This window comes from Telluria sp. AZSoR62, assembly GCF_058111565.1.
The window spans coordinates 1-47,439 of record NZ_JBYTST010000021.1; the positions used below are offsets into that span (position 1 = coordinate 1).

Below are 47,439 nucleotides of genomic sequence, written 5' to 3' on the forward strand. Positions count from 1 at the left end.
TTTGACGCCCTCCTCCGCAAACGCAGCAACCATGCGGGCTTCAGGTGAGCCAGTTTCACATGCTATAGATTATGCGATGTCAGGAACGTATGTGAGCCACATAACGTTGCATGAAAAACAATGCCGGATGATTAGCTCTCGGAAGTAAAACGCTCAGATCTTTGGAAGTAAATTTCTCAGATGCGTCAACCCGCATAGATCTGCCACATTTACTTCCATCGTAGGAGGCCTGTATGCCACGTATGGCCCTGCGCCGTTCCTGCCACGCATTATTCAACCGCCGATGGCGAAATCGTTGTCTGGGCCGACGAAGCAATTACGATCCTGAATTCATCGGCGGACACGACACTGAATTCGTTACCGCGGCACCACCAGCCAACGTATCGAGGACGGTCGATCAAAACTGGCGGCGGCGCATAGGGTCCAAAGCTTCTGGTGGACCACGTGGAGTTCCCATCGCCCCTTTGAATCAGTGCAATGCCGTGCACTGTCCCGTACTCGACAGCACCCGACTGAAAACCTGCAACGGAAAACAGCATCCCCTTTGTGCTCCGGTTGACATGATGTTCGCATGCAGCACCTGCACAGCCTGACGCTCCACTTTGCTCTGCTCGTGCTTACACTCGATCAGGACGAGAAAGCTGGCGCCCATCGCTGAAAACCAGCGACGCAGCATGAACGGCGTCAGCAGAGCCGCCGAGAACAGCCCTCTGACGGCGACGATGGCCAAGGGCTACACCTCGCCCCGGCGCTGTTGGCAATCTGCATCGGTACGAATCCATGCGACGCGGCCAGAGCCGTCATCAGGACTGCACGCAGTCAGCGCGGCGCCCTCGCCCTCACCGCTCAATCAAACTCGCTAGTTGCTCTAAAGGCAACAGGCGAGTACACTGAGCCGAGCTGCCCATTAGGTATCGGCCAGAACGGACGTAATCGAATGACGATCTAGGTAGGCACAAATGACAATACGCTGCAGAGAATCTCTCTGTTGCCCGGATCAATAGCCGGCATCAACCTGGAACAGCTATTGCCCATCACGGATTAGCTCTACTTATCAGCTTTTAGATGTTTGGGCACCAAGATGGCAATCAAATTTTTGTCGACACATTACTAAGAGTAGACGCATGGGGAATCCATTCGAACAACCAATCGGCACGAAACGAGCCCAACTGAAGAAGCTTATTGTGCATTCCCGAACTATTGCCAACCGGCTTTGGAGGAATGAGGACACAACTGGTCCACAGAAAATAGCGATTGGAATGTGGCTTAAAGCCGTTGAGAGCTGCGAAGCCACGGACGTATTAGGGAGCCGTCAGATGTACGGCGCTGCATGGGCAAATTTACGCGTTGCATATGAGTGTCTTTTTTACGCTGGCGCAATTCTCAAAAATCCTGAAAACGCAGAAAAGCTTGCTAACCACCACATGTTCCAAGTTGCAAAGCTTTTCAAAGATCAAATTAATGATAAGTCAAAGGTTAATAATCAAACTGTCGAGCAAAAAGCAGAAATAGCTCATTACGAAAAATACATAAAGGCTCATTCCAATTGGCCAGCTGCCGAGGCCGCTAAAGCTGCAGACATGTTTGAGCAATATTCTGATATCTTTCGTACGATTTCCCAACTTGGCGCACATGCTAACATCTCAAGTTTAGATCAGCACCTTACTGAGACAAAGGATCGTCTTATGATACGCGGAGGAAGGCCGAAAGACCGAGATTCTCAAATTGATATAGCCATACTGTGCCTAACATTGGGCCTTGAACGTCTCGAGGCTTTAACGATTCCAACCAGCGATAAAGAATCTTGAAAGCACTGCTGAGTAAATATGTCGGAATCTACTTGCTGAGTACTTTCGCACATGAGTTCGAATGCAGTTCAAAGCCAATGCTTAGGAGTACATACGTGCGTTTTTCAAAAATTATATGTTGAATAGCGTTTCGGTGTTCAGCGACAATATGTAAGTTCCACGTAAAACTACGATTCGTTCCACTACAATGTTGTCAAGAAGCATCGGAACTGAAAAATTTCGGACACGTAATGGCGAAAACAGGAAGCTATAGAACTCCAGCTGATAACGTTTCAGCCGGACCTGATATCGTGGCGATTCCCTCATCCGCGTCAGGTCAGGCGAGTTTACGCGCGCAGCTTGCTTTTGCTTTATCACTGGACGGCAAGCTTTCGACACTTCAAGAACATGCTACCCCGCTGGAACGCTCAATCGTAAGCACCGCAGATAGTGTGTACTCGTTTTTCCATACTAATGGCTATATTGTGACTCGCAAAGACTGGGATTCGAAAAAAGTAGATAAGAAGCTCTCTCGATATTTAGGATGGGTCTACGCGTTCTATGCAGTGGGTGATGAGCCGCTTTACGTCGGGGAAACTGGTCGGACTTTCATAGATCGCTTCCGCGAACACGAAAAAAAGCAAAAGAAAGAAGAAAATGAATGGTGGCCTGAATGGCATCGGGTCAAAGTGCTCCCTTGCCCGAATAAGACTGTCCGCAAGGTCTTCGAGTCCCTGATTGGCGTTTCGGGAGGGTACTACGCCAATATTCAACAGCCTAAAGCGGGGGATAACATTTTCGACGAAATCATCCTTTCGCTCGTGCATCTTGGGAATAATCATGAACGGCTGCCGATCTATCCCAAGATTAATTGAACATTGGTTTCTGGCGCGCTGAAGGAATGGTGCCTACGCCAGACAGCCGTTACTTGCTGACATGGCCTGCCCCATCTACACTGGTCAAGCCCTTAACACCATAGCCCTCCCATGGACGATATCAACCGCCCTTACTCACCTGACTCTGACACCGCCGACTTCCTGTACAAGAACTACTTGCTGCTGAGGATGGCGCCCCCGTCGATCTCAAAGTGGGCCCGGCAGCTCGCCCTAGAGAGCATTGCCTCTTGTAAAAGCTCGTGGCGCGTCATTGGGATTAGCGAACAGGCACTGCGCGACATCGCAGCAGCAGGCAAAAGGACAGATCAGCAGCGTGGACACTGGTACCCCAGGGAGGCCCGCTACGGCAAACTTTTCGGGGAAAAGGAGCTGGACCGCGACGCGTTCATCAAGTTCTTTTTCGAGCACGACACCACCGTGATCGTGACCAAGGCACAGAACAATAAGGACGGCGACCACAGCACTTGGGGCCGGATTATTCCGGTCGAGGAGGACCTCTTTCCGCTCAGCGGCTATGTCTTCGGCGTGCGCAAGAAAACGGAAGTTCCGTGGGCCCGGCAACGGGTCGCTGAGCTCGATGCTGGCACTTAATAAGCCGCCCGGGCGGGGTGTTGACGATATCCTGCCTTTCCGACTCGCGGCATAACGGTGCCGGCCTTCTCGCGAAAAATGTGCGCAATGCCAGAATGCGCCGGCGCCAACCACCTGAAGAAGACTATGATGAAACCGAGCACCGCAGTTGCCAAGCACTCATCGCCGAAGACGCCGATCGCTAAGGAAGCAGCCAAGCGCGTTCAAAGCACCACACCAGCCAGTAATGGTGGCCAGCAGGCGCCATGGCTGCGACGCCTGCAGAGCAAAGCAGACAAACAGAGGCAATAAAGTTGGCGGTGCCTCGACTGCCGGCGTCGCCGGCCCAGGTATCCTTCCGGCTGCCCCGGACTACACCTCGAATCGCATGTATAGTGAAATACTTACAAGATTGATCTGCCCAGGGTATTCATCGAGGTGGAATGAAATTGTAGGGCGATTTTGTATTGATCCAAGTGTCAGCGGCATCTCCGATTCGCTTGACTTCGGCGTGTAGAGAGGTAAGGTCGAGTTCGAATTTCGATTGATCTCTTTTTTCTGAAATAAAGACCATTTCACTCAGGAGGAGCACGCGTCGAACGCGCTTCTCCCCTACTCGCAAATACTTATAGGCGGCGCGGTCCGGCAAAACCGATTCGAGAATCGACTGATTGTTAGTGCCAATTCATCCATCCACCCGCTCGTCGAAATGCTCGACGTTGTCTCGAGCGTCCCTCGGAATTACGTCTGATTCTGCTGCTACGCCTAGCAACCGTCGCAGCGTATCCCTGCGGGCGGACTTCACATCACCCCTCCCAATTGGATCAAGGAACTTGGACATCATTGCCGCGTGGGAAAGAAAGGCTGTCAGGGCGAACCAAACAAGACGGGTTTGACGAGAACGATCATTACCAAGTAGCTCTCCAAGATGGAGATATTCCATATGCGCACACATGCTGTGCATACGGATTTCATCCATATACCAAGTGATTTCGAAGTCGTTTAGTTGAATGGGCATAAGCGGTTTAAGATAGATCAGTTTGCTAGTCACCTTGTAGCGACCAGGGCTTCTAAGGGGACAGAGCACGGCTTCCCCAATTCGCTAAAAACCTTCGGCGGAAACGTCCTATAAGAGGTTATCTGCCATTCAAACCAGGCAACATAGCCTGTGTAGGAAGTGTTGTCCAAATGGAGATCTGCCCCTCATCCTTGCATGAGACGCTAGACCTGCGGTGTCCTATTACGCGGTCTTCTTGCGAATATTTTTTTGCTTCGGTTGCTTTGCAGCCGCCGTTCCAAGCTATTACACAGCGGCCGGCGCCATCGCGCGCGACGCCGACGGTGCGCTCACGGTGCGCATGACGCCCGCGCTGGCCGCCCTGCGCGCCGAAACTCCCGCCTTGTGGTTTGTCGCCGAGGACGATGCCGGACGACGGGTGCGCTTCGGCCAGGTGCCCGCCCAATACACCGGGTTCACGGGCGCCCTGCGCAATCTCTCCTACGGACATGTGCGCGACCGCTTTCCTCCCCATTCCCTGAGCGCCGTCATCCGGCGCGAAGATTCGCCCCTGGGGCCGCTGACCATCATGGGACATGGCAGGCTTACCACGCTGAGCTTCACGGTCCTGCTGGCCTCGAGCGTGGCCGCCCTGCCGGTCTTCGTGCTGATGGCACTGGTATCGCTCGTGGTGACGCCCTGGATCGTCAAACGTTCGCTGGCCGGCGTCGCGCGCATTGCCGGCGAAGCCGGGTGCATCGGCGCCGGGCGGCGCGGCATGCGGCTCAGCGAAGAGCAGGTCCCGGCCGAGATCGCGCCGCTGGTGCGGGCGGTGAACAATGGACTCGGTCGCCTCGACGAAAGCTACGAAAGGCAGCGTCGTTTCATCGCTTCGGCTGCCCACGAGTTGCGCACGCCGATTGCCATCCTGCGCGTCAAGGTCGATGCCGCGCAGGAAGCATCGACGCGCAGGCTGGGCAGCGACATCGAGCGCCTTGCCAACCTGGCCGAGCAGATGCTCGATCTCCAGCGTCTGGATTCGGACTGGCACGACAAGGAGTTCGACCTGGCAGCGCTGGTGCGCCGCGTGGCGGGCGATCTGGCGCCGCTCTTGATTGCCGCGGGCCGCTCGATCGAGGTTGCGGTCGACCAGCCGCGGCCGGTCCGCGGCGATGCCAGTGCGATCGAAAGGGTGGTCACCAACCTCGTGCAGAATGCCTTCGACCATGGCGGGCGCCACGTGAGCATTCGCGTCCAGGGGAGCACGGTCGAAGTCGAGGACGATGGGCCGGGCATTCCGCCCGACGAGCGCGAGCGCGTGTTCGAAGCCTTCCACCGCTTGCGGCCGCGTTCGACCGGAAGCGGTCTTGGCCTGCACCTGGTGCAGCAGGTGGTCGAACGACACGACGGCCAGGTATCGATTCTAGGCGCGCCCGGCGGCGGCGCCATCGCGCGGGTGGAGTTTCCACCGATTCACCCTGCCCCGCCGGCCGCTCCATGATCCCGCAATGCTGGCCTGTTCTACTGTCTTGCAGGGCGATGTCCTTGCCCGCGGCCTCAGGGTCGTCAATTCGAAACCACCAAACAGGAGAACTAATCATGAGCCGACCTTACCTTACACTGTTGCGCCGCGCCGCGCTGGCGCTGGGCGTCGTCGTGCTGGGCGCCGGCCTCGGCGCCTGTGTCTCGCCCGACCAGCGGCGACAGGCGAACCTTTACCAGGACGGCGCGACCTGCGCCGAGTTTGGCGCGCGGCCCGGCACCTCGGCCTATACCGACTGCATGCTGACGCAACAAAACCGGCGCGACAACAAGCAGCGCCAGTCGCTCGAACAGACTGCCCTGACGACCCAGATCGCCAAGGACAGCCAGGAAATGAGCCGCAAGGTGCAATGTGACCGCGACGCGAAGAAGGACCGTGAGGCCGGACTGCGCCCACGCCGCTGCGACTAAGCCAACGCCGGCGCCGGCTCGATGCGGCGCCCGTCATGCAGTGTGCGCGACAGAAGCCGGTTTTGCGCCTGCAGTGACGCCGGCTTGCGCGCCATGGTCGAAGGCGCCGCGGCCCTAGCGATGGAAGCCTGGGCGCGCTGTGCAAGGATGGGCGGCGTTCCAGCCCGCTTTCCATCCCTGGAACGCTTCGATCGGGATCGGCTTGCCGATGAAATAGCCCTGGGCCATATCACAGCCCTGCTCCTGCAAACACTCCCATACTTCGGCACTTTCGACACCCTCGGCCACGACATGCTTGGCCAGGATGTGACCGAGCTCGATCGTCGAGCGGACGATGGCGGCCGAGTCCGCATTGTCCAGCATCGGCATGACGAACGACTGGTCGATCTTGATGACGTCGAAGGGAAAGCGCTGCAAGTAGCTCAGACTCGAGTAGCCGGTGCCGAAGTCGTCGAGCAGCAGTTTGACGCCAAAGGATTTCAGGCGCGTGAGCACGGCGAGGGCGACCTGCGGATCTTCGACCAGTGCGCTTTCGGTCAGTTCGAATTCCAGCGAAGTCGGGCAGATATCCCATCGCTGGAGTCTCTTTCCGATATCGCAGACAATCGATGAGCTCAGCAGGTCGTGTGACGACAGATTGATGGCGAGGGTCTCGCTGATTCCTTCCTTCTTCCACCTGTGTAGCCAGGAAAAACAGCTATCGAGCATCCATTTTGTGAGCTCGATGATGATTCCGCTTTGCTCGGCGAGCTTGATGAACTGTTCCGGAGGGATCATTCCCAGGGTCGGATGCTCCCAGCGGATGAGGGCTTCCGCACCGACGATCTCACGCGTCAACATATCCATTTTCGGCTGACAGTGGACCCGCAGTTCGTCGCGCTTGACCGCCAGGCGCAGGTCTCCCATCAGCGAGAGGCGCGAGATCTGCTCGGCGTTCTTGCTGCCTGCAAAGCGCGTGATGCGATCACCCAGGGAATGACCGTGGAACAAGGCAGCGTTCGCACGCCGGAACAGGATGTCCGCGTTGGCCGTGTCCTCGCACATGGTGGCGATCCCGGCGTGGGCGTGCGCGTCGACCGCGATGCCAGCCACTTCGACAGGTTCCCTGAGGTCCTGGATAAGCTGCCGGGTAAAGGCGAGCACATCGCCTTCCCAATCCGGTGGGAGGATGATGCTGAAGATGGCCTCGCCGACCCTGGCCAGTTCCAGGCTTGCCGGCAAGCGCGATTGAAGGCGCCGGACCGTTTCCAAAATCAACTGGTCTGCCACTTGCTGACCGAAGACGCTGAACACTTCGGCGAATTGCCCCACGTTGATGTGGATGAGGTGGACGGGGTGGAGACGGCGTCCGGGGCTTTCGAGATATTGCTTGAGCATTTGCATTTGCCGCGTGCGGTTGGCAAGCCCCGTCATCGGATCGAAGTACGCCAGCCGGTGAATCGTTTCTTCGGCGCGGCGATGTTGCTCGCGCAGGCGCAAGCCTGCAATGCCGAATGCCAGGTCGTCCGCCATCTCTCCAAGCAGGCACAGTTCGCCGCTATCGAATGCATCGGGCTCGCCCGCAGCCATCACCAGGGCGCCGAACAGGTGGGTATCACTGATCAGGGGGAAAGCGGTCAGCGATGCGTATCCGTCGGAAACGGCATGCTGTCGCAGCACGACAAACTGAGGCTCGGTATAAGCTGCATTGTTCAGGAGATCCCGCACGACGCAAGGCGTGCGACTCCGGATCGCCTTGCCTACCGCGGTCTGGCCTACGGGTCCATCGGCGTACGTAAAACCCTGGCGATTGAACCAGTCGATATCGAAGAGCGCAACTTTTCCTTCCTTCAGGCCGACCCAGCTTATCCATTGGATCGTCTTGGCCTTGTCGTCGACGGCAAGGGCGACACCGGCCCGCCGGTACCCTCCGATCTCGACGATTGCACCGCACATTTCCCTGATCAAGGTCGCTTCATCCTTGGACCTCAGCAGCGACCGGATGACGGCGCTACGGGTGCGCAAGGCGCGTGTCGTGCACTCGAACGATGTCAGCCCTTCCGCCTGCGGCTCCTCGGCAGTGGAAACGTCGGCTTGGTTCGACTGGTCCATATTTCCCTCCTGGACGGATACGCTTCTGACAATTGCGACGACAGGGGGAATGGCTCGCTGGCCAGGCAGCACGATGCCTGCCCCGGCAGACAGCACCCGGAGGGCAATGCATCGACGACGCACTGCCAGTGACAAGTATAGGAATGTTTTGAAAAAATTGTAATAAGAAAAAGACGGCGACTGCCGTATTGCCGGGTCGGGGAATCGGGTTTGCCAGGAAACGTGTCGCAGGACGGGTACGGGCGTTCCGGATGCGCGCAGCCCTACACGCATGCCGCTTCGGACGCGCTGCCGGCGCGGAGCACGCCGGCAGGCAATTGAGGGGCGCCAGGCTTAGTTGCCCGGCCCCACGTCGAACGCCGGCGCATCCGGGTCGGTCTTCACCGTCCAGCTGCCGCTTTGCCGGAAGGAAGCGGCCGATGCATACGTGTCCTCCATGAACTGGAAGTAAACAATCTTCCCGTTCTTCACTTTCGCGTGAATCGAAAATGGCGAGCTGAAGGATGTGCCGACGGCTACCGAACGGTAGGTGAAGGTCCCGAACACGGCAACGTTCTCGCCGGTACCGAAGATGTCGGTCACCTGGAAATCCTCGATCGTCCAATACTTGGCCACGCGCTCGAAGGTCGTGCTGAAACCTTCCGGACCTTTCGAGGTACCCGCCCATGGTTCGATCTGCCTGAGCTCCGGGTTCTCGAAGTTCAGCGAGACATAGGTCGCGTCCGGCGCTACCAGGCGCTTGGCCGCCGCATCGACCTTGTCGGGAGCGGTGTTTTCGAGAAAATCCTGGACGACGTCGATCGGCGCGCGTTGTCCGGCGTCCTGGGTGTTGGTCACGATGTGCTGGTTCATGTTCATTCCCTTCGTCGATGATCAAAAGACGCTGTCGCGCACGGTCAGGCGATGCCCGGTTGCATGACGATGTGCTTGTGTTCCAAAAAGTCGTCAAGCTGTGCCAGGCCACGCAATCGTCCCTGCCCGCTTTGCTTATAGCCACCTTCCTCGAACTCGTCGCGCATGACGGCCCAATCGTTGATCCAGATCGTTCCTGCCTCGATGGCGCGCGCCACGCGCGGGGGCCGGTCGATGTCGCGCGACCAGATGCTGGCCGCCAGGCCGTATTCGCTGTCGTTGGCCAGTTCGATCGCCTCGGCTTCCGTGTCGAACACCTGCATGGTGAGGACCGGGCCGAAGGTTTCCTCCTGGACGATCGCCATCTTCGGGTCGCTCACTTCGAGCAGCGCCGGCCGATAGAAGGCCCCGCGCGCCAGCGGACCATCGCGCACCGGCCCGCCGCGCACGATGCTGGTGGCCCCGGCGGCAAGGGCCTGTTCGACGATGCGGTCGATGCGCGCGACGCTGGCCTGGTCGATCAGCGGGCCCATCTCGCTCGCAGGATCGGACGCCGGGCCGACCCTGACCTGGGGCAACCGCTGTTTGAGCCGCTCGCGCAGCACGTGCGCGGCGCCGCGCTGGACCAGCAAACGGCTGCCGGTCATGCAAAACTGGCCGGCGAAGGTCGTCAGTGCTTTTTCGATGCGCGGCAAGGCGGCGTCGAGGTCGGCGTCGTCGAAGACGACGAAGGGCGTCTTACCGCCCAACTCGAGCCCGAATCGCTTGAGCCGGGCCGCCCCGGCCTGCGAAATGGCGCGGCCGGTCGCCGTGCTTCCCGTGAAGCTGATCGTCGGCACCTCGGGCGAGTCGACCAGGTAGGCGATCACCTCCTTGCTGCCGGTTACGATGTTCACCACGCCGAGCGGCAGTCCGGGGGTAGCGCCGATGACCTTGCCGACCAGTGCGTTGACCTGGGCGGTCTGGCCCGGCATTTGCACGACAGCCGTGCATCCGGCAGCCAGGGCCGGCGCGAGCGAGCGCACCATCAGCCCGACCGGCGAATTCCATGGAACGCTGATACCCGCCACGCCCACCGGCTCGCGCAGGACCATCGAGTAGCGCCCCGCAGACCATTCGGCGGCGCGTCCATGCTCGGTCGCGACCAGCGCTGCGCAATAACGCAGGCCAGGCGCCGCGAGCGACACTTCGAATGCGGCCTCGGCGGCGATCTTGCCGTTTTCCCGGCTCAGCAGCGCGGCCAGGTCGGCGGCGCGCGCCTCGAACTGGTCGGCCATCGCATGCAGCACGCGCACCCGCAATCCGCGGTCATGGCGCCATTGGCTGGCGTGGAAAGCACGCGCGGCGGCGGACACTGCCTCGCGCGCCTCGTAGCGCGCGCCGAAGGCGTAATGGCCGATCGTTTCTCCGGTCGCCGGATCGACGCTGTCGCGATGCTCGGCCGAGTCGCGCCAGGCGCCATCGATCCAGTGGCGCGCGAGGGGTAATGCGTGTTCGGATGTCGTCATAATGCCTCCCATTGACATGACTGCACGATGCGGTTGTTCTGCGACGGTCCGCCGAGACGATCAGGTCCGATCCGGCGCACCGCTTACGCAGGATTACCTTGCAAGGGCCGTGCCAGCTCGAGGAATTCAGTCGTGACGAGCCAGGAAGGCAAGCGGCGCAGTGCCGCTGCGTCGCACTCAGGGGGAATGGGAATGAATCGAGAAGTCGGATGCTGCGCGCCCCAGAAATATCGCGGCGCGCGATCGTTCACCATTTGCTCAATCGACGTGGGGGTAATTCGTTCGGTTTCATCAAATGGTGAGAACGGAGCCGTTCACCGCTGGGCAGCCGGCGCGCGGCAAACCACGCCGTCGCTGCCTGCCCGTGTGCATGCTGCCGCTTATCCGGGCGTATCGAACAGCCTGCTGTCGCTCAAGGCATCGAGAAACACGCGCGTCCTGGCAGCCAGGTAGCGGCGCGACGCCCAGACGGCAGTCACGTTCAGCGCGTCGGTGCGCCACCCCGGCAGCACATGCTGCAGTACACCCGTGTCGATATCCGACTGGAACAAGGCCCGGGGCAGCAAGGCGATGCCGGCGCCGCCGGCCGCGATCTGCCGCATGACGCGCAGACTGTTACAGGTACAGGCGTCCTTGCCCGCGATCACGGCCGTACGTTTTCCGTTCTTCATCTTCCACGACGAGCGGTCGATGCCCGACATCTCCTGCGTCTGGCGCACGAAGGCATGCAGGCCGGCCTGTTCAGGTTCGCGCAGCATGCCCATGCGCTCGATGTAGGCGGCGCTGGCGAATAGTTCGCGGTCCAGCGTTCCGATGGTCCGCGCGACCATCGTGAATGGCGACCTGACCGACAAGGCCTCGCTCGACCGTGCCCTGCGCGGCATGGATGCGGTGGTATCGAGCGCAATCGGTTATACGGGACGCCAGCCGGGCGACTCGCTCGCCACCGTCGACGACCAGGGCAACCGCAATCTGGCGCTCGCCTCCAGGCAGGCAGGCATCAAGCGCATGGTGTTTGTGAGCGTCCTGACGGCCGACACGGCCGACACGGTCGAACACTTCCATCAAAAATACCGGATCGAGCGCTATATGGCCGAGCTCGGATTGCCCTATGTCGCGTTGCGCCCAGGTGCATTCCTCGACCAGAACCTCGCCTGGTCGGCACAGACGATTGCCGCGGGCACGCTGCCGACCATCTTCGCACCGGGCACGCGCCTTTCCCTCGTCCTGTCCGCCGATGTGGCGCGCGCGGCGGCCCGCGCGCTGATACTGGACGATGTGGTCAACCAGAGCATCGACCTTGGCTTGGCTGAAGCCGTCACGATGGAGCAGATCGCCGCGGCGCTGGGCCGTACACTTGGGACGCAGGTCTCCACCGTTTCCGGTGCGGCGCCGCAGGCCATGCAGGACTTCGTCCAGTACGTCGACTCCGGACGGTATGTCGCCGACGTGAGCAAGCAGGCGCGCTACTTCGACGCGCCCCTGTCGCTCGCTGCGGCGCTGGCCGCCTGGGCTTCCTCCGGCAAGGCTGCCGAAGGGAGCGCATGATGCCGGGAATCCTGGAGATGGATCAGCAGGTCAGCTTCGGCCAGCAGATGGCGGCCGACGCCGGCCCGGTCGTGTTCATGAACCGCTTCACGGTGGCCCCGGCGGATGTCGATCAATTCCTCGCCGCCTGGCGACACGACGCCGCCATCATCAAGCAGCAAGCCGGATTGATGTCGATCCAACTGCACCGCGGGATCGCCGGCAGTACGGTATTCATGAACTATGCGATTTGGGAGTCGGTGCAGGCATACCGCGGTTTCGTGGCCAGCGGCGTGCTGGCGCGGCAAGGAGCCGGCCATGCCTACCCGGCCAGCTTGACGATGTCGCCGCATTTGTTCGAGAAGGTGGCGATCGACGGCATCTGCGTGGCCTGACGGCGGGCCCGAGCCTAATCGGCGAGCTCCGGCAATGAAGGGGCCCCCTGCCCTGCATGGCGCTCGTCCAGCTCCAAGCTGGCTGGGCGCTGCAGCCGTTGAGGTGTGACGCCGAAGGTCGCCTTGACCATTCTAATGAAATGCGATTGATCGATGAAGCCGGGCGATGGGGCCACCTGGGAGATCGCTTCGCCGCAGCCGACGTCCAGGCGGGCGCGCGAAGGCGACGCGCGCCCGAGTTTCTGCGCCACTCATGCTGGCGAATAGCGGAACCGCGCTGGCAGCCCTGCTTCGATATTTCCAACATTATTGAATATGAAAATTGCATATTTTTGCTGACATTTGGATACTTTCGAGCCAGACTAGTCCCCGTGTATTGACGCGTAAAGATTAGCTGGCCTTGGTCTTCGCCAGCTGTCTCTATTGCCTCTCTCATTTCGCCCGGCAGCTTCGCCTCGTCCGCGTCGCGGTGCCGCTTACCTGTAGGGTGTTCAAGGAGCTTGTCATGTCATTCCAGTCGTTCACGGGAAGCCTGAGTTGGTCGATCCCTGTCGTGCTTGCCGCGCTGCTGGCAACCGGTTGCAGCCGCGGCGAAGCGAGCGCGCCGGGCGCCAACCAGCCGCCGGCGGTATCGGTCGCACCGGTCGCCAAGCGCGAGGTGCAGGAGTTCGACGAGTTCACGGCCAGGCTGGAGGCGCCCGACACGGTCGAGGTGCGCTCGCGCGTGGCCGGCATGCTCACCAAGGTCCATTTCCGCGAAGGTCAGCTGGTCAAGCGCGGCGATCCGCTGTTCACGATCGATCCGCGCACCTTCGCGGCCGACGTGGCGCGCGCCGACGCCCAGCGCGCGGCCGCCCGCACCCAGGTCGACCTGAACCGCAGCGAACTGGCGCGCGCCGAGAAGCTGGTGGCCATCAAGGGCGTCAGCGCCCAGGAAATCGACCAGCTGCGCTCGGCGCTGGCGACCGCCGGCTCGAACGCCAGGGCGGCCGAGGCGGCACTGGTGCAGGCCCGGCTGAACCTGGAATTCTCGCGCATCACGGCGCCCGTGTCCGGCCGCACCTCGCGCGCCAATGTCACCGAAGGCAACCTGGTGGGCGTGGCCGACCCGGTCCTGACCACGGTGGTGTCGAGCGACAAGGTGTACGCCTATTTCGACGCCAGCGAAGCGGTCTACCTGAAGTACATGCGCGCCGCGCGCGACGGCACCCGCGCCTCGTCGCGCGAAACGCCCAACCTGGTGCGGCTGGGCCTGGCGAACGAGGAAGGCTATCCGCACGCGGGCAAGATGGACTTCGTCGACAACCGCCTCAATCCGAATACCGCGTCGATCCGCGGCCGCGCCGTGTTCGACAACCGCGACGGCCTGTTCACCCCGGGCCTGTTCGCCCGCATCAAGCTGGTCGGCAGCGGCAACTACGCGGCCAACCTGGTCCCGGACCGCGCCATCAGCACCGACCAGACCCGCAAGGTGGTGCTGGTGGTGGGCAAGAACAACATCGTCGAGCAGCGTGAGGTCAAGACCGGCGCTTTGTTCGACGGCATGCGCGCGGTCACCGGGGTCAATCCCGGCGAACTGGTGATCGTGGACGGGCTGCTGCGCGCCTTCCCCGGCGCGCCCGTGACGCCGCAGGTGGTGAAAATCGACGCCCAGGGCCGGCCGCTGCCGCCGGCCGCGCCCGCTGCTGCCTCCGTGGCAAAGAACTAGGAGCGCAGATGGACATCTCGCGCTTTTTCATCGACCGTCCGCGCTTCGCCACGGTCCTGTCGGTCTTCATTTTCCTGACCGGCCTGCTCGCGATCTTCCAGCTGCCGATTTCGGAGTACCCCGAAGTCGCCCCGCCCCAGATCGTGGTGCGCGCCCAGTTCCCCGGCGCCAACCCGCGCGTGATCTCGGAAACGGTCGCGGCGCCGCTCGAGGAGCAGATCAACGGCCTGCAGAACATGCTGTACTTCGAGAGCCAGGCCACGGCCGACGGCAGCATGACCATGACCGTCACCTTCCGCGTCGGCACCGTGCCCGAGGAAGCGGAAACGGCGGTGCAGAACCGCATCAACCGCGCGCTGCCGCGCCTGCCCGATATCGTGCGCCAGATCGGCGTGACGACCGAGAAGCAGGCTCCCAACCTGACCATGGTGGTGCACATGGTCAGTCCGGACAACAGCCGCGACGCGCTCTACCTGCGCAACTACGCCAACCTGAACGTGCGCGACGACCTGCTGCGCATTCCGGGCATGGGCTCGGTGATCCTGTTCGGCGCCGGCGACTACGCCATGCGCATCTGGCTCAACCCGCCGGCGCTGGCGGCGCGCGGGATGACCGCGGCCGACGTGATCGGCGCCGTGCGCGAACAGAACGCCCAGGTCGCCGCCGGCGTGGTCGGCTCGCCGCCGGCGCCGGACGACACCGATTTCCAGCTGCAGGTCAATGCCCAGGGACGCCTCGCGCGCGAAGAGGACTTCGCCGACGTCATCGTGCGCAGCGACCCGAGCACCGGCGCCGTGGTGCGGGTGCGCGACGTCGGCCGCGTCGAAATGAGCGCCAACTCGTATTCGCTGCGCAGCCTGCTCAACAACAAGGAAGCGGCGGCGATCGCCATCTTCCAGTCGCCCGGCTCGAACGCGCTGCAGCTGTCGCAGAACGTGCGCGCCACCATGGAAAAGGCCAAGGGCAGCTTCCCCAAGGGGGTGTCCTACGACATCGTGTACGACCCGACGCGCTTCGTCCAGACCTCGATCGAGAAAGTCGTCACCACCCTGATCGAGGCGGTGCTGCTGGTGGTGCTGGTGGTGATCATCTTCCTGCAGACCTGGCGCGCCTCGGTGATTCCTCTGCTGGCGGTGCCGGTCTCGATCGTCGGCACCTTCGGCGTGCTCCTGTTGCTGGGCTACTCGATCAATACGCTGACCCTGTTCGGCCTGGTGCTGGCGATCGGCATCGTGGTCGACGACGCCATCGTGGTGGTCGAGAACGTGGAGCGCAACATCCAGGACGGCCTGACGCCGCACGAAGCCACCGTGAAGGCGATGCGCGAAGTAAGCGGGCCGATCGTGGCCATCGCGCTGGTGCTGTGCGCCGTGTTCATCCCGCTCACCTTCGTGCCCGGCCTGTCGGGCCAGTTCTACAAGCAGTTCGCGGCCACCATCGCGATTTCGACGGTGATCTCGGCGATCAACTCGCTGACCCTGTCGCCGGCGCTGGCCGCGCTCCTGCTGCGTCCCCACGACGCGCCGAAGGACAAGGTCATGCTGGTGATGGACCGGCTGTTCGGCCGCTTCTTCCACTGGTTTAACTGCTTCTTCCAGCGCCGCAGCAAGCAGTACAGCCGCGGCGTCACCGGCCTGCTGGCGCGCAAGTCAATGGCCATGATCGTTTATGTGGCGCTGCTGGGCGTGACCGTGCTGCTGTTCGCCCGCACCCCGAGCGGCTTCGTGCCGGCGCCGGACAAGCAGTACCTGATCGGCATCGCCCAGCTGCCGGCCGGCGCGTCGCTGGCGCGCACCGAGAAAGTCATCCGCGACATGAGCGACATCGCCCTGAAGGTGCCCGGCATCGTCGATTCGATCGCCTTCCCCGGCCTGTCGATCGCCGGCTTCTCGGCCGCGCCCAACGAAGGCATCGTGTTCTTCGGACTGGCGCCCTTCGACAAGCGCACCGCCTCCTCGCTGTCGAAGGACGCCATCCTGGCGCGCGTGAACGGCGAGATCCAGGCGATCCAGGGGGCGCGCATGTTCGTGGTGCCGCCGCCGGCGGTCGACGGCCTGGGCAGCGCCGGCGGCTTCAAGCTGCAGATCCAGGACCGCGGCGGCCAGGGCGAGCAGGCGCTGTACGGCGCCGCGACGGCCCTGCTCGGCCCGATCTACGGCAACCCGAAGTCGACCATCGGCACGCCCTACTCCACCTACGACATCAATGTTCCCCAGCTGTTCGCCGACGTCGACCGCACCAAGGCCAAGCAGATGGGCGTGCCGCTGCAGGCCATCTACGACACCCTGCAGATCAACCTCGGCTCGCTCTACGTGAACGACTTCACCCGCTTCGGCAAGACCTACCAGGTGGTGGTGCAGGCCGATTCGCCCTTCCGCTCGCAGGCCGACAGCATCGCCCGCCTCGAAACCCGCAACGGCGACGGACAGATGGTGCCGCTCGGCTCCGTCATGCAGGTGACGCCGACCTTCGGGCCGACCCGGGTAACGCGCTACAACGGCTTCCCCTCGGCCGACATCAACGGCGCGCCCAAGGCAGGCTTTTCGAGCGGGGTGGCGGAAGCCGAGATGGAGCAGCTGGTGCAGGGACTGCCGCGCGGCATGTCCTACGAGTGGACCGACCTGACCTACCAGGACCGGCTGACCCGCTCGGTGGCCCTGCCGGGGCTGGGCATCGAGGTGCCCACCCTGGCCGCGGTGCTGCTGCTGTCGGTGGTGCTGGTGGTGCTGGTGCTCACCGCCCAGTACGAAAGCTGGTCGCTGCCGCTGGCCATCATCATGATCGTCCCGATGTGTATCCTGTCGGCCCTGTTCGGCGTCTGGATCTCGAGCCTGCCGCCCTTCTCCCAGACCGGCGACCTGAATCTGTTCACCCAGGTGGCGCTGGTGGTGCTGGTCGGCCTGGCCTGCAAGAACGCGATCCTGATCGTGGAATTCGCCAAGGAACTCGAGGAACGCGGCATGGCGATCCGCGACGCCATCATCGAAGCCTGCCACCTGCGGCTGCGCCCGATCCTGATGACCTCGATCGCCTTCTGCGCCGGCGTGGTGCCGCTGATCCTCGGCAGCGGCGCCGGCAGCGAGATGCGGCGCGCAATGGGCATCGCGGTGTTCTCGGGCATGGTCGGGGTCACCCTGTTCGGCATCTTCCTGACGCCGGTCTTCTATTCGCTGCTGCGCAAGGGGACCGAGAAGCACCGCGCCCACGCCGCCGCCGTACGGCGCGAGATCGACGCCTGCGCCCACCCCTTCCACCCCGGCGTCGACGACGCCCCCCAAGGCAAGGAAACGACATGAACGCGTCACTTCGCATCCGGCGCGCGGGCGCCTGCGCGTTCGGCGCGCTGCTGCTGAGCGCCTGTTCGCATGCGCCCAGGCTGCCCTTGTTTTCCCCGCCGGCGCAGGAGCGTTTCGTCCATGCGCCGCAGGAAGCCCAGTCCACCGAACCGGTCGGCGCGTTCTGGAACGGCTTTCGCGATCCGCTGCTCGACGAGCTGGTGCAGCGCGCGCTCGCCGCCAACCCCGACGTGCGCAGCGCCGCGGCCAGCCTGCGCGAGGCGCGTGCCATCAGCCGCGGCGCCGACGCCAACCTGTTTCCCAGCGCCGGCCTGGCGGTGAGCGCCGCGCGGGTGCGCGCCCAGGACGACCTGGGGGTGTCTTCAACCCGCAGCAACTACGCAGCGGGCCTGGACCTGCTGTGGGAAGCGGACCTGTTCGGCGGCCTGGGCGACGCCCGCCGCGCGGCCCGGGCCGGCGTGCGCGCCGGCGCCGAAGGCGTGCGCGCGGCGCAGGTCAGCGTGGTGGCCGAGGTGGCGCGCAATTATTTCGAGCTGCGCGGCCTGCAGCAGCAACTGCGCGTGGCGACGGCCTCGCTCGACACCCAGCAGCAGGCGCTGCGCCTGGTGGAAGCGCGCCTGGACGCCGGGCGCGGCACCGCGCTCGACACCGAGCGCGCCCGCGCCCTGGTCCAGTCGACCGCGGCCAACGTGCCGGCACTGGAAGCGGTCCTGATCCGCACCCGGCACCGCATCGCGGTGCTGTGCGGCCGGCCGCCATCGGCCTTCGACGCGGAACTGGCGGCGGAACAGCCCCTTCCCGGCCTGCAGGCGGTCGCCCTGTCGGGTATCGGCTCGCCGGCGTCGCTGCTGCGGCGCCGCCCCGACATCCTGGCCGCCGAGGCCCAGGCCGCCGCCGCCGCGGCCCAGGCGGGCGTGGCGCGCAGCGCCCTGTTCCCGCGCGTGATCCTGGGCGGCACCCTGGGCCAGAACGCGTCGCGCCTGTCCGCGCTGGGCGACGGCGCCTCATATGTGTACAACCTGGGAGCGCAGCTGACCTGGAACCTGCTCGACTTCGGCCGCATCCGGGCCCAGGTCGCCGCCGCCGACGCCCGCAACGAGGTGGCCATGATCGCGTACGAACGCACGGTGCTGGCGGCGCTCGAGGAAACCGAGGGAGCGCTGGCCGCCTACACGCGCAGCCAGCGCCAGGCCGGGCTGCTGTTCGACGCCGCGCGCGCGTCGGAACAGGCGGCGCTGATCGCGCGCGAGCGCTTCGCGGTCGGCTCCACCGATTTCCTGACCGTGCTCGATGCCGAGCGCGAGCTGCTGGCCGCGCGCGACCGCCTGGCGCAATCGCAGGCCGGCGCCGCCACCAGCGTGGTCGCGGTGTACAAGGCGCTCGGCGGCGACTTCGGCGCCCCCGGTGCACCCTCCGCGGCCGGCGGCGCGCAATGAGCGAGGCGCCCACCTCGGTGATGGCCACGCGCCGGGCCCAGGCGTTTCCGCGGCTCGACGAACGCGAGATCGGCCGTTTGCGCCGCTTCGGCGCCGTGCATGGCTGGGCCGACGGCGAACGGCTGTTCAGCGCCGGGGTCGAGGGACCGGGCATGTTCGTGGTCCTGTCCGGCACGGTGCTGGTTACCCGGCGCGACGGCCTGGGCGGCAACGTCCCGGTGGTCGAGCAAGGCCCCGGCGAGTTCCTGGCCGAGGTCGGCCAGCTCTCGGGCGGCCCGGCCTTCGTCGACGGGCATGCGCTCGGCCCGGTCGAGGCGCTCCTGATACCGCCGGAGCGCCTGCGCGCGCTGGTGGTGGCGGAAGCGGAACTGGGCGAAAAGATCATGCGCGCCCTGATCCTGCGCCGGGTGATCCTGATCGAACAAGGCAGCGGCGCGGTCGTGATCGGGGTCGCCGGCGGCGCCGACACGGTGCGCCTGGCCGGCTTCCTGACGCGCAATGGGCATCCGCACCGGGTGGTGGCGCCCGACAGCGAGGCCGCGCAAGCGCTGATCCGGTGCCACGGCGCCGGCCAGGCCGACCTGCCGCTGGTGCTGTGCGCGGACGGCCGGGTGCTGCGCAACCCGGACGAATCCATGCTCGCCCGCTGCATCGGCATGGTCGAGCCCGGGCGCGTGGCCGGACGCTGCTTCGACGTCGCGGTGGTCGGCGCCGGCCCCGCGGGCCTGGCGGCGGCCGTCTACGCCGCATCCGAAGGGCTGTCGGTGGTGGTGCTCGACGCGCGCGCCTTCGGCGGCCAGGCCGGGTCCTCGGCCCGGATCGAAAACCTGCTCGGCTTCCCCACCGGGATCAGCGGGCAGGCGCTGTCGGGCCGGGCCTACGTGCAAGCCCAGAAGTTCGGGGCCGAGATCGCGATCCCCATGACCGTGTCCCGGCTCGACTGCTCGGCGCCGGACGGCGTCCTGCGCCTGGAACTGGGTCCATACGGGGCGCTCGCGGCGCGCACGGTGGTGCTGGCCTCGGGCGCGCGCTACCGGCGCCTGGACCTGCCCGGACAGGAGCGCTTCGAAGGCCGCGGCATCGCCTACTGGGCCACCCCGCTGGAAGCGCGCCAGGTGCAGGGCCAGGAAGTCTTGCTGGTGGGAGGCGGCAACTCGGCCGGACAGGCCGCCGTCTACCTGGCCGGCCACGCCAGGCGCGTGCGCATCCTGGTGCGCCGGCCGCTGGCGGACACGATGTCGCAATACCTGGTCGAGCGCATCGCCGCCTCGGCCGCCATCGAAGTCGTGGTCGGTGCGACCGTCGTCGGCCTGGATGGAGAAGACGAACTCGAACGCGTGCGCTGGAAGACCCCCGACGGCGAGGTCGAGGAGGCGGTGCGCCACCTGTTCCTGTTCATCGGTGCGGCGCCGGCCACCGGCTGGCTGCATGGGTGCGGTGTCGCGCTCGAGCGCGGTTTCGTGCTGACCGGGCAAGCGTTGCCCGGAACCGCGGCGCGCACCCCGGCGCCGCACGAAACCAACGTGCCGGGGGTGTTCGCGATCGGCGACGTGCGCGCCGGCTCGGTCAAGCGGGTCGGTGCGGCCATCGGCGAAGGCGCGGGGGTGGTGGCGCAGCTGCATGCCTACCTGGCCTCGCCGGTCGCCGCAAAATGACGGGACCGCAGCAGCAATCGCACACCACGTTCGTTTCGATGCTTTTCCAATCGTCGCCCCAGCCCTTGTCGGCCGCGTGATCGCGCCACAAGCGCTCGAAACCCACGGTGCGCACGGGACCGGGACTGACCGTTACCGCCGTAACGCCGCTGCCGGCAAGGGTCTTGGACAGGCTGACCGAGAAGTTGACGACGCCGGCCTTGACCGCCGCGTAGTCGGGGCCGAAGGCATACGGCTGCGGCGCCGCGCTGCTGGCGATCTGGATGATCCGCCCCCATTTCGCCTCTTGCATGGCGGGAGCGAGGGCGCGCGTGAGCCGCACCATGGACAGCAAGTCGTGGTTGAACATCTCCATCCATTTTTCCGGAGTGCTGTCGAACCACCCCACCTGCTGGTAGCTGCCCGCATTGTTGACGAGGATGTCGATCCCGCCGAACGCTTGCATGGCCTGCGCCGCGACCCGCTCGGCATCGTCGTCGCGCGACAGGTCGCCCAGCACGACGGCGGCCCTGCCTCCCGCGGCCTCGATCCCGTCGGCGACCTGCCTGGTAGCGGCGGCGTTGCGGCCATGGACCACGACCGACACGCCTTCCCTTGCCAGGGTCTTGGCGATCCCCTCGCTGATTCCACCGGACGAGCCGGTGACCAGGGCGCGTTTTCCCGCCAGATGAAGTTTCATGATGATTCCTTTGATTGGGTTAATGACTAACGGAGGGTTCGAGCTTCAGGTCGTTCGTTCTTGCATGGCGAAGCAGCCACAGGGTGCCTGCCGAGCCGGCGAGCCCGATCAGCCCTGCGATCAAGGCGATCTTCATCAGGCCGTCGTGCAGCGCCGTCTGCGCCGCTTGCAGGAACCAGGCATGCTGGCCGTGCGGTAGCACCGCCAGGGCGCGCCGCAAGTCGCCTTTGATGACATCGGCAACCAGTTCGGCCACTGTGTGATCCGGCAAGGCGATGAGCTGCGCCGCTTGTGCGAAGGATGCCGAAGCGGTACAGGTCAGGACGGCGCCCAGTCCGGCGAAACCCAGGGCGACGCCCAGTTGCCGCATGGTGCCGTTGATCCCGGACGCCATGCCGGCCCGGTCGGCCGATACCACGCGCATGGCGGCATTGGTCATCTGGCCGTTGATCAAGCCGGTACCGGCGCCGGACACCAGGCCGCCCAGTGCATAGGCGGACCATCCGGAGTCGGCGTCGGGCGTCAGCAAGGCCATCACGCGCCTCGAGCACGACCTGGGGGCGCGCCTGTTGAACCGCAGTACACGCAGCGTCAGCCTGACCCCGGAAGGAGAGCTGTTTCTCGCCAGGTGCCGCGGCGCGATGGCCGACCTGGAAGCTGCCCGGGAGTCGCTGCACGCGGCCGCCAGCGGGCCGCGCGGCATCCTGCGGGTGACGATGCCGGTCGCCTATGGCCGCCTGGTGGTGCTGCCGAAGCTCGCGCGCCTGTTGGAAGGCAACCCCGAGCTGCGCATCGACGCGAGCGTCACCGATCGCCGGGTCGACCTGATCGAAGAAGGTGTCGACGTGGCGGTGCGCATTGGCGACCTGCCGGATTCGGACCAGATCGCCCGCCGCATCGACACGGTCGGATTTGTCGTGTGTGCTTCGCCCGGCTATCTGCATAGCCGCAAGCCGCCGCGCTACCAGGAAGACCTTGCCGGGCACCTCGCCGTGTTGTCGAGGTCCTCCACGGATGGGCGCACGATGCCCTGGCGGGTGGTGTCCAGCGATGGCGCCGTGAAGGAAGTCGTTCCGCCGTCGCGTTTCATCGTCGATAACGGCAGTGCACTGATCGATGCGGCGCTGGCCGGCGCCGGCCTGATCCACATCCATCGCTACATGGTGGCGGCCTTCCTGGAATCGGGCGCGCTCCAAACCGTCCTGCCCGATTTACCGGACAACGACCTTGCGGTGCACGCCGTCTACCCGCGCAGCAAGCACGTGTCGGCGAAGGTGCGCGCCGCGGTCGATGCCTTGACCAGCGCTGCGCTGTCGTCCGGGGCCTAGCGCTGAACGAGCCAGGCAGTCAGGCGTATCCGGCCGCGCGTCGGCTACTGGCGCCGCTTGGCAAAGCTGCCGCGTGGGGGGCGAGCTCTGTTCGTTTTTCGCTTGGCGATCAAGGGAGCACCGCGCGGAAGGTGACTTCCACCAACTGTGCCGGAAACGCAAGTCGCGACACGCCGATGAGGTTGCTGGCGCACTGGGGCTGTTCCATGCCGTACATCTCCTTGCGGACCTTGCCTGCCGCCGCGAAGGCCGCATCGACATCGATCACGTACAGCGTCTCTTCCACGACGTGGTCCAGGGTGGCGCCGAATTCCTTCAGCAGATCGATCGCGTTGAGGTAGGTCTGGCGAATCTGGTTTTCCATCTGCGTGTAGTCGGCCGGCTTGCCCGTGCTGTCGAGCGCCGCCGGCGCTACCAGCGCACCGCTCCTGTCGTGGCTGAGCTGGCCGGAAATATAGATCGTGTCCTTCACTTGCAGGCCCTGGACATAGCCAAACTGGCCTTCCCAGGCGACACCCCAGTTCACGACCTTCTTTTGAATCTTGCTGGTAGTGGACATATGCCCTCCGTTGGTTGATGGATGAATTTCCAGTGTAGTGCAGGCCGACTGCGCCGCCACCGGCCTTAGGATAGGGCGGCGGAGCTTAGGCAGGCGGCAGGCTGGCAAGTCCGGCGCGGCAGATCGCCAGCCCTGCTGGCGGATCATTTGGCGTGCTGGTAGCCGCCGAACACGGCGACGGGACTCCATGCCGGGGACACCGGCACGATCGATGGAGACAGCGGCGCATACTCTCCGGCGCCATACACGACCTTGCCGTTGACGACGGTCAGCATGCTCTCGAAGCGCCTGATTTCTTCGGCGTCAACCGAGAAATAATCCTTCGGCAGGATGACGAAGTCCGCATACTGGCCGCGCTTGATCGTCCCTTTGACTTTTTCTTCACCGCTCATCCAGGCCGAGCCGGTGGTCATCAGCTTCAGGGCTTCGTAGCGGGTCGGGATGTCCCGTTCCTGCCAGGTCGGCATGCCGCCGGCGGTCTTCCCGGTCACGGCCCAATACAGCGACGCCCAGGGGTTGTAGCTCGACACCCGCGTGCCATCGGTGCCCAGGCCAACGGGAATCTTCATGTCGAGCATCTTGCGGATCGGGGGCATCTGGCGCACCTGGGGTCCATAGCGCTTCCAGTAGGACTCGCCCTGGAAGTGCATCCGGTTCTGCACCGCCACGCCGCCGCCCAGTTTCCTGATCCGCGCCAGCTGATCGTCCGTGATGGTCTCGCCATGGTCGACGATGAAGCGCAGGCCGTTCAGCGGCGTCCTGGCATTGACCTTCTCGATGACGGCCAGGTCGCGGTCGATGCTTTCGCCATACGTGGCATGCAGGCGAAACGGCCAGCGGTTCTTCACCAGGAGAGTCACCACCTTGTCGAGTTCGCTCTCCATCGATGCCGGCAGCTCGGGGCGCGGCTCGAGGAAGTTCTCGAAGTCGGCGGCGCTGGCGACCAGGTTTTCGCCGGCGCCTTCGGCCGAGAAGCCGTTGGCATAGAACATGTGGTCGTTCTTGTTGGGCCGGGTCATCGCCATCCAGCGCTGGAAGTCGTCGAGTTCCTTGCCCGGTTTTTGCGCGAACAGGTAGTAGGCGGTACGCACGGTCAGCTTGCCGCCGCGCGCCAGTTCCAGCGTGACGCCGTAATCGTCCGGATAGTTCTGGAATCCGCCGCCGGCATCGATCGCACTGGTGACGCCCAGGCGGTTGAGCTCGCGATAGTAGTGCAGCGTCGAATTGAGCTGGTCGTCGCGGCCCAGGGTATTCGTCTTGGCCAGGGTCGAATACAGGATCAGCGCGTTCGGCTTGGCGATCAGCTTGCCGGTCGGCCGGCCGCCGGCATCCAGTTCGACGACGCCGTCCTTGTACTGGGTGTCCTTGCTGTAGCCGAGCGTCTCGACGCCCTTCTTGTTCAGGAAGCCCAGCCCGTACAGGTACAGGATGAAGACGGGCTTGTCCGGGACGGCGGCATTGATTTCCTCGAGCGTGGGCAAGCGCTTTTCCTCGAACTGGTACTCGTTCCAGCCACCGACCACCTTGACCCACTGCCCCTCGGGCGTGCGTGCGGCCTGCTCCTTGAGCATCTCGAGGGCGCGCCTGAGCGAGGTGACGCCGTCCCAGCGCAGTTCCATGTTGTAGTTCAGGCCCTCGCGGATCACATGGGTATGGGAGTCGTTGAGGCCGGGAATGACGGTGCGCCCGCGCGCATCGATCACCTGGGTGCTGCTACGGCGCAATTTCAAAACCTGCGCATTGGTGCCGGTCGCAAGGATTTTCCCGTCCTTGACCGCGATGGCCTGGGTGAACTCGCCTGCCCGCGCCATCGTGGCGACCTTGCCGTTGGTGAGGATCAGGTCGGCCTGCGCCTGTGCCTGCGCGGCCTGCAGGCCGAGCACCGCCGCCAGGATGCAGGAAGATGGGCCGATAGCGCGCTGGAGGATACTCATGGTGTTGTACTTTCCTGGTTGTGTTGCGGGACCGTCAAGCGGGCAGATCGAACAGCAGCACTTCCGCGTCCTGGGCTTCGAACAGGCTCACGGTGCTTTCCGCGGTGAGCTTCACGGCGTCGCCGGCCTGCAGCAGGCAGCCGTTCACCTTGACACTGCCGCGCGCCACCTGGACATAGGCTTGCCGCCCCTGCTGCAAACCATGCTCGACGCGCTCGGCGCCATCGAGGATCGTTGCGTAGATCGAGGTGTCCTGGCGCAGCGAGACCGAACCTTCCCTGCCGTCTTGCGAGGCGATCAGGCGCAGCCTGCCTTTCTTGGACTCGGCGTCGAAGTGCTTTTCTTCGTATCCGGGCGCGCCGCTCTCCTGCGCGGGAATCACCCAGATTTGCAGGAAGTGCACCGGCTCGGTGCTGGAGTGGTTGTATTCGCTGTGGGTGACGCCGCTGCCTGCGCTCATGCGCTGTACGTCGCCGTAGCGCAGGACCGAGCCATTGCCCATGCTGTCCTTGTGCTCCAGCGCGCCATCGAGGACATAGGACAGGATTTCCATGTTCTTGTGGCTGTGCGGTTCGAATCCCTTGCCCGGCGCGACGTGGTCCTCATTGATCACCCGCAGCGGGCCAATGTGCATGTGGGCCGGATCGTGGTAGTGGCCAAACGAAAACGTGTGCTGCGAACGCAGCCAACCGAGGCTTGCGGTACCACGATCCTGGCTTGGACGGACTGTCAGCATGCTATGTCTCCTAGTGTAAGTGCGACTCTTTTAACGATTAACGCAGTCCGGATTGCTACCGGCTCGACTGATCGAGGCGCCGTGCGATGCGCCGCATGATGGACGGGCTGGATGGCCGTGAAAAACGAGTAATTTCACGCTGAATAATCGATCAATTCGATCGACTCGTCAGCGGCTGCCCGAGCTGGTGATGTGCAAGCGCTCGGCGTGGCGTACCAGATCCGGCACCGAACGCGCGGCCATTTTTTCCATCACATTGCGCTTGTGAATCTTCGCCATGATTTCACTCACGCCCAGTTCGTGGGCGATCTGCTTGATCAGCAGTCCGCCGATGACCAGGGCCATCGTCTCGCGCTCGCGCGGTGTCAGGCTCGCGTGTCTCATGCGTAAATCAGCCAGCTCGCGGCGCATGGCGTAGTTCGCTTCGTCGTAGGCCAGCGCCTCGCCGACCGCGCGCAGCAGGTCTTCGGGCGCGACCGGCTTGGTCAGGAATTCCTTGGCCCCTGCTTTCATCGCCTGCACCGTCAGCGGAATCGACCCGTAGCCGGTCATGAAGATGATCGGTATCGCCTGGCCCCGACGGGCAAGCTCTGCGGCGACATCCAGGCCGTCGAATTCCGGCATGGCCATATCGCAGATCAGGCAGCAAGGGGTGTCCGGTTTTTCCGCGATCAGGAACGCGCTGCCGGTCGCGAACGCGCATGCGTCGAAGCCTTCCGCGTTGAGCAGGTTCACGACCGAGCTGCGCACGGCATGGTCGTCGTCGACCACATAGATCATTGGTTTCATGCGCGTCTTTCCCAGCCGTTAAGGCCGCGGGCGTCCAGGCCTGCCTGTGCCGGCATCTGCAAGATCACACGGCATCCATGGGGTTGCCTGCCGCAGGCCCGGATCCTGCCGCCATGCGACTCGATGATGGAACGACAGATCGCCAGGCCCACGCCCATGCCGTCGGACTTGGTTCCGACGAAGGGTTCGAACATGTGCTCGAAGGTGGCAGCGTCGGCGCCCATACCGTTGTCCTCGACGATGACCTCCACTCGTTTTCCATCAAAGCAACGCGTCGCGATGTGAAGTATGCCTACCCGCGCCTGGACCTCGTGCATCGCATCGACCGCGTTGCACACCAGGTTGGCGAATACCTGCCGCAGTTGCGCGGTGTCGCCTTGCACGGCGACCGGCTGGTCCCACAGATCGAGTTCGACCGCGATCTGGTGGCGATCCAGTTCGCTGCGCAGGGTCTGCACCACTTCGCGCACCAGGGCATGCAGGTCGATCGGTTCGGCCAGCGGACGACGGTATGCCAATGCCTGGAGCCGCTGGATGATGGTGCCGGCGCGCTGGCTTTGCTCCACGATCTCCCGCAGCAGCTGCTTGAGCTTTCCCGGATCGAGTGCATTGCGTTCGAGGCGGACAAGCGCCGCGCCGGCATTCGACGAAATCGACATCAGGGGCTGGTTGACTTCGTGCGCGACCAGGGCGGTCATCTGGCCGATCGTGGCCAGGCGCGCTCCGCGCGCCAGTTCCACCTGCGCTTTGCTCAATGCGAGCTCGTCCGCCTTACGGCTGCTGATGTCGCTGACGGTGCCGACGAAAACCTTGCCATTCGCTTCGAGGATGGGCTGGGCAATCACCGACAGGTAACGAATTTCGCCGTTGCTTGCATGAATGCGAAATTCGAAACGCGTACTGCTCTGCCGGGCGACTGCTTCATCCAGGGTGCGCACGACCTGCTCGCGGTCGCAGGGATGGATATGCTCGATCAGTGCGTCGTACTTGACGGCGGAAACGTAGGGGTCGAGTTCATAGATGCGGCAGAACTCGGCCGAGCAATTCACGACGCGTTCATCGACGTCCCAGGCCCAGCTGCCGCTCTGGTTGATCCGCTCGCCGAGCAGCAGCATCGCACGGCTTGCCTGGAGCGCCTTCTCGTTCTGCCGGAACGCCTCGATCTCGTCGGTAGCGGCGGCATACAGCCTGGCGGTTTCCAGCGACAAGGCGGCCTGCCCCGCAAGCAGTTCGAGAAAGCGCATCTGTTCGTCCGTGACCATCGGTCCCCTGCCCTGCCGCTCCAGGTACAGCATGCCGAACAGGTGGTCGCGCTTGACCAGGGGCAGGATAACGACGGCGCGGTCCGATAGCTCGTCCAGCCTGGCTGGCGTGCGGGTGCGCACGACCTTCTCGACCAGCGACAGCGCAATATCGTCCTGCCGCGGCGAGAAACGGCGCATATCCATGGACACCTTGTCCGGGCCTGCATGCGCCATCGCTTCGACAAGCAGTTCTCCTTTTTGCCACCGTAGCAGGACGCTGCGCTGTGCATGGGCGAGCCCCAGCGCCGTCGTCATGAATGCCTGGATTACAGGCGGCAGGATCGGCGCGTCCTGCGCTGGCTCACTGCCGGGAGAGTGGCTGTCCATGCGAGGGCTCACTTGCTTGGCCTGCCCGATGCGAGCCGGTCATCGATGTAAGCGCACAGCAGTTCCGGATCGACCGGCTTGCGCAGCAGGCCAAGCGCGCCGGCATCGAGCGCCGTACGCTCCATATCGCGGTCTCCATGGCCGCTGATGAACAGGACCGGCAAGGCCAGTCCCAGGCGCACGCATTGCTGCTGGAGGGCGAAACCGTCCATGCCGCGCAGCTTGATATCGAATACTGCGAAATTGAACGCATCGAGCTGGGGCGACGCGAGAAAGGCCTCGCCCGACTCGAACACGCAGGCCTGGTAGCCGCTCGCCTCGAGCAGATTGGCCATTGCCGTGCGCACGGCCCCGTCGTCGTCGACGACGCAGATCGTCATGCCTGCCGGGTCCCAGGTTGCAGAACCGTGGTGCGGTCCGGTCCGGCCGCCACGGTCAACCCGCACGGTCCGGCCCTGCCTGCGGCTTGCAGCGCTCGTCGTCCTGCCGAGGCGCCGGCGGCTGCACGCCGGTGATCTGCGCGACGCATTCATGACGCAGCCACGCGGCCGTGACCGGCTGGCCGCTGACGAGCTTTTTGACGACGGGAAGCGCCTGTTCACCGATCAGGATGCCAAGCAGTCCGACAAGCGCAATGGCGGGAGGGGCCGGCGAGCGCACCTGCAGCAAGGCGTAGATGACACCGACGAGCACGCCCACGGCGAGCGTTACGATGTAAATCTTCATGAAATCTCCATCAAAGTCGATCAATGTGCACGATTACCTGCTGCGAGCCTGGACCGATGTGCCCGGCGCCGGGGGGGACGGGCCTTCCTGTTCGCCGAGCCGTCTGCAGCCGATGATAATGAAGGGCGGTCGATTCAGACAGTATACAAAGGTATACACGGTGCCGGCGGCGTTTGCCATCCGGGCGCACGTCAAGCGCTGGACCGTCAATAAGCAGGAATCAGATAGCGCGACGCATCACGGCCCGGCAACGAGACGGCGCCGCCTTCCGGCTGGGCCATGCGCGCCATCATGCGGCGCAGATGGGTGCTGAAGGTGCATTGTCGCTTTCCCTTGCGGAAGAACTCGTGACATCCCCGCAGGACGTGATCGTCGGCGAAGCTCACTTCGAAACGCACCGGGCCGCAAGCGCTGTCAAGCGCCCACTGGCCGAGCACACGCTCGGTGCTGTAGAAATCGCTGAGCACGGCGCTGGCGTTGCGGGCATTCCATAAGCGGATACGCAGGACGTCGATCCGTTCGTCGGCGTCATGACCGCATGATGCTGGATCAGTCAAGGACGAGGTCATGGGCGAGCTCTCGCAAACGTGGGCATGGCGCGGTCTTGGCAGTCGGGGCAGCGGGCGCGCGCGTGGAATCGGCGATCCCGGCAACGGCGTCCATCGCCGGGCCGGTGCCAGCCTTCCCGGCCGGGAACATCGCCGCGTCGACGACGGCGGACTGCCCCGAAGGACGATCGGCGGGTGCCGCGCGGCCTCGCCGCCTCGTCTTGCATACAGGGCGATGGGCGGCGCGCCGTGTCGGCAAGCGCCGCCGCGGTGCTTACCTTGCCGGAACCGGCGCCAATGTCTCGTGGCTGCTCGTATTGCGCGGTTTCATCTTGTGCACCATGGTCTTGGCATAGTCGATGCCCATCCCGTAGGCGCCCGCGTGTTCGGCAACGACCTTGGTCACGGCATCGTAGGTGTCCTGGTGGGCCCAGTCGCGCTGCCACTCCAGCATGACCTGCAGCCAGGTCATCGGCACCACGCCGGCCTGAACCATGCGCTGCATCGCGAAATCGTGCGCCTCTTTCGAGGTGCCGCCGGACGCGTCGGCCACCATGTAGATCTCGTAGTCGCCTTCGAGCATGGCGCACAGGGCGAACGTGGTATTGCACACCTCCGTCCACAGGCCGGCGACGACGACCTTTTTCTTGCCGTTGCGCGCCAGCGCATCGCGCACCTTCTGGTCGTCCCACGAGTTCATCGAGGTGCGTTCCAGGATCTGCTGGCCGGGGAATACGTCCAGGATTTCCGGATAGGTGTGGCCCGAGAACGATTCGGTTTCCACCGTGGTGATCGTGGTCGGGATGTTGAACACCCGGGCCGCCTTGGCCAGCGCGACGGTATTGTTCTTCAGCACCTGGCGGTCGATCGACTGGACACCGAAGGCCATCTGCGGCTGGTGGTCGATGATGATCAGCTGCGAGTTCTGCGGGGTAAGCACTTCGAGTTTTGGATTGTTCATGATATCTCCTGTCAGGGTGGTGGGGACTGGCGGTACCGGAGCTGCTGCCAGGATCGATGGTAGGCGCAGCCCGTATGCAAAATAAGTATCTAAAGGTATATGTCGGCGGTCAGGTCGCGTCGGTGGGTTCGCCGACGGCGATCAAGGCAACGAGGATCAGCAGCGGCACGACCAGCGCAAGGAAGCCTGCCAGATGGAACCCGAAGGCCGCGATCACGCATCCGGCGGCAAACGACAGCAAGGGCCATGCAAACTTGCCCAGGCGGGCGCTCAGTTCGGCGTCACGCTGGCCGCGCAGGCAGTCCACCGAGTCGATGACCATCTGTGTCACGTTGCCGGTCATCATGGAGGTAGGCGCGAGGTAGGCAAGCAGAAGACGGCTCGTCGCGCTGTGCGCTCCCATGGCGGCGGCCCCGAGCAGGCCCGAGGCCATGGCCCAGCCGTCCGGAGTCGTTCCGATGGGGGTGGCCGCGATGCCGGCGGCCATGAACAGGGCCAGCAGGACCAGTTCCAGTACGAAGGCCGGGCGCAGGGCCTTCTGCTTGCGCTGCTCGTACGAGGCAATCAAGAGCCGTGCGGCCGCCACCCCGGCAATGAAAGCCGGGAAAGCCAGGAATTTCAAGAGGATGGGCATGCCGTCCGGATCCGCCAGGGCGGCGCCGATCAGGATGAAGTTGCCGGTCACGTGAGCGGTGAACAGCCCGAACAGCGCCAGGAATCCCAGCGTATCGACATAGCCGGCCAGGAAACCCAGGCTGACTCCCTGCAGGCGGTGACACCCTTGCTTGGTCATTGTTGACTCCTTTGAACAAATGCTTCGATAAAGAAGGAACCTTAGCCTGCCGGCGCTGCCTGCGCGCATCCCAAAGGGCCAGGTGCGCCCACGAGGGCAGCCGCCCGGTCCGGCGGCCGGTGCCCGCATTCATCCGCGCTCGGGGTATCTCTTTGTATAGCTAGACCCTGGGCGCCATGGTCCCGACAATGCACATCGATGTCGCTGCGTCGGCGACGCTTGAATCGAAGGGCCAGCGTATGAACACCCCATGTCCTGCAGCGCGCCACCGCGCGCCGGCGATGCCGCCCGTGGCGCCCCTTGCGGACGGTACGCCCGTTGCGCAGGAAAGCATGACCGTCCTGATCGCGGACGACCATCCGCTCGTGCTCGACGGGCTGGCGGCACTGATCGAGTCGGAACCCGGCTTCACCCTGGCTGGCCGGGCCACGAACGGCGTGCAGGCGCTTGCACTGTACGGGCAGTTGCGGCCGGATGTCATGCTCATCGACCTCAACATGCCGGGGGGCAGCGGTATCGAGGCCATCGCCCGGATCAAGGCGCTCGACCCCGGCGCCAGGATCGTCGTGCTGTCCGCCTATGAGGGCGAGGAAGACGTCTTTCGCGCAATGGAAAGCGGCGCCAGCGCCTACCTGCTCAAGCAGTCCTGCTCCGAACAGGTCCTGCAATGCCTGCGCCGGGTGCTCGCGCATGGCCGCTACATGCCGCCGGCGCTGGCGGCCAAGCTGGCCGCGCGCGTTGCGGGCGACGCACTGTCCCGGCGCGAGCTCGAAATCCTTGCTTATCTCAGCAAGGGCAGGAGCAACAAACTGATTGCCCGCGCCGCCGGCATCGGCGTCGGGACCGTCAAATACCACGTCAATAACATCCTGTCGAAACTGAACGTGTCATGCAGGACCGAGGCGGCGAGCGTCGCCATGCAGCGCGGGCTGATCCATCCATACCAAACCGGAGAAAGCGAATGAACGATCCCGTCCACCACCCTGCCGCGCCGGCCAGCGCCGGTGCGCCGCTGATTCTCGTCAACGGGTGCTTCCATACGAACGACAGGAGCAGCCCGCAGGCCAGCGCCGCGGCGATCCAGGACGGCCGTTTCCTTGCGGTCGGCGACAGCGACGAGATCATGCGCTACCGTACCGACGACAGCCAGGTCATCGACCTGAATGGCCGCACCGCGATTCCGGGCCTGAACGATTCGCATATCCACCTGATTCGGGGCGGCCTGAACTACAACCTGGAACTGCGCTGGGAGGGTGTGCCCTCGCTGGCCGACGCGCTGCGCATGCTCAAGGAGCAGGCCGACCGCACCCCGAACCCGCAATGGGTGCGCGTCGTGGGCGGCTGGAACGAATTCCAGTTTGCCGAGAAGCGCATGCCGACCATCGAAGAGATCAACGCCGCGGCCCCCGATACGCCGGTGTTCGTCCTGCATCTCTACGATCGGGCGCTGCTCAATCGCGCGGCGCTGCGCGCCGTCGGCTACGACAAGCATACGCCCAACCCGCCGGGCGGCGAGATCGTCCGCGACGCTTCCGGCGATCCGACCGGCATGCTGATCGCGCGGCCCAACGCCATGATCCTGTATGCGACCCTGGCCAAGGGGCCTGCCCTGCCGCGCGAGCTGCAGGTCAATTCCACCCGCCAGTTCATGCGCGAACTCAATCGCCTGGGCGTGACCAGCGTCATCGACGCGGGCGGCGGGTTCCAGAACTACCCGGAAGACTATTCGGTCATCGAGGAACTCGCCCGCGAAGACCAGCTCACGGTGCGCGTGGCCTATAACCTGTTCACCCAGAACAAGGGCAAGGAACTGGGCGACTTCGAGAACTGGACCGACACCGTCGAACTGCACCAGGGCAGCGACTGGTACCGCCATAACGGCGCCGGCGAAATGCTGGTGTTCTCGGCCGCGGACTTCGAGGATTTCCTGGAACCCCGGCCCGATTTGCCCGATACCATGGAAGACGAGCTGGAAAAGGTGGTGCGCCACCTGGTGTCGCGGCGCTGGCCCTTCCGCCTGCACGCCACCTACGACGAATCGATCGAGCGCATGCTCGACGTGTTCGAGAAGGTCGACCGCGATATCCCCTTCGACGGCCTGCACTGGCTGTTCGACCATGCCGAAACCATCTCGGCGAAGAATATCGACCGGGTGCGCGCGCTCGGCGGCGGGATCGCGATCCAGCACCGCATGGCTTTCCAGGGCGAGTTCTTCGTCGAGCGCTACGGCGCCGAGGCCGCGAAAGCCACGCCGCCGATCAAGCGCATGCTGGACGCCGGCATCCCGGTCGGCGGCGGCACCGACGCCACCCGCGTGGCCAGCTATAACCCCTGGACCGCCTTGTACTGGCTGGTGTCGGGCAGCACCGTCGGCGGCCTGCGTCTCTACGATGCCGGCGCCCGCCTGTCTCGCGACACCGCCATCGAATTGTGGACCAGCGGCAGCGCCTGGTTCTCGAACGACCAGGGCAAGAAGGGCCGCATTGCCGAAGGCATGCTGGCCGACCTCACGGTATTGAGTGCGGATTTCTTCAGGGTGCAGGAAGAAGCCATCAAGGACATCGAGTCGGTGCTCACGATCGTCGGCGGCAAGATCGTGTTCGGCCAGGCGGAGTTCAGCGCACTGGGCCCACCGCGGATTCCGGTGCTGCCGGACTGGTCGCCCGTGAACAAGTTTCCGGGTCACTACCGCGCGGCGCCGCCCCAGGCGCGCCTACCGTTGCCCCACCAGTGCAGGAGCGCCTGCGGCGTGCATGGCCATGCCCACGACCGCGCGCGCAAGTCGTCGGTGCCGGTCACGAACCTCACCGGTTTCTGGGGCGCGCTCGGCTGCAACTGCTTCGCTTTCTGATTTCCCCACCGCTCCTGAAAGGATGAACCATGAGCACCCATCGTACGATCAATACCGTCACCGCGAAGGACGGCACCATCATCCACTTCACCGACTGGGGCCATGGGCAACCGGTCGTATTCAGCCACGGCTGGCCCTTGCAGGGCGACGCATGGGAAGACCAGATGATGTTCCTGGCCGAGCATGGTTACCGCGCCATTGCGCACGACCGCCGCGGCCATGGCGCTTCGAGCAGGGCCTGGCACGGGAACGACATGAATACCTACGCCGACGACCTGGGCACGCTGATCGAGGCCCTGGACCTGAACAACGCCATGCTGGTCGGCCATTCGACCGGCGGCGGCGAGGTGGCGCGCTACATCGGGCGCCATGGCACCGGCCGGGTCGGCAAGGCCGTGCTGATCGGCGCCGTCACGCCGCAGATGATGCAATCCGACGCCAATCCGGAGGGCGTGCCGATGTCGGTCTTCGATGGCATCCGCGACGGGGTGAAGGCCGATCGCGCCCAGTTCTTCCTCGACCTGGCGACGCCTTTCTACGGTTTCAACCGCGAAGGAGCGAAGGTGTCCGAAGGCCTGCGCCAGACTTTCTGGCTGCAAGGGATGCGCTGCAGCCTGCGCAGCGCCTACGCCTGCATCAAGCAGTTCTCGGAAACGGACTTTTCCGGCGACCTGAAGAAGATGACGATCCCGACCCTGGTCATCCACGGCGACGACGACCAGATCGTGCCCTTGGGCACGACTGCGCGTCGCGCCGTCGAGATGCTGCCGCAGGGCACGCTGAGCGTCTACGAAGGCGCCGGACACGGCTTGCCGCAGACGCACAAGGACCGCTTGAACGCCGAACTGCTGGCCTTCCTGCGATCGTGATGGTTCCACGCACCCGGCAGGTCCGGGTGTTTTTTCCCTGACAGCATGAACAAGAACCGCTTCGAGGCATTCAGCGACGGCGTGATCGCTATCATCATCACGATCATGGTGCTCGAACTGAAGCCGCCGCATTCGGCATCGGTATCGGATCTGGCCGGCGTCCTGCCCGGATGGCTGCGCTACCTGCTCAGTTACGTGTATGTCGGGATCTACTGGGTCAATCATCACGCCTTGCTTGGCAGGTTTTCGCGGGTGGATGGCGGATCGCTATGGGCCAACCTGCACTTGCTGTTCTGGATGTCGCTCATTCCCTACGTCACCGCATGGGCCGGCGAGAATCCGATGGCGCCGGTACCGGTCGCCCTGTATGGCGTCATCCTGCTGATGTGCTCGATCTCGTTCATGCTGCTTTCCTGGCGCTTGCACGCGACGGAGCAGATCCCACGGCAGGCGACCCGGCTGCCGCACAAGAACGGCGTCTCGATTGCCCTGTATAGCCTGGCCATCCTCGTATCGCTATGGAGCCCGCCGCTCGGATCGCTCATTCACGTGCTGCTTGCCATCCTGTGGATCGCGCCGGACCGCTCCCCCATCGACCCCAACCGGGAACCTTGACATGAACGAGCACATCGCCGCCGGCGTGGGGGCCTGCCTCGCCCTGTGCGCGGGCCTGGCACAGGCCGAGGCCGGCATGCAGATCTACGGCCGCCTGAACATGTCGGCCGAACGCATGAAGACCTCGGCGCCGGTCATGGGCGACGAAGCCGCGAGCACGCGCCTGTCGAACAACCGTTCCGTGTTCGGCTTTCGCGGCAGCGAAGCGCTCGGCGACGGCTTGCAGGTCGTCTACCAGATCGAAGGCGCGCTGGCCCCGGATACCGGCGCCGGCGCCATCGCCCAGCGCGATACCCGGATCGGCCTGCAAGGCCGGCTGGGAACCCTGTTCCTGGGCCATTGGGCAACTGCCTATAATGCAGCCACATCCGGGCTCGATCCGTTCTACGTCACCACGGCCGCCTATTCGAGCATCGTCGGCAATGGGTCGGCTGCCTCGACAGACCACGACGACGACACCGTGTCCTTCGATCGCCGCCAGGCCGATTCGATCCACTACTGGACGCCCTCCTGGTATGGGGTCCAGTTGCGGCTGACGCACGGCCTGGGCGAATCGCGCCAGGGTCGCGGCAGGCAATCGTTGAGCTCGATTGCCGGCATTGTCGACCGGGGCGCGTGGTACCTCGCCCTCGCGCATGAGATCCACCGCAATTACCAAGGTCCGGGAGGAGACGACACCGGCACCAGGCTGGGCCTGGCCTACCGCTTCGGCGACACGCGTGTGGCAGGCGTCGCCGAGCGCCTGAGGTATGACGCGCCGACGGGCGAACTCAGGCGCACCGCGTGGTACCTGTCGCTGACGCACCAGGTGGGCGCGCACGGCCTGCGCGCCAGCTTCGCCCACGCCCGGGCAGGAAGCGGCCCTTCGGCGGGCACCCTGGGCTACGTCCGGGCCGGCCCGGATACCGGCGCCTCGCATGTCACGGTGGGCTACGAATATACCTTGTCCAAACGGACCGCACTGCACGCCTACCTGACGCGCCTCGACAATGAACGCGCGGGCGTGCACGACTTCGGCATCAACCAGCTCGGCGCCGCACCCGGCGCAACGCTCCAGGGCGCAACGCTCGGCTTGCGGCACGCCTTTTAGCGACATGCGTTGGGATCTCGTTCGCCGAGGCGATGCTGCCCCGCCCTTTTCCTCGGCGGTGTACACGGCGCCATGGCGATCGCCGTCGGCGGCGCGGCCCCGAACGACGATCCAGTCCACCCCGTCCCGCCTGCGCTGAAGTGGAACAACACCTCGCTGGTGTTCTGCCTAACAGACCAGGTGGTCGCTTCTGTAATTCGATGCGAGGTAATCGATCAGCAGGCGCACGCTCGGAAGAAGACCACGGCGCGACGGGAACACCACGTGAACGAGAAAATTCATTGGCGCCCAGTTCGGCATGACATCGACCAGCAGGCCGGCCTTCAAGGCATCTTCCACGACCATGCATGGCAAGAGGACGACGCCTACGCCACGCAGAGCCGCCCGGCGCAGCGATGTCAGGTCAGTGGTGACGAAGCGCGGATGATAACGAACCGACACTTCCACTGCGCCGGGTCCCACTAAATTCCATACATGGTCACCAGGCGGGCCCCAGCACAAGCTGGGGAGGTCGCCGAGGTCGACTGGCTGTTCGATCGGGCGGTATTGGGCCAGGAAATCAGGGGATGCCACCAGGCGCATCTGGCTTTCCGCCAGGACGCGCATGACGAGACCACAATCGTCCAGCGGCAAGGGGCGTGAGCGCAGGGCCAGATCGAGCCGCTCCCCCAGCACATCGACCCTGCGGTTGGTCGCTTCGAGATGCACTTGTATCTTCGGATACGTCGCCAAAAAACCGACGAGCATGTCGCCGATCCTGTATTCCAGCAGGCCGGTCGGACAGGTCATGCGCACGATGCCTTGAGGCTCCGCCTCGGTGCGTTCAATCACGTCACGCGCGGCGTCGGCTTGTACCAGCACAGCGACGCAACGTTCATAAAACTCATGGCCCATTTCAGTGACAGAGAAATGGCGGGTGGAACGTTGCAGCAGACGCACGTTGTACTGGTCTTCCAGCATGGCGATACGGCGGCTGAGCTTTGACTTTGCGATATTCAGGGCTCTACCGGCCTGGGTAAAACCCCCGTGATCGACCACTTTCACGAAATAGTAGAGATCGTTCAGGTCATCCACCATTGTTCTCCATATAGAACGCTGTTGCCATTTTAACTGACTACCGGAGGCATTGAACGAGAACTATGATTTCATTAACGCAAAATATTTCAAATATGTGTCGCGGCCCGAGGCGCCATGTAACGAATGGCCGAATGTACTCGGCGCGCTGGCCGGAACCCGATTTTGCGCGCCACGGGACGCAATGCCGGTCGACGCTGTCCTGAAGTTCGCCTGCCGATGCGGGGATCTTCATCGAGGCGCAGCACGGCTCGCCATTGGCGCAATCATGTCAGTCAGTTGAAAGCGGAGATTATGAGCCCACGCGATACAGTCTTCGATATGCCCGATCCCATCGTGGTACCGGCGGCCTTCCTTCACGGGCTGAAGCTCAATGGCATTTTGCCGGCTGCAAAGCCGAGCCTGCCCGGTGCCGCCCTGGCGACCAAACCAGGCTTGACGGCCTGCTTGGGCGCCTGGGAGCGCATTCGCCATGTCCCCCTGCATCGGTTGACGAGCAAGCGTTGTGTTGAGGAAGATGCACAGGTCATTGCAGCCCTGTCCTTGGCAAAGGAAGACCTGGGCGCAGACATTGCGCTTTCCTCGATCGCTTCCGAGGCGATCCACGCACTCGATCATGGGGTGCGCAGCACGACCGCATTGGCGTGCCTGTTGCTTGCGTCGATTGCGAAAGACGCTTTCGGCGCCGGAGACCATGCCGTGGCGTTTGCCGGCACGGCTCTGGACATCGCGGCGCAGTCCTCCCAGCATGATCTCGCTTGCATCAAGGTCATCCATGCAACCCTGATCACCTCGCGTGCCGAGGGGCTCGATCACGCCACGACAGCGCTGCGGACCATTTGCGAGGATCGCTCGCTGCCGATTCGCGCCCATTTGCATCTGAGCAGTACCTCATTTGCCTCCGGCGTCGGCCTTTGCGAACTGGCGGACCATCTCGACAGGGTGCAGCGCCAACGGCACGTCCGCCAGACCTGCGATGCTTCCCTAAGCGAGTTGTCGCTGCGTGCCCGGCTTTACCGCTCGCTGCACTGCCGCCTGGCGACACCGGATCGTCCGCGGTCCAGGGCAGCGCAAGCCGCCATCACGGCCCACAGTTTCGGTTCCTGGCTCACCCACTTGCAACTTTCCTGGTTTGCCGGAGAGTTCGACAGCGCGGAAGCTGCTTCGCGGCGTGCCGCCGGCTTGCTGGGGCCACTCACGCCGGTCGCCGATGCGCTGTGTTACCACCTGTTCTCGGCACTGACGCTTGGCCGCCTGAACAGGCCGGACGCCGGATCGCTCGTTGCCGTCCATTGCTTCGAGCTGGGACGCCTGGCATGTGCCAGCTCCGCACTCGTATCGGTCATCGCCGACCTTGCTGCCGCGGTGCGAAACCGGTGTGCAGGCAAAACCCTGGCCGCATTATCGAGTCTCGAGCAGGTGTCGGAGCGATCGGTGCGGCTTGGGCAACACTGGATCGCCGCGCTGGCCGGTGAAGAAGCAGCACTCGCCGCTTCGCAAGCACAGTTGCACTCCGTGGTAGAACACTACCGCCGGCGGGCACTGATGAGCTACGAGCAATGGGGTGCTGCAGGCCGGATTGAAGAACTGAAGCAGGAATGGGAATGCACGTATCTCACCGAGAAACGAAGCAAGGAAAGTCAGCGCTTGCGTCCGGCCGCCAAGCCGGAGGACATTGCGCTTTCCATTGCACACGAAGTTAACCAGCCGCTCGCGGCCATCGCAATGCAATCCGCCGCAGCATCCAAGTGGCTGCGCCGCGCGGAGCCCAATGTCAAGCGCGCGCTTGCATCGCTGGCTTTGATCAGCGAAGCGGTACGCCATGCGGGAGACATTGTCCGTGTCGTGAAGCGCTTTCCGGGCAATCAGGAAAACGAAATGGAATCCGTCGACGTCGATCGGACGATCAGGGATGTGATCCGCTTATTGCATTCCAATCTGCGCAGCCAGGGCGTCAGGATCGAGGTCGCGCTGAACCTTCACAAGGCGGCGATCCACGCCAATCGGGTTCAGCTCCATCAAATCATCACGAATCTCCTGGTGAACGCCATCGAGGCATTCCCGGGTTGTCCGACACCTCCTGCTGCTGCCTGTATCAAGGTCGCTTCTCGCAGGATCACCGAGCATGAGATTGAAATTGTTGTAGAGGACAATGGACCTGGGATCGAGCCCAGGTATCGCGAGCGCATTTTCAGCGATCGCTTCACGACGAAAAACGGCAATTCCGGCGTTGGCCTGTCCATCAGCAGTGCGATCGTTCGCAGGCACCATGGGTGCATCGCGTTTGAACCATGCGATCCGCAGGGAGCGCGCTTCCGCATTCGCCTTCCGATTTCCGCCCAGCAATAAGCCCCCGTGCAGTGAGGCTTCACCGGTGCCTATCGCGGAAGCGGAGGTGTCGAAGGGATGCTGGACAAGCGCGCCGATCAAGGCCGCCGGATCGGCAAGGGAATGAACTCGGTCTCGCCCGGTACCTTGTCGAAGCGCTGCTGCTCCCAATCCTCGGCCGCCCTGGCCAGGCGCTCCTTGCTGGACGAGACGAAGTTCCAGAACATGAAGCGATGGCCGTCCAGCGGTTCGCCGCCGATGACCACGAACTGCGCTCCAGTCTGGCTGCCGATGCGTGCCCCGGTACCCGGTTCGAGATAGGCCATCGTCTGGGGCGCCAGCGCCTCCCCGTCGATGTCGATCGCACCGAGCACCGCGTATACCGCCGCTTCCTCGGGCAGGTCGGCCAGCACCAGCTCGCCACCCGCTTCCAGCCGGATGTCCAGGTACAAGGTCTGGCTGAAGGTTGCCACCGGCGAGGTCAAGCCGAAGGCGGAACCAATCAGCACGCGCACGTGGCCGCCGTCGAAGCTGGCCGAGGGAATCGCGCTGGCCGGCGTATGGGCGAAACTCGGCGCCACCTCCTCGTATTGCCTGGGTAGCGCGGCCCACAGCTGCAGGCCATGGCTGCGGCGCGGGCGGCCGGCCAGGTCGGCAGGGGTGCGTTCGGAGTGGACGATGCCGCTGCCGGCCGTCATCCAGTTGATCGCGCCCGGCTCGATGCGCTGGACCGAGCCGACGCTGTCGCGGTGCTCCATCGCGCCTTCGTACAGGTAGGTCACGGTGGCCAGTCCGATGTGCGGATGCGGGCGCACGTCATGGTCGGCTTCGGCCGGCTCGTCGACGGGTCCGAAGTGGTCGAAGAAAATGAAGGGGCCGACCGCTTGCTTGGCCGCCGCGGGAAGCACGCGGCGCACCTTGAAGCCGCCGCCGATGTCCTTTTCGTGGGACTTGAAGAAATACGAGATGGTCATGGTATCAAGCCAGCGAGGTGGTGATCTCGGTGGTGACCCTGGTCATCAGCTTGTGTACCGGGCACTTCTCGGCCACGGCCAGCAGCTCGTGGCGCTGTTCCTCGCTCAAATCGCCCGCCAGGTGCAGCACGGTGTGCAGGCGGTACACCCCCTTGCGTTCTTCGCTGTCGTCGCGTTCGGTGACGATGCGCACGTCGCTCAAGGGCATGGCCTTGCGGCGCGCATACCACACCAGGGTCAATGCCTTGCAGGCCGACACCGAAGCGTCGTACAGGTCGTGTGCGTCCGGTCCGGTATCCCCGCCCCCTTCGGCAAGGCTGCCGTCGACGGCGAACGCGTGGTTCCTGACATGGACGACCTGGCGCATGGGCTGGGCCAGGTCGCGGGTGACGGTAATGGACATGGTAGGTTCGAGGTAGTTGTAGGTAGAAGAAATTTACACCAAATTAAATCGATCGCGCTGGCGGCGGCCGCCGATCGGCCGGCCGCCCGCTCGAGCGCAGCTATTTCGCTTCGTGATAGCCGCCGAAGTACTTGATCGGAGACCACGACGGCAGCACGTCGGGCAGACGTGGCGACAGCGCGCGGTAGTCCTGCGCACCGAAGACCACGCGGCCGTCCATCACGGTCAGCACCGAGGACACGGACTTGATCTGGTTTTCGGGTACGGTGAAGTAGTCTTTGTCGAGCAGCACGAAGTCCGCCAGCTGCCCTGGAGCGACCATGCCCAGTTCGCCTTCGGCATGCATGAACCAGGCCGCCCGCCGCGTGAACAGGTCCAGCGCCTCGGCGCGCGAGAGCCGGTTGTCCTTGGCCAGCACGTCGGCGCCCGACACCGACTTACCGGTCACCATCCAGCTGATGCCGACCCAGGGGTTGAAGGTGGCGGCGCGGAATGCGTCCGTACTCATCGCCACATGGACGTCGCTATCGACGAGTTCCCGCAGCCGCGGCGTGAGTAGCGCCTTGTCGCGTCCGTGTGTCTTGATGAAGCCGTCTCCGTGCAAGGCCATCTTGGGGTCCAGGGCAATGCCGCCGCCCAGGGCCTTGATCCTGGCAATGTTCGCGGGGCTGACTGTTTCGGCGTGCTCGATACTCCAGCGCAGACCAGCGAACGGCTTCCTCTTGTTCAACGCTTCCAGGGCGTCGAGGAAGGGCGTGATGTTCTCGTCGTAGCTGATATGCATGCGGAAGGGAATGCGGCGTTCGACGAGCTTGACCACATCCTGGTCCACCAGTTGCCGCATCCTGGCGGGCGCGATGACGACCGCCGGCCGGTCGAAGTTCTCGTGATCGTGGACATCCAGGTCCAGTACTTCGCCGGCGCCGCGGTAGACATGGCCATGGGCCAGCTTGGGATGCAGGTTTTCTCCGGGACTGATGGGCGCGGTCCTGGTGATGGTGTTGATCTGCGCATCGACCATGTTCATCGGGGTGCCGTCGCCGAACTGCATGTCGACAAAGGGCATGCGCAGGTTCAGGCGGTTGTCCCGGGCCAGGGCCGCCACATTGGCTTGCAGTTTCGGATAGCCCCTGTTCCCGGCATCGATGGCCGAGGTGACGCCGAAGCGGTTCATGCCGTGCACCGCCTGGATCAGGGAACTGACCTCCTCTTCCGCGGAGAGCTGCGGCACCATGGTTTCCATGGCGATGAAGGTGAAGGTGTAGCCGTGCACGACACCGGTATGGTTTCCCTTGCTGTCCTTCTCGAATTCGGTCCCGGGAAGGTTCGGAAACTTGTCGGTGCCGACGCCCAACGCCTTCATCGCACGCTGGTTCAGGAAAGCGCGGTTGTACGCGTACTGCACGATCAAGGGATGGCCGGGCACGGCCTTGTCCAGTTCCTGCATGGTCGGGAAGCGCTTTTCCTCGAACTGGTAGGGAGACCAGCCGCCGATCGCCTTGACCCAGTGTCCGGCGGGAGTGCGTGTCGATTGCTCGCCCAGCATGGCCAGCGCCCGGCGCAGCGTCGGCACGCCATCCCAGCGCACGTTGTAGTTGTAGCCCGATTCGTTGAGCACGTGTGTATGCGAATCGATCAAGCCTGGAATCAGGCGACGCTGGCGCGAATCGATCAGCCGCGTCCGGGCGCCTTTCAGGGCAATGATGTCGGCGTCGCTCCCGACCGAATAGATGCGTCCATTCTTGACCGCTACAGCGGAGGCTTCGGCTTGCGCCGGATTTCCGGTAAAGATCTTTGCGTTGTAGACGATGAGGTCTGCGCCGGGCGCGTCTTGCCTGGCTTGCCCGTGGGCGGCGGCCGCGCCGCATGCCAGCACGAGCACGACGAATAGTCTGCGTATCATGGCGATCTCCTTTTTCATTCATTCAATCAAACCCGAAAGTAGGCAGTGGCCTGACGCCATCCGCCAGGCATGTCCGCGGGCGTGCGTGGTGCTCAGAACATCGTGCCGTCCATCGCGGCGCTGAAAGCACAGGGATTCCAGTACTCGCGGTAGTTGACGATCAAGCCGTCCTTGAAGCGCACGAAGGTCGCGTAACTCATCTCGTAGGGATTGCCGTTGCCGATCACCTGTCCTGATACGCTCCATTCGGCGATGGCCAGCGCCGGATCGTCGGTGCCGTAGAGATGCATCGTGCGCGCCTCGCGCAGATCGATGAGGCTGGGGTAGTCCTTCAGGTAGTCGTAGATGGCGCTGCGGCCGACGATTTTCCTGGACGCTTCGTCTGGCGCGAAGGGAAATTCGACGACGACGTCCTCGTCGCACAGTTCGGCCCAGCCTTTGATGTCCTTGGCAAGGAAGGTGTCCAGGCTGTGCCGAAGCAAGCGGACCGAGGTGGAGGTGTCGCCCGCGTGCTGGAATTGAACGGATGCGCCGTCCCCGGTGTTGGGGCGCGTGGCCTGGCTGCTGAGGTGTTCGTTTTGCATGGCTTTCTCCTGTTTCACATGGTGCGCTGTCGCACCTGTGGCCCGAGCCGGGTGTCGGCTGGACCTGCCGCGCCGAATCCGTTTCACCGCTTCACCGCGGACTTGGGTTGCGCACGACGGGGTGCGATGTCGGGAATTCTACGGAGCCGGGCCAGGCGCCGCGTTGCCGGCCTTGCGATCCGGTACCGATCTTGCGGTTCGATGCGGGGGGCATCACAGGGAACGAAGGAAAGCCGTGAAAGGAAGCGGGAGTGCCGGCACAGCGCAGCGCCAGGAGGCCGATGCCTCGTTGATGACGCTTTTCAGATCGCCGTATTGCGGACGAGGCGCCGATAATCGCTCGGGCTGCGGTGCTTGTGCTTCATGAATATCCGCGCCAGCACCTGGCTGGACGAATAACCGACCTCTTGAGCGATGTCCGTGATCGACAGATCGGTCGATTGGAGTAGTTCGCCGGCTTTTTCCATTCTCAACTGGGTCAGGTAGACCCTGGGCGGGACCCCCACGGTTTGCTTGAACATCCGCGCAAAGTGGAACACCGACAGGCCGGCCTCCGCGGCCAATTCGTCCAGGCTGAGATCTTCCGCCATGCGCGCATGCATCGCGTCGATGCAGCGCCGCCTGGCCGTGGGTGCAAGCCCGCCATTGACAGGGGCGAAGGGCGTGCCGCGCAGGGCGCACAGCTCCGCAAGAATCTCGCAGCCAGCGGCCCGTACCAGCAGACGCGAAGGCACGCCCTCTTCCTCGCAGAGGAACCACAGGTTCTGGAGCGCCGAGCGCATGACGGAAGAATGGAAAAAGCCGCGGCTGGGCTGCAGGCAGTCGACGGCAAACCGGCCGTCCGACGCTTCGTCAAGGACGTTCTGCCACTGGGCCAGGGAGAACGACAAGGTGCGGATCCGGTGGTCGTCGTCGATCGCGACCTTGTGCGCAAAGTTCGGGGCTGGAAGGTAAAACGCACCCTGCTCGCTGATGACGTTGAAATGACCGCTCCCGGCATCGCCCCTGGTGCGTCGACCGCCACGGATGTCCTGGACGAGGACCAGCTCCGGCAAAGCCGGGTAAGCCAACTCGCCTCCGGGGCGGGCCAACTCGACCATGTCGAGAATTCCACCAGGGGATTTCCTCGCCCGTACATAGGAGGCCTGGTCGCCATGGGTGTAGAACTCGGCAAAGGTCCAAGCATTCGGCATGGTCCACCTCACATTGTTATTATTCATCGGCACGCATCAGGCCGCGAGCGGATCAAGCGCAAGGCCTTACGAGAATTATATGCCGTGAGATTTCGCCTGTCGTAAATACATTGCACCGATATAGCGGACAGCCGGGTCAGTTCCGGACACAGGGCGTTGCGCCATTGTGCGAGACATGAGCATGTCGCCGCCCTTGCCCGGGATGTAAAAAAAGGCGGCTCCCGCCGCCCTTCCCGCGCCCGGCTGCTCAGCAGCAGCCCAGCATCTTCAGGCAACATTCGATGCTGGCGCAGCAGCCCTTGCCGGCAGCGAAGGCTGCGGTCGAGGCCGCGGCCAGGCCCACGGCGGCCGACAGCTTGATCAACGTATTTTTCATTCCAGTCCTTTCGAGTTGGTCCGTCGCGGCGTGACCGCGATGCGGTCATTCTAGCGCGATCAGGGCATCGCACCCATACTCTTCGCACGAATCCCTGCACGATGCCGGGGCAGGCACCGCTGCGCTTCTGCAAGCGCGCCAGGCTCAGGCAGCGGGTTTCATCCTGTATGCGCGCTCTCAATTCCCTGCGCCGCTCGGCTCCTACAATGACGTTCACGCCTTGCTAATTTACCAATAATCAACTTCGATCCGTCATCCCGTGCGCGACTATGTAGGTTCATCAACACTCCTGCTGAAGGGATATTGGCTTCAGATCGAGGAGGAATCGGCTGCCAATCCACCGATGAGGCCAACTGTGACCGATCGCTTTGTCTCCTTCCTGTTGCTCGCCCGATGGGCCAGCGCCATCGTCGCGCTGATGTACCACCTGCGGTTCCTGCTGTTCGTGAATTACGATGCCGTGCATGCGAAAACCTTGTTCTCAAAGGGCTTTTACTTCGTCACAGGACTCGGGCACGAATCCTACGCCGTCTTTTTCATCCTGGACGGCATCCTTGCCGGGCTCCTGCTGCACCGGCAGCGTTCCGGCGCCGCGCGCGGCCGCTCCGCCGTTTCGCTGCACGTGGGCTCGCTCTACAAGGTCCTGTTGCCTGCCCTGATCGTCGGCGCGACCCTCGACCTCACCGGCGCCCGGTTCTTCGGCGGCACCGGCGTGTACAGCGACTATCCGGAACTGAGCGTGCCGACGCTGACGCTGTCCGCGCTGTTGGGCAACGCCTTCATGCTGCAGCCCTTCATCGTTCCCAATTTCGGGAGCAACAGCATGCTCTACCTGCTGGCTTACCTGTTCTGGTCCCTCGTCGTGCTGGCCGCCTGTGTGCGTGCCGGCCGGCACGGGCGGCGCGGGCGCATCCTGCAGGTGCTGCTGCTGGCCGCGGTGGGCGCAATCATGCCTTACCAGTTCCTGATCTGGGCCGGCATCTGGCTGGCGGGAGTGGGCGTCGTTTTCCTGGGCGAATCGCGCGCCTTGCGGCCGCCCCTGGTCCTTGCCGTGCCGTGCTTCGCCGGCGCGCTGGTGCTGTCCCGCCTGATGGGCAGCCGCACCAGCGCCTTGCCGGAACCGTTTGGCGACCTCGTTATCCAGGGCGGCTTCGCACTGGTCGGGATCGCGTTCGCGGCAGTCGCCTGGGCGCTGTACCCGGGGCAGTCCACCGAGGGCCGCGCCAGTAACGCCCTAGCGGCCGGCGGGTGGGCCGACGGCTGGTCCGGACAGACCGCCTCGCTTACCTTCTTCTGCCACTTCCCGATCATGATGCTGCTGGTGGCGATGGGTTCGTCGCTGCCGGGCCAGGCGCTGATGCAGCAGCCGACGTTCGCCACCTACCTGCGCTTTGCCTGCGTGGCCGGCGCATGCGTCGTCACGGCAGCAGTGCTTGCGCGCGTGGCAAGATCCGCCACGAAGGCGGTCGTGCTCAGGCATCGTCCGCCGGCCTGAGCGCTGGCCCTCGTAAGAAGCATATAAAGACGCACACACTACGCCTGGAGCGCATATGGCGGGCTGAAAAGTAGCCAATTCGATAATAAGTCGGCAAAAAGCGGCGACGCGAATTTATTTTCAATTTATTTCTGCATGGAACTTAATGCCGCACAGAAACCTGTCGCCTTGTACTTGTGAACGCGAGTGATGCACTCCACAACCCCGTACCCTGACAGGAAATAGATCATGCTGAGCCTTCACACCAATAACGCTGCACTGTCCGCACAAAACTCGATCAGCCGCACCCAGAGCTCGCTGTCGACCTCGATGACCCGCCTGTCGACCGG

Annotated in this window: 43 protein-coding genes; 19 read left to right on the forward strand and 24 right to left on the reverse strand. The window is 63.9% G+C overall.

Annotation, left to right across the window (positions count from 1 at the left end; translation table 11 throughout):
• Nucleotides 1-469 precede the first annotated feature (469 nt).
• Entirely contained in the window at nt 470-730 is a 261-nt protein-coding gene (locus AC3XQU_RS22085; RefSeq protein ID WP_489876312.1) for a hypothetical protein, read from the reverse strand.
• A gap of 394 nt (nt 731-1,124) precedes the next feature.
• On the opposite strand from AC3XQU_RS22085, the gene AC3XQU_RS22090 reads away from it, so the two are divergent.
• The 5 genes from AC3XQU_RS22090 (at nt 1,125) to AC3XQU_RS22110 (ending at nt 6,203) form a co-directional block, all read left to right on the forward strand.
• Nucleotides 1,125-1,808, forward strand: coding sequence for a DUF5677 domain-containing protein (locus AC3XQU_RS22090; RefSeq protein ID WP_489876313.1), 684 nt, complete (start codon nt 1,125-1,127; stop codon nt 1,806-1,808).
• Between the two features lie 230 nt (nt 1,809-2,038).
• The gene (locus AC3XQU_RS22095; protein WP_489876314.1) at nt 2,039-2,662 is read left to right on the forward strand and encodes a hypothetical protein; all 624 of its coding nucleotides are present in this window, start codon (nt 2,039-2,041) and stop codon (nt 2,660-2,662) included.
• 111 nt (nt 2,663-2,773) lie between these two features.
• Complete coding sequence (locus AC3XQU_RS22100; protein ID WP_489876315.1) at nt 2,774-3,274, forward strand: hypothetical protein; 501 nt, start codon at nt 2,774-2,776, stop codon at nt 3,272-3,274.
• 1,232 nt (nt 3,275-4,506) lie between these two features.
• A complete protein-coding gene (locus AC3XQU_RS22105; RefSeq protein ID WP_489876316.1) occupies nt 4,507-5,751 on the forward strand; it encodes a sensor histidine kinase in 1,245 nt (414 codons plus the stop codon).
• Between the two features lie 98 nt (nt 5,752-5,849).
• Nucleotides 5,850-6,203, forward strand: a complete 354-nt coding sequence (locus tag AC3XQU_RS22110; RefSeq protein WP_489876317.1) for a hypothetical protein — start codon at nt 5,850-5,852, stop codon at nt 6,201-6,203.
• 114 nt (nt 6,204-6,317) lie between these two features.
• Here AC3XQU_RS22110 and AC3XQU_RS22115 read toward each other — a convergent pair whose 3' ends face one another.
• From AC3XQU_RS22115 to AC3XQU_RS22130, 4 genes are all read right to left on the reverse strand, one after another.
• The gene (locus AC3XQU_RS22115; protein ID WP_489876318.1) at nt 6,318-8,294 is read right to left on the reverse strand and encodes a putative bifunctional diguanylate cyclase/phosphodiesterase; all 1,977 of its coding nucleotides are present in this window, start codon (nt 8,292-8,294) and stop codon (nt 6,318-6,320) included.
• A gap of 333 nt (nt 8,295-8,627) precedes the next feature.
• Nucleotides 8,628-9,146, reverse strand: coding sequence for a nuclear transport factor 2 family protein (locus AC3XQU_RS22120; RefSeq protein WP_489876319.1), 519 nt, complete (start codon nt 9,144-9,146; stop codon nt 8,628-8,630).
• 44 nt (nt 9,147-9,190) lie between these two features.
• Nucleotides 9,191-10,654, reverse strand: coding sequence for an aldehyde dehydrogenase family protein (locus tag AC3XQU_RS22125; protein WP_489876320.1), 1,464 nt, complete (start codon nt 10,652-10,654; stop codon nt 9,191-9,193).
• 380 nt (nt 10,655-11,034) lie between these two features.
• Nucleotides 11,035-11,484, reverse strand: coding sequence for a LysR substrate-binding domain-containing protein (locus AC3XQU_RS22130; RefSeq protein ID WP_489876321.1), 450 nt, complete (start codon nt 11,482-11,484; stop codon nt 11,035-11,037).
• On the opposite strand from AC3XQU_RS22130, the gene AC3XQU_RS22135 reads away from it, so the two are divergent.
• The 6 genes from AC3XQU_RS22135 (at nt 11,468) to AC3XQU_RS22160 (ending at nt 20,671) form a co-directional block, all read left to right on the forward strand.
• Entirely contained in the window at nt 11,468-12,202 is a 735-nt protein-coding gene (locus AC3XQU_RS22135) for an SDR family oxidoreductase (protein ID WP_489876322.1), read from the forward strand. The genes AC3XQU_RS22130 and AC3XQU_RS22135 overlap by 17 nt on opposite strands.
• Nucleotides 12,199-12,576 carry an antibiotic biosynthesis monooxygenase family protein gene (locus AC3XQU_RS22140; RefSeq protein WP_489876323.1) on the forward strand — a complete coding sequence of 126 codons (378 nt, stop codon included), beginning with the start codon at nt 12,199-12,201 and terminating at the stop codon, nt 12,574-12,576. The genes AC3XQU_RS22135 and AC3XQU_RS22140 overlap by 4 nt, the downstream gene beginning before the upstream one ends.
• A gap of 505 nt (nt 12,577-13,081) precedes the next feature.
• Nucleotides 13,082-14,284, forward strand: a complete 1,203-nt coding sequence (locus tag AC3XQU_RS22145; RefSeq protein WP_489876324.1) for an efflux RND transporter periplasmic adaptor subunit — start codon at nt 13,082-13,084, stop codon at nt 14,282-14,284.
• An 8-nt stretch (nt 14,285-14,292) separates the two neighbouring features.
• Nucleotides 14,293-17,580, forward strand: a complete 3,288-nt coding sequence (locus AC3XQU_RS22150) for an efflux RND transporter permease subunit (RefSeq protein WP_489876325.1) — start codon at nt 14,293-14,295, stop codon at nt 17,578-17,580.
• The gene (locus AC3XQU_RS22155; protein WP_489876326.1) at nt 17,577-19,016 is read left to right on the forward strand and encodes an efflux transporter outer membrane subunit; all 1,440 of its coding nucleotides are present in this window, start codon (nt 17,577-17,579) and stop codon (nt 19,014-19,016) included. Before AC3XQU_RS22150 ends, AC3XQU_RS22155 begins: the two co-directional genes overlap by 4 nt.
• Nucleotides 19,013-20,671, forward strand: a complete 1,659-nt coding sequence (locus tag AC3XQU_RS22160) for an FAD-dependent oxidoreductase (RefSeq protein ID WP_489876327.1) — start codon at nt 19,013-19,015, stop codon at nt 20,669-20,671. The genes AC3XQU_RS22155 and AC3XQU_RS22160 overlap by 4 nt, the downstream gene beginning before the upstream one ends.
• Here the strand turns inward: AC3XQU_RS22160 and AC3XQU_RS22165 are convergent.
• Together AC3XQU_RS22165 and AC3XQU_RS22170 are read right to left on the reverse strand one after the other, a co-directional pair.
• On the reverse strand, nt 20,583-21,350 hold the full coding sequence (locus AC3XQU_RS22165) for an SDR family NAD(P)-dependent oxidoreductase (RefSeq protein ID WP_489876328.1): 768 nt from the start codon (nt 21,348-21,350) through the stop codon (nt 20,583-20,585). The genes AC3XQU_RS22160 and AC3XQU_RS22165 overlap by 89 nt on opposite strands.
• A gap of 19 nt (nt 21,351-21,369) precedes the next feature.
• Nucleotides 21,370-21,885: a hypothetical protein gene (locus tag AC3XQU_RS22170; protein WP_489876329.1), complete on the reverse strand. Its 516-nt coding sequence runs from the start codon at nt 21,883-21,885 to the stop codon at nt 21,370-21,372.
• A 34-nt stretch (nt 21,886-21,919) separates the two neighbouring features.
• Here AC3XQU_RS22170 and AC3XQU_RS22175 point away from each other — a divergent pair, with 34 nt between their 5' ends.
• Nucleotides 21,920-22,678: a substrate binding domain-containing protein gene (locus AC3XQU_RS22175; protein ID WP_489876330.1), complete on the forward strand. Its 759-nt coding sequence runs from the start codon at nt 21,920-21,922 to the stop codon at nt 22,676-22,678.
• Between the two features lie 109 nt (nt 22,679-22,787).
• On the opposite strand, the gene AC3XQU_RS22180 is transcribed toward AC3XQU_RS22175, so the two are convergent.
• The 10 genes from AC3XQU_RS22180 to AC3XQU_RS22225 all read right to left on the reverse strand — a co-directional run bounded on the left by AC3XQU_RS22180 (nt 22,788) and on the right by AC3XQU_RS22225 (nt 31,355).
• A complete protein-coding gene (locus AC3XQU_RS22180) occupies nt 22,788-23,237 on the reverse strand; it encodes a RidA family protein (RefSeq protein WP_489876331.1) in 450 nt (149 codons plus the stop codon).
• A 143-nt stretch (nt 23,238-23,380) separates the two neighbouring features.
• Nucleotides 23,381-25,171: an amidohydrolase gene (locus AC3XQU_RS22185; protein WP_489876332.1), complete on the reverse strand. Its 1,791-nt coding sequence runs from the start codon at nt 25,169-25,171 to the stop codon at nt 23,381-23,383.
• Nucleotides 25,172-25,205: 34 nt separating this feature from the next.
• Nucleotides 25,206-25,907 carry a pirin family protein gene (locus AC3XQU_RS22190; RefSeq protein ID WP_489876333.1) on the reverse strand — a complete coding sequence of 234 codons (702 nt, stop codon included), beginning with the start codon at nt 25,905-25,907 and terminating at the stop codon, nt 25,206-25,208.
• 168 nt (nt 25,908-26,075) lie between these two features.
• On the reverse strand, nt 26,076-26,696 hold the full coding sequence (locus AC3XQU_RS22195; RefSeq protein WP_489876334.1) for a response regulator transcription factor: 621 nt from the start codon (nt 26,694-26,696) through the stop codon (nt 26,076-26,078).
• A complete protein-coding gene (locus AC3XQU_RS22200; protein WP_489876335.1) occupies nt 26,693-28,327 on the reverse strand; it encodes an ATP-binding protein in 1,635 nt (544 codons plus the stop codon). The genes AC3XQU_RS22195 and AC3XQU_RS22200 overlap by 4 nt, the downstream gene beginning before the upstream one ends.
• Nucleotides 28,328-28,335: 8 nt before the next feature.
• The gene (locus AC3XQU_RS22205) at nt 28,336-28,707 is read right to left on the reverse strand and encodes a response regulator transcription factor (RefSeq protein WP_489876336.1); all 372 of its coding nucleotides are present in this window, start codon (nt 28,705-28,707) and stop codon (nt 28,336-28,338) included.
• Between the two features lie 55 nt (nt 28,708-28,762).
• A complete protein-coding gene (locus AC3XQU_RS22210) occupies nt 28,763-29,053 on the reverse strand; it encodes a XapX domain-containing protein (RefSeq protein WP_489876337.1) in 291 nt (96 codons plus the stop codon).
• A 206-nt stretch (nt 29,054-29,259) separates the two neighbouring features.
• Nucleotides 29,260-29,622: a hypothetical protein gene (locus AC3XQU_RS22215; protein WP_489876338.1), complete on the reverse strand. Its 363-nt coding sequence runs from the start codon at nt 29,620-29,622 to the stop codon at nt 29,260-29,262.
• Nucleotides 29,623-29,875: 253 nt separating this feature from the next.
• On the reverse strand, nt 29,876-30,562 hold the full coding sequence (locus tag AC3XQU_RS22220) for a hydrolase (RefSeq protein WP_489876339.1): 687 nt from the start codon (nt 30,560-30,562) through the stop codon (nt 29,876-29,878).
• A gap of 109 nt (nt 30,563-30,671) precedes the next feature.
• The gene (locus tag AC3XQU_RS22225) at nt 30,672-31,355 is read right to left on the reverse strand and encodes a YoaK family protein (protein WP_489876340.1); all 684 of its coding nucleotides are present in this window, start codon (nt 31,353-31,355) and stop codon (nt 30,672-30,674) included.
• Nucleotides 31,356-31,687: 332 nt separating this feature from the next.
• On the opposite strand from AC3XQU_RS22225, the gene AC3XQU_RS22230 reads away from it, so the two are divergent.
• The 5 genes from AC3XQU_RS22230 to AC3XQU_RS22250 are packed head-to-tail and all read left to right on the forward strand — an operon-like array spanning nt 31,688 to nt 36,780.
• On the forward strand, nt 31,688-32,320 hold the full coding sequence (locus tag AC3XQU_RS22230; protein WP_489876341.1) for a response regulator: 633 nt from the start codon (nt 31,688-31,690) through the stop codon (nt 32,318-32,320).
• On the forward strand, nt 32,317-34,206 hold the full coding sequence (locus AC3XQU_RS22235) for an amidohydrolase (protein WP_489876342.1): 1,890 nt from the start codon (nt 32,317-32,319) through the stop codon (nt 34,204-34,206). Before AC3XQU_RS22230 ends, AC3XQU_RS22235 begins: the two co-directional genes overlap by 4 nt.
• Nucleotides 34,207-34,253: 47 nt before the next feature.
• On the forward strand, nt 34,254-35,075 hold the full coding sequence (locus tag AC3XQU_RS22240; protein ID WP_489876353.1) for an alpha/beta fold hydrolase: 822 nt from the start codon (nt 34,254-34,256) through the stop codon (nt 35,073-35,075).
• Nucleotides 35,076-35,120: 45 nt separating this feature from the next.
• The gene (locus tag AC3XQU_RS22245; protein ID WP_489876343.1) at nt 35,121-35,690 is read left to right on the forward strand and encodes a TMEM175 family protein; all 570 of its coding nucleotides are present in this window, start codon (nt 35,121-35,123) and stop codon (nt 35,688-35,690) included.
• Nucleotide 35,691: 1 nt separating this feature from the next.
• Nucleotides 35,692-36,780 (forward strand): porin, encoded by a 1,089-nt coding sequence (locus tag AC3XQU_RS22250; RefSeq protein WP_489876344.1) that lies wholly within the window; start codon nt 35,692-35,694, stop codon nt 36,778-36,780.
• Nucleotides 36,781-36,948: 168 nt separating this feature from the next.
• Here AC3XQU_RS22250 and AC3XQU_RS22255 read toward each other — a convergent pair whose 3' ends face one another.
• Entirely contained in the window at nt 36,949-37,854 is a 906-nt protein-coding gene (locus tag AC3XQU_RS22255) for a LysR substrate-binding domain-containing protein (RefSeq protein ID WP_489876354.1), read from the reverse strand.
• Between the two features lie 294 nt (nt 37,855-38,148).
• On the opposite strand from AC3XQU_RS22255, the gene AC3XQU_RS22260 reads away from it, so the two are divergent.
• Complete coding sequence (locus tag AC3XQU_RS22260) at nt 38,149-40,203, forward strand: sensor histidine kinase (protein WP_489876345.1); 2,055 nt, start codon at nt 38,149-38,151, stop codon at nt 40,201-40,203.
• Nucleotides 40,204-40,280: 77 nt separating this feature from the next.
• On the opposite strand, the gene AC3XQU_RS22265 is transcribed toward AC3XQU_RS22260, so the two are convergent.
• The 6 genes from AC3XQU_RS22265 to AC3XQU_RS22290 all read right to left on the reverse strand — a co-directional run bounded on the left by AC3XQU_RS22265 (nt 40,281) and on the right by AC3XQU_RS22290 (nt 45,615).
• On the reverse strand, nt 40,281-41,156 hold the full coding sequence (locus tag AC3XQU_RS22265; protein ID WP_489876346.1) for a pirin family protein: 876 nt from the start codon (nt 41,154-41,156) through the stop codon (nt 40,281-40,283).
• A gap of 4 nt (nt 41,157-41,160) precedes the next feature.
• The gene (locus tag AC3XQU_RS22270) at nt 41,161-41,559 is read right to left on the reverse strand and encodes an OsmC family protein (RefSeq protein ID WP_489876347.1); all 399 of its coding nucleotides are present in this window, start codon (nt 41,557-41,559) and stop codon (nt 41,161-41,163) included.
• Between the two features lie 100 nt (nt 41,560-41,659).
• Nucleotides 41,660-43,462 (reverse strand): amidohydrolase, encoded by a 1,803-nt coding sequence (locus AC3XQU_RS22275; RefSeq protein ID WP_489876348.1) that lies wholly within the window; start codon nt 43,460-43,462, stop codon nt 41,660-41,662.
• A gap of 92 nt (nt 43,463-43,554) precedes the next feature.
• Nucleotides 43,555-44,046 carry a nuclear transport factor 2 family protein gene (locus AC3XQU_RS22280; protein WP_489876349.1) on the reverse strand — a complete coding sequence of 164 codons (492 nt, stop codon included), beginning with the start codon at nt 44,044-44,046 and terminating at the stop codon, nt 43,555-43,557.
• A 302-nt stretch (nt 44,047-44,348) separates the two neighbouring features.
• Entirely contained in the window at nt 44,349-45,239 is an 891-nt protein-coding gene (locus AC3XQU_RS22285; RefSeq protein ID WP_489876350.1) for a helix-turn-helix domain-containing protein, read from the reverse strand.
• A 247-nt stretch (nt 45,240-45,486) separates the two neighbouring features.
• On the reverse strand, nt 45,487-45,615 hold the full coding sequence (locus AC3XQU_RS22290; protein WP_489876351.1) for a hypothetical protein: 129 nt from the start codon (nt 45,613-45,615) through the stop codon (nt 45,487-45,489).
• 355 nt (nt 45,616-45,970) lie between these two features.
• Here AC3XQU_RS22290 and AC3XQU_RS22295 point away from each other — a divergent pair, with 355 nt between their 5' ends.
• Entirely contained in the window at nt 45,971-47,110 is a 1,140-nt protein-coding gene (locus AC3XQU_RS22295; protein ID WP_489876352.1) for a hypothetical protein, read from the forward strand.
• Nucleotides 47,111-47,439: the final 329 nt, after the last annotated feature.

Excerpts from the sequence above, each read along its gene's own strand:
- AC3XQU_RS22120 (WP_489876319.1), bottom strand. The coding sequence starts at position 9,146 with ATGAACCAGCACATCGTGACCAACACCCAGGACGCCGGACAACGCGCG.
- AC3XQU_RS22260 (WP_489876345.1), top strand. The coding sequence starts at position 38,149 with ATGAGCCCACGCGATACAGTCTTCGATATGCCCGATCCCATCGTGGTA.
- AC3XQU_RS22155 (WP_489876326.1), top strand. The coding sequence starts at position 17,577 with ATGAACGCGTCACTTCGCATCCGGCGCGCGGGCGCCTGCGCGTTCGGC.
- AC3XQU_RS22280 (WP_489876349.1), bottom strand. The coding sequence starts at position 44,046 with ATGCAAAACGAACACCTCAGCAGCCAGGCCACGCGCCCCAACACCGGG.
- AC3XQU_RS22245 (WP_489876343.1), top strand. The coding sequence starts at position 35,121 with ATGAACAAGAACCGCTTCGAGGCATTCAGCGACGGCGTGATCGCTATC.
- AC3XQU_RS22190 (WP_489876333.1), bottom strand. The coding sequence starts at position 25,907 with ATGCTGACAGTCCGTCCAAGCCAGGATCGTGGTACCGCAAGCCTCGGT.
- AC3XQU_RS22095 (WP_489876314.1), top strand. The coding sequence starts at position 2,039 with ATGGCGAAAACAGGAAGCTATAGAACTCCAGCTGATAACGTTTCAGCC.
- AC3XQU_RS22270 (WP_489876347.1), bottom strand. The coding sequence starts at position 41,559 with ATGTCCATTACCGTCACCCGCGACCTGGCCCAGCCCATGCGCCAGGTC.
- AC3XQU_RS22110 (WP_489876317.1), top strand. The coding sequence starts at position 5,850 with ATGAGCCGACCTTACCTTACACTGTTGCGCCGCGCCGCGCTGGCGCTG.
- AC3XQU_RS22140 (WP_489876323.1), top strand. The coding sequence starts at position 12,199 with ATGATGCCGGGAATCCTGGAGATGGATCAGCAGGTCAGCTTCGGCCAG.
- AC3XQU_RS22200 (WP_489876335.1), bottom strand. The coding sequence starts at position 28,327 with ATGGACAGCCACTCTCCCGGCAGTGAGCCAGCGCAGGACGCGCCGATC.
- AC3XQU_RS22195 (WP_489876334.1), bottom strand. The coding sequence starts at position 26,696 with ATGAAACCAATGATCTATGTGGTCGACGACGACCATGCCGTGCGCAGC.
- AC3XQU_RS22215 (WP_489876338.1), bottom strand. The coding sequence starts at position 29,622 with ATGACCTCGTCCTTGACTGATCCAGCATCATGCGGTCATGACGCCGAC.
- AC3XQU_RS22275 (WP_489876348.1), bottom strand. The coding sequence starts at position 43,462 with ATGATACGCAGACTATTCGTCGTGCTCGTGCTGGCATGCGGCGCGGCC.
- AC3XQU_RS22225 (WP_489876340.1), bottom strand. The coding sequence starts at position 31,355 with ATGACCAAGCAAGGGTGTCACCGCCTGCAGGGAGTCAGCCTGGGTTTC.
- AC3XQU_RS22230 (WP_489876341.1), top strand. The coding sequence starts at position 31,688 with ATGACCGTCCTGATCGCGGACGACCATCCGCTCGTGCTCGACGGGCTG.
- AC3XQU_RS22165 (WP_489876328.1), bottom strand. The coding sequence starts at position 21,350 with ATGAAACTTCATCTGGCGGGAAAACGCGCCCTGGTCACCGGCTCGTCC.
- AC3XQU_RS22250 (WP_489876344.1), top strand. The coding sequence starts at position 35,692 with ATGAACGAGCACATCGCCGCCGGCGTGGGGGCCTGCCTCGCCCTGTGC.
- AC3XQU_RS22150 (WP_489876325.1), top strand. The coding sequence starts at position 14,293 with ATGGACATCTCGCGCTTTTTCATCGACCGTCCGCGCTTCGCCACGGTC.
- AC3XQU_RS22170 (WP_489876329.1), bottom strand. The coding sequence starts at position 21,885 with ATGGCCTTGCTGACGCCCGACGCCGACTCCGGATGGTCCGCCTATGCA.
- AC3XQU_RS22180 (WP_489876331.1), bottom strand. The coding sequence starts at position 23,237 with ATGTCCACTACCAGCAAGATTCAAAAGAAGGTCGTGAACTGGGGTGTC.
- AC3XQU_RS22210 (WP_489876337.1), bottom strand. The coding sequence starts at position 29,053 with ATGAAGATTTACATCGTAACGCTCGCCGTGGGCGTGCTCGTCGGTGTC.
- AC3XQU_RS22100 (WP_489876315.1), top strand. The coding sequence starts at position 2,774 with ATGGACGATATCAACCGCCCTTACTCACCTGACTCTGACACCGCCGAC.
- AC3XQU_RS22285 (WP_489876350.1), bottom strand. The coding sequence starts at position 45,239 with ATGCCGAATGCTTGGACCTTTGCCGAGTTCTACACCCATGGCGACCAG.
- AC3XQU_RS22145 (WP_489876324.1), top strand. The coding sequence starts at position 13,082 with ATGTCATTCCAGTCGTTCACGGGAAGCCTGAGTTGGTCGATCCCTGTC.
- AC3XQU_RS22220 (WP_489876339.1), bottom strand. The coding sequence starts at position 30,562 with ATGAACAATCCAAAACTCGAAGTGCTTACCCCGCAGAACTCGCAGCTG.
- AC3XQU_RS22135 (WP_489876322.1), top strand. The coding sequence starts at position 11,468 with ATGGTCCGCGCGACCATCGTGAATGGCGACCTGACCGACAAGGCCTCG.
- AC3XQU_RS22160 (WP_489876327.1), top strand. The coding sequence starts at position 19,013 with ATGAGCGAGGCGCCCACCTCGGTGATGGCCACGCGCCGGGCCCAGGCG.
- AC3XQU_RS22130 (WP_489876321.1), bottom strand. The coding sequence starts at position 11,484 with ATGGTCGCGCGGACCATCGGAACGCTGGACCGCGAACTATTCGCCAGC.
- AC3XQU_RS22185 (WP_489876332.1), bottom strand. The coding sequence starts at position 25,171 with ATGAGTATCCTCCAGCGCGCTATCGGCCCATCTTCCTGCATCCTGGCG.
- AC3XQU_RS22290 (WP_489876351.1), bottom strand. The coding sequence starts at position 45,615 with ATGAAAAATACGTTGATCAAGCTGTCGGCCGCCGTGGGCCTGGCCGCG.
- AC3XQU_RS22205 (WP_489876336.1), bottom strand. The coding sequence starts at position 28,707 with ATGACGATCTGCGTCGTCGACGACGACGGGGCCGTGCGCACGGCAATG.
- AC3XQU_RS22125 (WP_489876320.1), bottom strand. The coding sequence starts at position 10,654 with ATGACGACATCCGAACACGCATTACCCCTCGCGCGCCACTGGATCGAT.
- AC3XQU_RS22235 (WP_489876342.1), top strand. The coding sequence starts at position 32,317 with ATGAACGATCCCGTCCACCACCCTGCCGCGCCGGCCAGCGCCGGTGCG.
- AC3XQU_RS22090 (WP_489876313.1), top strand. The coding sequence starts at position 1,125 with ATGGGGAATCCATTCGAACAACCAATCGGCACGAAACGAGCCCAACTG.
- AC3XQU_RS22115 (WP_489876318.1), bottom strand. The coding sequence starts at position 8,294 with ATGGACCAGTCGAACCAAGCCGACGTTTCCACTGCCGAGGAGCCGCAG.
- AC3XQU_RS22265 (WP_489876346.1), bottom strand. The coding sequence starts at position 41,156 with ATGACCATCTCGTATTTCTTCAAGTCCCACGAAAAGGACATCGGCGGC.